The organism is Actinospica robiniae DSM 44927, assembly GCF_000504285.1.
Classification (GTDB): Bacteria; Actinomycetota; Actinomycetes; order Streptomycetales; family Catenulisporaceae; genus Actinospica; species Actinospica robiniae.
The window spans coordinates 3,676,012-3,731,189 of the sequence record NZ_KI632511.1 but is presented as its reverse complement, the minus strand read 5'-3'; the positions used below and the strand labels follow the sequence as shown (position 1 = coordinate 3,731,189).

The 55,178-nt window shown below is 69.3% G+C and carries 58 protein-coding genes and 1 riboswitch (1 of these 59 running past the window's edge); of the genes, 39 read left to right on the top strand and 19 right to left on the bottom strand.

Annotation, left to right across the window (positions count from 1 at the left end):
* Positions 1–66: 66 nt before the first annotated feature.
* Positions 67–666: an HAD family hydrolase gene (locus ACTRO_RS15830; protein WP_034263854.1), complete on the bottom strand. Its 600-nt coding sequence runs from the start codon at positions 664–666 to the stop codon at positions 67–69.
* Positions 667–796: 130 nt separating this feature from the next.
* Here ACTRO_RS15830 and ACTRO_RS15825 point away from each other — a divergent pair, with 130 nt between their 5' ends.
* The 4 genes from ACTRO_RS15825 (at position 797) to ACTRO_RS15810 (ending at position 4,004) form a co-directional block, all read left to right on the top strand.
* The gene (locus ACTRO_RS15825; protein WP_034263853.1) at positions 797–1,081 is read left to right on the top strand and encodes a hypothetical protein; all 285 of its coding nucleotides are present in this window, start codon (positions 797–799) and stop codon (positions 1,079–1,081) included.
* 74 nt (positions 1,082–1,155) lie between these two features.
* Positions 1,156–2,340: a hypothetical protein gene (locus ACTRO_RS15820; protein ID WP_034263851.1), complete on the top strand. Its 1,185-nt coding sequence runs from the start codon at positions 1,156–1,158 to the stop codon at positions 2,338–2,340.
* Between the two features lie 310 nt (positions 2,341–2,650).
* Positions 2,651–3,652, top strand: a complete 1,002-nt coding sequence (locus ACTRO_RS15815; protein ID WP_034263849.1) for a hypothetical protein — start codon at positions 2,651–2,653, stop codon at positions 3,650–3,652.
* Positions 3,653–3,716: 64 nt separating this feature from the next.
* Positions 3,717–4,004: a hypothetical protein gene (locus tag ACTRO_RS15810; protein WP_034263847.1), complete on the top strand. Its 288-nt coding sequence runs from the start codon at positions 3,717–3,719 to the stop codon at positions 4,002–4,004.
* A 41-nt stretch (positions 4,005–4,045) separates the two neighbouring features.
* Here the strand turns inward: ACTRO_RS15810 and ACTRO_RS15805 are convergent, their stop codons facing one another.
* Positions 4,046–4,408: a GatB/YqeY domain-containing protein gene (locus ACTRO_RS15805; protein WP_034263845.1), complete on the bottom strand. Its 363-nt coding sequence runs from the start codon at positions 4,406–4,408 to the stop codon at positions 4,046–4,048.
* Between the two features lie 97 nt (positions 4,409–4,505).
* Positions 4,506–5,396, bottom strand: coding sequence for a hypothetical protein (locus ACTRO_RS15800; RefSeq protein ID WP_034263843.1), 891 nt, complete (start codon positions 5,394–5,396; stop codon positions 4,506–4,508).
* A 153-nt stretch (positions 5,397–5,549) separates the two neighbouring features.
* On the opposite strand from ACTRO_RS15800, the gene ACTRO_RS43385 reads away from it, so the two are divergent.
* The 5 genes from ACTRO_RS43385 (at position 5,550) to ACTRO_RS15780 (ending at position 9,478) form a co-directional block, all read left to right on the top strand.
* Complete coding sequence (locus ACTRO_RS43385; protein ID WP_157436258.1) at positions 5,550–6,122, top strand: hypothetical protein; 573 nt, start codon at positions 5,550–5,552, stop codon at positions 6,120–6,122.
* Positions 6,123–6,171: 49 nt separating this feature from the next.
* Entirely contained in the window at positions 6,172–6,768 is a 597-nt protein-coding gene (locus ACTRO_RS48910; RefSeq protein ID WP_211244273.1) for a hypothetical protein, read from the top strand.
* Positions 6,711–7,442: a MerR family transcriptional regulator gene (locus tag ACTRO_RS43380; protein WP_051450901.1), complete on the top strand. Its 732-nt coding sequence runs from the start codon at positions 6,711–6,713 to the stop codon at positions 7,440–7,442. Before ACTRO_RS48910 ends, ACTRO_RS43380 begins: the two co-directional genes overlap by 58 nt.
* Before the next feature lie 78 nt (positions 7,443–7,520).
* Positions 7,521–8,300 carry a VC0807 family protein gene (locus ACTRO_RS48105; protein ID WP_034263842.1) on the top strand — a complete coding sequence of 260 codons (780 nt, stop codon included), beginning with the start codon at positions 7,521–7,523 and terminating at the stop codon, positions 8,298–8,300.
* A complete protein-coding gene (locus ACTRO_RS15780) occupies positions 8,297–9,478 on the top strand; it encodes an FAD-dependent oxidoreductase (RefSeq protein WP_034263840.1) in 1,182 nt (393 codons plus the stop codon). Before ACTRO_RS48105 ends, ACTRO_RS15780 begins: the two co-directional genes overlap by 4 nt.
* 42 nt (positions 9,479–9,520) lie before the next feature.
* Here the strand turns inward: ACTRO_RS15780 and ACTRO_RS43375 are convergent, their stop codons facing one another.
* Positions 9,521–12,325 (bottom strand): serine/threonine-protein kinase, encoded by a 2,805-nt coding sequence (locus tag ACTRO_RS43375; RefSeq protein ID WP_051450900.1) that lies wholly within the window; start codon positions 12,323–12,325, stop codon positions 9,521–9,523.
* Positions 12,309–12,665, bottom strand: a complete 357-nt coding sequence (locus tag ACTRO_RS15770) for an effector-associated constant component EACC1 (protein WP_051450899.1) — start codon at positions 12,663–12,665, stop codon at positions 12,309–12,311. Before ACTRO_RS15770 ends, ACTRO_RS43375 begins: the two co-directional genes overlap by 17 nt.
* Before the next feature lie 409 nt (positions 12,666–13,074).
* Here ACTRO_RS15770 and ACTRO_RS15765 point away from each other — a divergent pair, with 409 nt between their 5' ends.
* Positions 13,075–14,001 (top strand): hypothetical protein, encoded by a 927-nt coding sequence (locus ACTRO_RS15765; RefSeq protein WP_157436256.1) that lies wholly within the window; start codon positions 13,075–13,077, stop codon positions 13,999–14,001.
* A 121-nt stretch (positions 14,002–14,122) separates the two neighbouring features.
* Positions 14,123–15,214 (top strand): HBL/NHE enterotoxin family protein, encoded by a 1,092-nt coding sequence (locus tag ACTRO_RS15760; RefSeq protein WP_034263838.1) that lies wholly within the window; start codon positions 14,123–14,125, stop codon positions 15,212–15,214.
* A 44-nt stretch (positions 15,215–15,258) separates the two neighbouring features.
* Here the strand turns inward: ACTRO_RS15760 and ACTRO_RS15755 are convergent, their stop codons facing one another.
* Entirely contained in the window at positions 15,259–16,674 is a 1,416-nt protein-coding gene (locus ACTRO_RS15755) for a GH1 family beta-glucosidase (protein ID WP_034263837.1), read from the bottom strand.
* Between the two features lie 423 nt (positions 16,675–17,097).
* Between ACTRO_RS15755 and ACTRO_RS47230 the strand changes: the two genes are divergently transcribed.
* The 4 genes from ACTRO_RS47230 (at position 17,098) to ACTRO_RS15740 (ending at position 19,486) form a co-directional block, all read left to right on the top strand.
* Positions 17,098–17,307 carry a hypothetical protein gene (locus ACTRO_RS47230; protein WP_157436254.1) on the top strand — a complete coding sequence of 70 codons (210 nt, stop codon included), beginning with the start codon at positions 17,098–17,100 and terminating at the stop codon, positions 17,305–17,307.
* Between the two features lie 58 nt (positions 17,308–17,365).
* A riboswitch (cyclic di-AMP (ydaO/yuaA leader) is annotated at positions 17,366–17,586 on the top strand.
* A 9-nt stretch (positions 17,587–17,595) separates the two neighbouring features.
* Positions 17,596–18,327, top strand: coding sequence for a hypothetical protein (locus ACTRO_RS48905; RefSeq protein ID WP_051450898.1), 732 nt, complete (start codon positions 17,596–17,598; stop codon positions 18,325–18,327).
* A gap of 163 nt (positions 18,328–18,490) precedes the next feature.
* Complete coding sequence (locus tag ACTRO_RS15745) at positions 18,491–18,886, top strand: hypothetical protein (RefSeq protein WP_157436252.1); 396 nt, start codon at positions 18,491–18,493, stop codon at positions 18,884–18,886.
* Positions 18,887–19,015: 129 nt separating this feature from the next.
* Positions 19,016–19,486 (top strand): hypothetical protein, encoded by a 471-nt coding sequence (locus ACTRO_RS15740; protein ID WP_157436250.1) that lies wholly within the window; start codon positions 19,016–19,018, stop codon positions 19,484–19,486.
* A 27-nt stretch (positions 19,487–19,513) separates the two neighbouring features.
* Here ACTRO_RS15740 and ACTRO_RS15735 read toward each other — a convergent pair whose 3' ends face one another.
* A complete protein-coding gene (locus ACTRO_RS15735) occupies positions 19,514–20,530 on the bottom strand; it encodes a hypothetical protein (protein ID WP_157436248.1) in 1,017 nt (338 codons plus the stop codon).
* Positions 20,531–20,764: 234 nt separating this feature from the next.
* Here ACTRO_RS15735 and ACTRO_RS15730 point away from each other — a divergent pair, with 234 nt between their 5' ends.
* A complete protein-coding gene (locus tag ACTRO_RS15730; RefSeq protein ID WP_034263830.1) occupies positions 20,765–21,304 on the top strand; it encodes a hypothetical protein in 540 nt (179 codons plus the stop codon).
* 86 nt (positions 21,305–21,390) lie between these two features.
* On the opposite strand, the gene ACTRO_RS45700 is transcribed toward ACTRO_RS15730, so the two are convergent.
* A complete protein-coding gene (locus tag ACTRO_RS45700; protein ID WP_211244272.1) occupies positions 21,391–21,726 on the bottom strand; it encodes an ankyrin repeat domain-containing protein in 336 nt (111 codons plus the stop codon).
* 255 nt (positions 21,727–21,981) lie between these two features.
* Here ACTRO_RS45700 and ACTRO_RS43370 point away from each other — a divergent pair, with 255 nt between their 5' ends.
* Positions 21,982–23,076, top strand: a complete 1,095-nt coding sequence (locus ACTRO_RS43370; protein ID WP_051450897.1) for a C40 family peptidase — start codon at positions 21,982–21,984, stop codon at positions 23,074–23,076.
* Between the two features lie 51 nt (positions 23,077–23,127).
* A complete protein-coding gene (locus tag ACTRO_RS15715; protein WP_051450896.1) occupies positions 23,128–23,634 on the top strand; it encodes a helix-turn-helix domain-containing protein in 507 nt (168 codons plus the stop codon).
* A gap of 32 nt (positions 23,635–23,666) precedes the next feature.
* Here ACTRO_RS15715 and ACTRO_RS15710 read toward each other — a convergent pair whose 3' ends face one another.
* A complete protein-coding gene (locus ACTRO_RS15710) occupies positions 23,667–24,212 on the bottom strand; it encodes a helix-turn-helix domain-containing protein (protein ID WP_211244271.1) in 546 nt (181 codons plus the stop codon).
* 191 nt (positions 24,213–24,403) lie between these two features.
* On the opposite strand from ACTRO_RS15710, the gene ACTRO_RS15705 reads away from it, so the two are divergent.
* The 7 genes from ACTRO_RS15705 to ACTRO_RS15675 all read left to right on the top strand — a co-directional run bounded on the left by ACTRO_RS15705 (position 24,404) and on the right by ACTRO_RS15675 (position 30,622).
* Positions 24,404–24,628 carry a hypothetical protein gene (locus ACTRO_RS15705; protein ID WP_034263826.1) on the top strand — a complete coding sequence of 75 codons (225 nt, stop codon included), beginning with the start codon at positions 24,404–24,406 and terminating at the stop codon, positions 24,626–24,628.
* Between the two features lie 178 nt (positions 24,629–24,806).
* Entirely contained in the window at positions 24,807–25,025 is a 219-nt protein-coding gene (locus tag ACTRO_RS15700) for a hypothetical protein (protein ID WP_034263825.1), read from the top strand.
* Between the two features lie 319 nt (positions 25,026–25,344).
* A complete protein-coding gene (locus ACTRO_RS15695) occupies positions 25,345–27,186 on the top strand; it encodes a hypothetical protein (RefSeq protein WP_211244270.1) in 1,842 nt (613 codons plus the stop codon).
* A gap of 57 nt (positions 27,187–27,243) precedes the next feature.
* A complete protein-coding gene (locus ACTRO_RS15690) occupies positions 27,244–27,927 on the top strand; it encodes a hypothetical protein (protein WP_034263821.1) in 684 nt (227 codons plus the stop codon).
* 671 nt (positions 27,928–28,598) lie between these two features.
* Positions 28,599–28,970 carry a hypothetical protein gene (locus ACTRO_RS15685; RefSeq protein WP_157436246.1) on the top strand — a complete coding sequence of 124 codons (372 nt, stop codon included), beginning with the start codon at positions 28,599–28,601 and terminating at the stop codon, positions 28,968–28,970.
* Between the two features lie 319 nt (positions 28,971–29,289).
* The gene (locus ACTRO_RS15680) at positions 29,290–29,682 is read left to right on the top strand and encodes a hypothetical protein (protein ID WP_157436244.1); all 393 of its coding nucleotides are present in this window, start codon (positions 29,290–29,292) and stop codon (positions 29,680–29,682) included.
* Positions 29,683–29,953: 271 nt separating this feature from the next.
* On the top strand, positions 29,954–30,622 hold the full coding sequence (locus tag ACTRO_RS15675; protein ID WP_034263818.1) for a hypothetical protein: 669 nt from the start codon (positions 29,954–29,956) through the stop codon (positions 30,620–30,622).
* 262 nt (positions 30,623–30,884) lie between these two features.
* Here the strand turns inward: ACTRO_RS15675 and ACTRO_RS15670 are convergent, their stop codons facing one another.
* Positions 30,885–31,247, bottom strand: coding sequence for a helix-turn-helix domain-containing protein (locus ACTRO_RS15670; RefSeq protein ID WP_034263817.1), 363 nt, complete (start codon positions 31,245–31,247; stop codon positions 30,885–30,887).
* A 175-nt stretch (positions 31,248–31,422) separates the two neighbouring features.
* Between ACTRO_RS15670 and ACTRO_RS15665 the strand changes: the two genes are divergently transcribed.
* From ACTRO_RS15665 to ACTRO_RS45695, 3 genes are all read left to right on the top strand, one after another.
* The gene (locus tag ACTRO_RS15665) at positions 31,423–31,641 is read left to right on the top strand and encodes a hypothetical protein (RefSeq protein ID WP_034263816.1); all 219 of its coding nucleotides are present in this window, start codon (positions 31,423–31,425) and stop codon (positions 31,639–31,641) included.
* A 364-nt stretch (positions 31,642–32,005) separates the two neighbouring features.
* Positions 32,006–32,266 carry a hypothetical protein gene (locus tag ACTRO_RS15660; RefSeq protein WP_211244269.1) on the top strand — a complete coding sequence of 87 codons (261 nt, stop codon included), beginning with the start codon at positions 32,006–32,008 and terminating at the stop codon, positions 32,264–32,266.
* 226 nt (positions 32,267–32,492) lie between these two features.
* Positions 32,493–33,251, top strand: a complete 759-nt coding sequence (locus tag ACTRO_RS45695; RefSeq protein WP_157436242.1) for a VOC family protein — start codon at positions 32,493–32,495, stop codon at positions 33,249–33,251.
* A 79-nt stretch (positions 33,252–33,330) separates the two neighbouring features.
* Here ACTRO_RS45695 and ACTRO_RS15650 read toward each other — a convergent pair whose 3' ends face one another.
* The 3 genes from ACTRO_RS15650 to ACTRO_RS15640 all read right to left on the bottom strand — a co-directional run bounded on the left by ACTRO_RS15650 (position 33,331) and on the right by ACTRO_RS15640 (position 35,544).
* Positions 33,331–33,849 (bottom strand): hypothetical protein, encoded by a 519-nt coding sequence (locus tag ACTRO_RS15650; protein ID WP_034263815.1) that lies wholly within the window; start codon positions 33,847–33,849, stop codon positions 33,331–33,333.
* 401 nt (positions 33,850–34,250) lie between these two features.
* Positions 34,251–34,916 (bottom strand): alpha/beta hydrolase, encoded by a 666-nt coding sequence (locus ACTRO_RS15645; protein ID WP_034275037.1) that lies wholly within the window; start codon positions 34,914–34,916, stop codon positions 34,251–34,253.
* Between the two features lie 43 nt (positions 34,917–34,959).
* Complete coding sequence (locus tag ACTRO_RS15640; RefSeq protein ID WP_034263813.1) at positions 34,960–35,544, bottom strand: DinB family protein; 585 nt, start codon at positions 35,542–35,544, stop codon at positions 34,960–34,962.
* Between the two features lie 166 nt (positions 35,545–35,710).
* Between ACTRO_RS15640 and ACTRO_RS15635 the strand changes: the two genes are divergently transcribed.
* Positions 35,711–36,727 carry a hypothetical protein gene (locus ACTRO_RS15635; RefSeq protein ID WP_157436240.1) on the top strand — a complete coding sequence of 339 codons (1,017 nt, stop codon included), beginning with the start codon at positions 35,711–35,713 and terminating at the stop codon, positions 36,725–36,727.
* On the opposite strand, the gene ACTRO_RS15630 is transcribed toward ACTRO_RS15635, so the two are convergent.
* Complete coding sequence (locus ACTRO_RS15630) at positions 36,714–38,174, bottom strand: MFS transporter (protein WP_034263809.1); 1,461 nt, start codon at positions 38,172–38,174, stop codon at positions 36,714–36,716. The genes ACTRO_RS15635 and ACTRO_RS15630 overlap by 14 nt on opposite strands.
* A gap of 148 nt (positions 38,175–38,322) precedes the next feature.
* Between ACTRO_RS15630 and ACTRO_RS15625 the strand changes: the two genes are divergently transcribed.
* On the top strand, positions 38,323–38,928 hold the full coding sequence (locus ACTRO_RS15625; RefSeq protein ID WP_034263807.1) for a TetR/AcrR family transcriptional regulator: 606 nt from the start codon (positions 38,323–38,325) through the stop codon (positions 38,926–38,928).
* Between the two features lie 243 nt (positions 38,929–39,171).
* Positions 39,172–39,375: a cold-shock protein gene (locus tag ACTRO_RS15620; RefSeq protein ID WP_034263805.1), complete on the top strand. Its 204-nt coding sequence runs from the start codon at positions 39,172–39,174 to the stop codon at positions 39,373–39,375.
* A gap of 113 nt (positions 39,376–39,488) precedes the next feature.
* On the opposite strand, the gene ACTRO_RS15615 is transcribed toward ACTRO_RS15620, so the two are convergent.
* Positions 39,489–40,952: a hypothetical protein gene (locus ACTRO_RS15615; protein ID WP_034263804.1), complete on the bottom strand. Its 1,464-nt coding sequence runs from the start codon at positions 40,950–40,952 to the stop codon at positions 39,489–39,491.
* Between the two features lie 261 nt (positions 40,953–41,213).
* Between ACTRO_RS15615 and ACTRO_RS15610 the strand changes: the two genes are divergently transcribed.
* From ACTRO_RS15610 to ACTRO_RS15595, 4 genes are all read left to right on the top strand, one after another.
* Positions 41,214–41,747 carry a PadR family transcriptional regulator gene (locus tag ACTRO_RS15610; protein ID WP_063628007.1) on the top strand — a complete coding sequence of 178 codons (534 nt, stop codon included), beginning with the start codon at positions 41,214–41,216 and terminating at the stop codon, positions 41,745–41,747.
* Positions 41,729–42,478, top strand: a complete 750-nt coding sequence (locus ACTRO_RS15605; protein ID WP_034263803.1) for an ATP-binding cassette domain-containing protein — start codon at positions 41,729–41,731, stop codon at positions 42,476–42,478. The genes ACTRO_RS15610 and ACTRO_RS15605 overlap by 19 nt, the downstream gene beginning before the upstream one ends.
* The gene (locus tag ACTRO_RS15600) at positions 42,475–45,246 is read left to right on the top strand and encodes an ABC transporter permease (RefSeq protein WP_034263801.1); all 2,772 of its coding nucleotides are present in this window, start codon (positions 42,475–42,477) and stop codon (positions 45,244–45,246) included. The genes ACTRO_RS15605 and ACTRO_RS15600 overlap by 4 nt, the downstream gene beginning before the upstream one ends.
* Positions 45,247–45,463: 217 nt before the next feature.
* Positions 45,464–46,876: a DUF2079 domain-containing protein gene (locus ACTRO_RS15595; RefSeq protein ID WP_034263799.1), complete on the top strand. Its 1,413-nt coding sequence runs from the start codon at positions 45,464–45,466 to the stop codon at positions 46,874–46,876.
* Between the two features lie 136 nt (positions 46,877–47,012).
* On the opposite strand, the gene ACTRO_RS15590 is transcribed toward ACTRO_RS15595, so the two are convergent.
* Positions 47,013–48,071: a hypothetical protein gene (locus ACTRO_RS15590; RefSeq protein ID WP_051450893.1), complete on the bottom strand. Its 1,059-nt coding sequence runs from the start codon at positions 48,069–48,071 to the stop codon at positions 47,013–47,015.
* 51 nt (positions 48,072–48,122) lie between these two features.
* Positions 48,123–49,643, bottom strand: coding sequence for an MFS transporter (locus tag ACTRO_RS15585; RefSeq protein ID WP_211244268.1), 1,521 nt, complete (start codon positions 49,641–49,643; stop codon positions 48,123–48,125).
* A 135-nt stretch (positions 49,644–49,778) separates the two neighbouring features.
* Here ACTRO_RS15585 and ACTRO_RS15580 point away from each other — a divergent pair, with 135 nt between their 5' ends.
* Positions 49,779–50,663 (top strand): helix-turn-helix transcriptional regulator, encoded by an 885-nt coding sequence (locus tag ACTRO_RS15580; protein ID WP_051450892.1) that lies wholly within the window; start codon positions 49,779–49,781, stop codon positions 50,661–50,663.
* A gap of 142 nt (positions 50,664–50,805) precedes the next feature.
* On the opposite strand, the gene ACTRO_RS15575 is transcribed toward ACTRO_RS15580, so the two are convergent.
* Together ACTRO_RS15575 and ACTRO_RS15570 are read right to left on the bottom strand one after the other, a co-directional pair.
* On the bottom strand, positions 50,806–51,243 hold the full coding sequence (locus ACTRO_RS15575) for a DUF6299 family protein (protein ID WP_034263795.1): 438 nt from the start codon (positions 51,241–51,243) through the stop codon (positions 50,806–50,808).
* Between the two features lie 282 nt (positions 51,244–51,525).
* The gene (locus ACTRO_RS15570; RefSeq protein ID WP_211244267.1) at positions 51,526–52,503 is read right to left on the bottom strand and encodes a CPBP family intramembrane glutamic endopeptidase; all 978 of its coding nucleotides are present in this window, start codon (positions 52,501–52,503) and stop codon (positions 51,526–51,528) included.
* 296 nt (positions 52,504–52,799) lie between these two features.
* Here ACTRO_RS15570 and ACTRO_RS15565 point away from each other — a divergent pair, with 296 nt between their 5' ends.
* The 3 genes from ACTRO_RS15565 to ACTRO_RS15555 form a co-directional block, all read left to right on the top strand.
* Positions 52,800–54,035, top strand: a complete 1,236-nt coding sequence (locus ACTRO_RS15565) for a sensor histidine kinase (protein WP_084316286.1) — start codon at positions 52,800–52,802, stop codon at positions 54,033–54,035.
* Entirely contained in the window at positions 54,032–54,724 is a 693-nt protein-coding gene (locus tag ACTRO_RS15560; RefSeq protein WP_034263793.1) for a response regulator, read from the top strand. The genes ACTRO_RS15565 and ACTRO_RS15560 overlap by 4 nt, the downstream gene beginning before the upstream one ends.
* A 103-nt stretch (positions 54,725–54,827) precedes the next feature.
* Positions 54,828–55,178, top strand: partial view of a phosphotransferase family protein gene (locus tag ACTRO_RS15555; RefSeq protein WP_034263791.1) — the 5' end (the start) only. It continues 501 nt past the right edge of the window; only the first 351 of its 852 coding nucleotides appear in the window; it begins with the start codon at positions 54,828–54,830; its stop codon lies off the right edge, out of view.

Genomic DNA, 55,178 nt, shown 5'->3' with positions numbered 1-55,178 from the left:
CCGCGATCCCAGGGGCGCGGCGCGGATGCTGCTGCTGTGTGCGGACGCCGAGCGCGTCCGGCGGGATCAGCGGTCCAGGAGCTTGTCCAGGTCCTTCATCGCCCGCCGATTGTGCTCGTACACGACGCCGCGCATGCCCATCGCCCGGGCGCCGGCGACGGTGATCTCGGAGTCGTCCAGGAACACGACTTCGTCCGGCTCGACGCCGAGCTGCTCCAGACACAGGGTGTAGATACGCGGGTCGGGCTTGGAGAACCCGACTTCGTGTGAGTAGATCATGAAGTCCGTCAGCTTGCTGAACCCGTAGCGCTCCTCCTCCCGCTCCCGGGCCCCGACGAAGCTGTTGCTGATGACGGCCAACTTGTAGCCCTCGCCCCGCACCTCGTCGAGGTAGTCCCACATGTCGGTGTTGAGCTCGCCGAGGTACTCGGCCCAGATGTCCTCCATGAACGCCGCTATGCGGTCCGGCTCGGCGCCGATGATCCGGCCGAGCTGCTCGTGGACCTGCTCCAACGTGATCGCGCCCACCGAGCCGGCCGACCAGACTTCGGACAGTCCGACGTGGAACTCCGCCCCGAACTCCGGTTCCCACTTCTCCTCGACGCTCAGGCGCGGCGCGATCTCCAGGATCCCGCCCACGTCGAAGACCACCGCGCGGATGGCCACCGGTTCTCCTTCTCCCTCAAGATTATCGTTGGCAGGAGACGATATCGGGTTCTGACGATGTTGGTCTTCACCCGGGGCGGGCAGGCCGGGCACGGCAGGGCGGGCTGCCGGTCGGCTAGGATCCCGGACGATGACTCCGGACTTCGGGCTTGCCCACAGCGATCTGCGCTTGATCCTGAACGAGTGGGATCCCATCGGCGTTGCCGAGTTCGCGCCGGACGACGAGTACGACTGCTTGATCGATCCGCTGCTGTCCCGGTTGCGGGACGGGGCGGGGAAGGCAGCCATCAGCACGTTTCTGTGGAATGAGGTCGAGGAGCATTTCGGCCTGGACCCGCGCTCTGCCGACACCGACACCATGGCGGACCGGCTTGTCGCGTGGTGGGCTGCCCGCGCCGGCGCGCCCGAGCTGTGAGGTGCCGGCTGTACCTCAGTGCAGCAACTGAATGAGCGCGACAACCTTTCCGGAGCGCACCGCGTGTAGGATGCATGACCGACAACATGATCACAAACCGCCGAGGCCGCTTCGCCCTCGTGGCAGCCGTCGCCGTGCCGCTGGCGGCCGGGATGTGCACGACGGCGCGCGCTGATTCCGGCAGTTGGACGCAGCAGAGCGTGCCGGGCAGCGACACGAACATCCTCGCCGTCACCTCCGTGAGCCCGAGCACCCAGTGGGCCGTTGGATTCGACGTCAGCGACGCGGGCGAGGGCGTCTCCTTCTCGCCGTTGGTGCTCTCCCACAGCGCGGGCAGCGGCACCTGGAACGCCGTTGCGACCCCGGCCCTCGGCGGGTCCAGTCGAGCCAACGCGATCTCCGCCGCCGGTCCCGACGACGTGTGGGTGACCGGCGACAGTGTCGGAGCCTCGGACGCCAAGGCGGTCGTCACCGAGCACTGGAACGGCTCGGCGTGGACCGTGATCGACGTGCCGCTCCCGAGCGGGGAGGCCGACTACGGCGAACTCCTGGGGGTGGCGACGCTCGGTCCGGCCGACGCGTGGGCCGTGGGCAACGACCAGAGCGACGACCAGAATATCAATGCTCTGATCGAGCACTGGAACGGAGTCTCCTGGCAGGCCGCGGCGCTCCCCGCGAGCATTGCGGACGGAGTCGCCCTCAGCGCCGTCACGGCCGTCGGCCCGCACGATCTCTACGCCGCCGGTGTGGACTACGCCACCAATGCGCCGGTCCTGCTGCACGGCGACGGCAGGACCTGGCGGCAGGTCGCGCTGCCCGGTGCCGGCATCAGCGGCGCGTACGGCGAATACGGTGAAGCCAATGCTCTGGTGCCCGACGGTACCGGCGGCGTGTACGTGGTCGGCACGGCCTATCTCACGAACACCGATCCCGGCCACGCGCTCATCGAGCACTGGGACGGTCGGAAGTGGCAGACGAACCTGCCGGAACCGTCCGGCTACGCGACGCTGCTCGGCGCGACGCTCACTCCGCAGGGCCTCGCCGTCGTCGGCTACGACCCGTCCGTCACGGTGTTCGTCCAGTACGGCGAGGTCCTCGAGGACGGCGCCTGGCACTCGCTGAACCTGCCGAACGTCGATGGCGGCGCCATGTACACCGCCGCTCTCTCCACCCGAGACGGGCTCTTCGCAGTCGGCGCCTACATGGCGCAGGGCGACCGGTCGGACAGCTTCCCGCTGGTGGAACAGAATCAGCGATGACCGAGCTGAATCAGGCTTCGAGTATCGACAGCTGAGCCTGTGTCAGCGCAGCCCTGAGCTGTTCGGGGCCCGCGTCGGAGTCACCCGGGTCATCGTCCCGGCGGTGTAGATCCGCCGGGCGAGCCTGGCCGACGTGGGCCCTTTCGGCGGCTCGGGGGCTGGAACGGCGCGCATTTCGGGGAGCGGAGCGCGTGCGGCGCCGACGCCGATTCGTTGCGCATCAGGCCCCTGTGCCGCGATGGCCCGGTGCTACGCTCTGCACGCACAGCTATTCGGGTCCTGAATCAGTCGTCCGGTGGGGGAAACCGTCATGCGTTCCGCCCTTATCCGCGCCCCGCGCGCCGCTCTCCTCGCCCCCGTCGCCGCCGCCGCGGGGCTGCTCGTGGTCAGCCTGCCGGGGACGGCACTGGCCGGCAGCGTCGCGCCGGCCGCGTCGGCGAGTTCGCCCGGCCAGGGGATCGGGCCGAGCCCGGCGAACGGCCAGCTCTCCGACCACTGCTCCGTGGAGCAGAGCGCGGTACAGCCCGGTGGTGAACTCGACTTCAGCCTCACGGTCTCGCAGAACACTGCGGACCCGTACCAGCTGGTCATGGGCGCGATCGTGACCATCTACAAGACGGACGACGCCGCTCCGTCGGCGTTCCCCGGAAAGGCCAACACCCTGCGGATGCGCAACCCGGCCAACGGAAGCTGGCTCAGCGCCGAGGAGATCAACGGCAACGTCTACGTATTCGACGCCTCGGGCTCCTCGCCGTGGCCGACTCTGCCGCCGCACGGCTCGGTGACCTTCGAGTTCCGGCTCACCGTCGCCGCGGGCCAATCAGCGGGTGGATACACCATCGTGCCGAATAGCGGCGGCCTGTACACCAACTACTTCATCTGGGCGAAGCCGGACTACTCCCCGCAGCAGTGCGGATTCCGCATCGGCTCGAGCAGCGGGCACAGCGGTGGCAGTGGCAGTGGCGGCAGCAGCGGCGGCGGCAGCGGCTCCGCGAACGGCACGGTCACCCACACCGCCAAAGCTCACACCGCGGCATCGACCGCACCGTCCCGCACGCCGTCTCCGACGCCGTCCCCCAGCGCCGCCGCCTCGTCCCCAGCCGGCCCGAGCAGCCCGCCGTCCGCCGCCGCCGTCCCCACCCACACGTATCAGCACCCGCAACTCGCCTCCGTCGCCGACGTCCATACGGCCGGCGCCGGAACGGGCGCGACCTCCGGCGCCCTGGCCGCGAGCGCCGCGGCGACGCTCGCCTGCATCGCCCTGGCCGGCGCCCGGCTCGCGGGCCGCCGCCGTCCGCGCGGGAAGCGGTGACCTCAGGCCCGCGCTTGGTATTTCACACGACTCGGTGGCCCGGCGATCTGGCAGACTCGTCGCCATGACCATCCGTCTCTGTGTCCTGCTTTGGCCCGCCCAAGGTGCAGAGGAAGATCTTCGAGGCTATGAGGACGCCGTGCTGCCCCTGCTCGACGAGCATGGCGGTCGGCTGGTCGCCCGCGAGACCGTTGTTCGCGCGAGCGAGGACGACCCGCTCGAGGTCCAGCTGATCGAGTTGCGGGACCAGGCGGGACTGGACGGCTACCTGTCGGATCCTCGGCGTCTGGCGCTTGAAGGCGAGCGTGCCCGGGTGATCGCGCGCACCCGGATTCTGCGGCTCGAGGCGTGACGCAACAGCCGCGCGGCGCGGGCCATACGCGTGCACAGAAATCAGCTCAGGTGGGCCTCGAGCGCGTCGGCTTGCGCCGCTAAGTCGATCGCGCGGTCGTGGTGGCCGGTGGCTTCGTAGGCAGCGGCCGCTGCTCTGCGGTCGGCCGCCTCGGCTTGCACGAGTGCGACGATGTCCGCTTCGGTCAGCACGCGCCGCGCCACCTCCGCCGAGCCGGCGCCGACCGGGCTCGCCTCGATCGCTCCCGCCCGCACGTCGATCGCGACCTCAACCGCCTCGGCGTTGTCGATCGCGGCCAGGGCGGAGCGCAGCGCGGCGACCGTGCGACGGTCGCGAGCCTTCATGGCGGCGGGCACGGCTGCGCGAAGGCGCTCGCGCAGGGGCTCGGTGTGCGGGGGAAGCATGCGTCGACTCAATCACGCCTCCGCGGCCCTGCCAACGGATTTGAAAGCCCGCGGCAGGACACATACGGAATGCGCGAAGCAGCTGTCCAGCCCTGGATCAGACTCCGCGTCGGCGAAGCCTGCGCCACAACCCCAAACCGAGCAGTGCCACGACGACTGCCCCTGCGGCGCCGGCTGCGAGCCCCGGCGAGGCGGTGCTCGGCGGCTCATCGTCCGCGGCGAGGGTAGTGTCGATCCGCGTGGCCGATGCGACCGCCACGCTCGGGCTCGGCGCGGGCGCGATCGCGCTTCGGCTCGACGGCGCAGGAGTCGGTGTGGCCGGCGTGGCCGGTGCGGCCGACGTCGCGATGTGGCGCGGAGACGGGCTGGGCTTCGCAGCCGCGTGCGTCGGGTGGACTGACGACGGCGCCGTCGAGTGCGTGGTCGTGGGCGGGCGGGACGTCGAGCTCTTGAAGGTGAACGTGCGGGTGGGCCCGTACGGGAACGAGATCGCGCCGTAGGGGAGTTCATCCTGCGTTGTCACGCCCCCCACGGTCGGAAGCATCAGGCTCCACGTGCCGGCGGGAGCCGAGTCCGCGATCGTGAAACGGACACCGGAGGAATAGGTCTTGCCCGGTTCCTCGGTCAGGAACGTGTCGAACTCGTAGGTCCAGTTCTGGGAGCCGTCCGGGCCCATCGTGACCCACGCGTGCGTGACCGGGTTCATGAACTGCACCTGGACCTCGTGGTCCACCACGGTGCCCTTGGTCCAGAGCTCGAAGCTCAGCCCGCTGATCTGAACCGGCTTGTTGTATGTGCTCTGGCCGAACGAGGTGAGCAGCGTCACCGTCTGGCCCGGCTCGACGCGCTGGGGCAGCGTGCCGCTCCAGCTCTCGGTGATCTTCAGTTCGACGCTCGAAGCCGACGCCGCAGGCGCGGCGAACGACAGTGCGCAGCCGGCCAGCACGGCGGCGCACACGCTGGTGACCAGCGTCCGTCTGGTTGCCATTTCCCCCTCCAAGGTCAAGCAATCAGCCGAACAGTAGCCTGTCGCAGCCGTGGGAATCAATGTCAAAGTGCAGATGACAAAACGGCTCTCGCGCATGACGCGTTAGCATCTGCCCGTGATCCGTCATGCTGTTGAGTCACCTGGAGTTCGCCCGTGGCCCTTACCACGCCCCCGCGTCCGGTCGATGTCGAAGCCAAGTTCCCCGAGCTGCGGCCGTTGGCGCGCATCGCTACCCGGCTGCACCCGCGGCGCGGCAATCCAACCACTCGCCAGAGTTCGATCGGTGGCCCGCTCTTGTGGCCCGCGGCAGAACCGTGGCCGGTATGTCCCCACGCGGATCATCAGGGCTTGCGCGGCGAGACGATTGCGGGGGTGTCGCCGCTGACTCCGGCGCTTCAGCTCTATGTGCGCGATGTGCCGGAGCTGCCGCACCCCGAGGGAGTTGACCTGCTCCAGATCCTGTGGTGCCCGGTGCAGGAGGACCATGCGTTCATGGAGCAGCCCGTGATGCGGTGGCGCGACTCGACGTCCGTGACGGATTGTCTGGACGTCATGCCGGCGGCCCACCCGCAAGCGTGGGCGGATCTCATCCCGCGACCGTGCACGATCGATCCCGAGATCGTTGCCGACTACCCGTATGAGGACGCACCCGAAGAGCTGTACGAGAGCTTCGTCGAACACGACGAGCCGTTCATCGAAGAGGTCGAGGACGGCTGGAGCATGTGATCGCCGTCGCCGCCTGGCGCCCAGCCGTTGGTGTGCGGACAATCAAGGGGTGAGCGACGGCTCGACGAACGGGCTGGCTGATGTCGCCTACTGGGGTCGGCATGCGGAGGCGGTTTATGCGGAGTTCGGCGGCGACCGGCTCGGTAGCCCCGAAAGGCCACGGGGCTGGTTGGACTTGCCGCTGGATGAGGCCGAAGCCAAAGCGGAGGCGTTGCGGACTTGGGCGAAGAGCAGGACAGGGAAGATCGGCCTGATGGTCGCGTGTGATGAGCACATCGACTTCTACCGGCTTCAGCGAGCGGGGTGGTCGCATCCGCTGCACGTCGGCGCGATGGACGTCGCCGGGTGCGGCATTCTGGGCATCGAGTGGGACCAGGGCGACCATTCCATGCGGCATCGTGGCGAGCGCCGCTTCGGCCAGGCCTACCCGGTCACTCTGGAACGAACGGAGTGGCGGAAAAACGGCCTTGCGATGGACGATCCCGCCGTACGCCGCCGAGCGCGGATAACGACTGTTCCCGCCGAACGTGAACGTACTCGGATTCGGGGCTTGCACCTGACGTTACGTAAGGTGTCATGCTTCGGAGCATGGGGACTGAGGAGCGCATCTGGCGGATCGGCGACGTCGCGACCGCGACGGGGCTGACCGTCCGGGCGCTGCACCACTACGACCGGATCGGGCTGGTGGTGGCGTCCGGGCGGACCGTCAGTGGGCACCGGCTCTACACGAACGCGGATCTCAAGGTGCTCTACCAGGTCACGGCGATGCGTCAGCTGGGCTTGTCGCTGGAGCAGATCGGGAAGCTGCTGGCCCAGGACCTCCAGGTGCGCGGCGTGATCGACGAGCAGCTGGCCCAGGTGGACCGGCAGATCCGGGCCGCGAAGCGGTTGCGGGAGCAGCTGCTGGCGGCCAGGGAGGCCGAGGGCGGCGAGCAGGACGACGGCACCGGCCTGCTGGAGATCATCAAGCTGACGCATGACCTGGCCGGATACCTCAGCCAGGAGCAGATCGAGGCGATGCAGCGGCGGATGACGGATCTCGGGATCGTCGCCGAACACGCTGTCGGGGTGGAGATGCCGCGGCTCTACGCGGACGCGTTGGAGGAGCTGCGGGCCGGGACCCCGTCGTCCGATCCGGTCGTCCGCAGGATCGTGGACCGCCTGGACGAACTTTCCTCGATGATCCGCGGGGCCGACGCCTCGATCGGGGCGGCCGTACGGCAGATGTGGCTCGACCGGGGAGAGCGCAGCCCCGAGCAGAGCGGCGGGGAGTGGGGCGCGTTGGTCGCCTACCTCGACGAGGCTCGCGCCGGCCGTTAGCGATAGTCGAAGCCTCTACGAAATCCCGGCAGCGCCACGAGTGCCTTCGGGCTGCCCGAAAACGCGGAAGGAAGCACGATGACCATGACCACCGAACCCCCGGCCGCCACGGACCCGGCGATGCCGCAGGGTTCTCCCGATCCGGCGGCACCACCGGCGCGCGGGCGGTCCGGCGCGCTGCTCAAGCCGTTGCTCGGCGACCTGATCGCGCCGATCGTCGTCTACTACAGTGCCCGGTCGCTGGGCGCGACGGCAGGGCTCGCCCTCGTGTCGGGCGGCCTCACCTGCGTGCCGAGGCAGGTGTGGGAAGTGGTGCGGCGGCGTCATCTCGACGGCTTGGGCATCGCGGTGCTCGTGTCGTTCGCGCTCGGTGCACTGCTCTCGCTCTCCTCGGGCGACGTCCGTCTTCTCGTTGTCAAGGACGCGCTCTGGCCCCTGGCCGCGGGCATCGTGACGCTCGGCTCCTGCCTGCGCGGCAAGCCCGTCACGTTCTTCGTGTTCCGGCCGGTTCTGACGCAGGGCATCGCCGAGAACCGTCCGCTGTGGGACGAGGTGTGGGCCGCCGGAGGCGCGTTCCGGCGCTGCCTGCGCGTCCTGGCACTCGGCTGGTCGGCGATTCTGCTCGCCACGGCGGCGACGGAAGTGGTCCTTGCCTTCTCGCTGCCGCTCGGCGCAGCAGCCGCGGTGCCCGGGCTCGTGCCGGTGATCGCGGTGCCGGTGCTGCTGGGATGCACCGCGCTGTATGCCGGGCGGACCGGAATGGGTGTGCGGCGCACGCTCGATGCGATCGAATCCGGGCCGTCGGCGGGCACTGCGTCGGCCGACGGGTCGACCACCTCCCCGGACGCCGCCCGATGAAGGTCGCCGTGGTCGGTGCGGGGATCGGCGGGCTCTGTCTTGCCCAGGGATTGGCGCGCGCGGGTCTCGACGTCACGGTCTACGAGCGGGACAGCGCCCTGGACTCGCGGGCGCAGGGATATCGGCTGCACCTGCATGCCGGCAGCGCGCTGCACGCCTGTCTGCCCGCTGACCTCTACGAGCTCTGCATCGCCACCGCCGGCCGGCCGAGCACGGTGATGACCGTGGTGACCAAACGGCTGCGACTGCTGCGCCGCATCCCGCTCGGGCTGCCGACCGATCCGTCGAGCCCGTCGAGCCCGTCGAATCCGGCAGATCCGCTCGATCCGAAGACGCTCTCGACGTCGGTGAACCGGCAGACCTTCCGCGAGGTGCTCGCCGCCCGGTTGGACGATGTGATCGAGTTCGGGCGCGTGTGCACCGGCTTCTCGCAGTCCGCTGACGGGGTGCGCGTGCGATTCGCCGACGGGACGGAGGCGTTCGCGGACGTCTTGGTGGCGGCGGACGGCGTCGGGTCCGCGATCCGGCAGCAGTATCTTCCGCAACTTCGGGTGCAGGAGACCGGGTCCATCTGCGTCTACGGCCGAACACCGCTCACCGACCGGACCCGGCCCCTGGTGCCGGCTGCGACGTGGGACGGGTTCACCGCCGTGGTCGGCAGGGGCGTGGGCATGGCGACCGGGGTGCTCGAGTTCCGGCAGGCGCCACCGGCAGCCGCCAGCCGTCTGGCGCCAGACGTACGCCTCAGCCCAGTGCAGCCCTACCTCATGTGGGCGTTGACCGGCACCGCCGAACGGTTCGCGGGACCACTCGACGGCCTCGGCCCGATACAGCTGCACGCGGCGGCCCTGGCGACGATGCGACGGTGGCATCCCGACCTGCGCCGACTGGTGGAGTACGCCATCGCCGAAGAAACAGCGCTGGTTCCGATCCGCAGCGCGGTACCGATCGAACGGTGGCAGCCGAGCCGGGTGACACTGCTCGGCGACGCCGTACACGCGATGAGTCCCGCTCGCGGTTCCGGCGCGAACACGGCGTTGCGCGATGCCGCGTTACTCGCATCCGAGCTCGCCGCTGCCGAGCGGGGTGAGAAGGAGCTGGTCCAGGCGATCGGCGACTACGAGCGGGAGATGACCGACTACGGATTCGAAGCGGTACGCGCCTCGCTGAGAAGCTGATCCAGTTCAGGACCTTGTTCAGGGCCTTGTTCAGGACATTCTTCAGAGCCTGCGGAAGCACACCGTGTACGTGATCGACGCGTCGAGGCCCGAATGCCACGATGTCCATCCGTACGACCCGCAGTACGCGCCGTCGCTGTACTTGTTGATGCGCCCGGTCACGACGACGTTCGCCTCGCTGCACGGCACGTTCTCGAACGAGCCGACTTTGAAGTCGCTCGTGGCGAGACACGTGTTGACCGTCGCGTGGCCGGCGGCGTCGGGGTAGTTGACCGAAAGGCAGAGCACGACGTCGAGCTGGCTGTAGCCGGCGGTGTAGGTCTCCGTCAGATCCATGTTCGAGTACGAATGGCACTGCGAGTTGTCGGTCGTGCCGGTCAGCCGGGCTACCACTACGTAGTCGCCGATGACGCAGTTGTTCTCGAACCAGGTCTTGTCGGTACCGAGTTGGCCGATGACGCACGTGCCCTGGGTCGCGTGGTACGCGCTCACCGTGTCGCCGCTGTCACCGCCGTCGAGGTACGTCAGACACAGCACTACTTCGTCGCTGAAGGACGTCGCCCGGTAGTCGACGTTCCGCGCGTTCGAGCATCCCGAGTTGTCCGTGGTACCCGTGAGCACCGAGACGGCCCGGAAGTTCCCCGACGTGCAGGAGGCCTGCTGGAGAATCGGCTTGGCGAAGGACCCGCTGTTCGCGAAGCACTCGCCGGCCTGCGCGGACTGCCACAGGTCCGGCGCGCTCGAGGTGGCTGGCGTGGGGCTGGGCTCATCCGAGGACGCCGCAGCGGATGGTGAATCCGGCGGAGCAGGCTGGGTAGTGGTCTGCCCGTCGTCCGGCGGGCCGTTCTGAGAGACGTCCTGGGAGTAGAGGGCCTGCGCGGCCGGCGACGAAGAGGGGTTTCCCGGCCCGTTGGCGGAGGTCTCGACGAGGCTGTGCCAGTGCGACGGCAGCCAGGCCACCGCGACGATCAGGAGCAGTGTGGCGGCTGCCGTGAGCAGCGCCCGCACCCCGGCACCGCCTGGCGGCTTCGGGTTCCCGCCCTTGCCGCCGTTCCCGCCGTTCCCGCCCCTGACCTCTTCCGTGGTCCCCCCGCCGCCGCCCACCACGATGGTCGGCTTCTCCGGCGCGGTCAGCAGCGCCCGCAGAGCCTGCGCCCTTGCCCGGACCGGTCCGCCGGCCGCGTCGATCGGCAACGGGGCGTCCGTGGTCAGCTCGCCCAGCGCGGTGCGGCACATCGCGATCAGCTTGGCCGGGTCGGGTCGCCGGCCGGGATCCTTGGCCAGGCAGGCCTCGATCAGCCGGCGCACGTCCCCGTCGATGCCGCTCGAGTCGGGCTCGGTGAAGCAGATCAGATGGGTGTAGGCGACCAGTTCTCCCTCCTCCTCCGGCTGAAAGGCGTTGCGCCCGGTGGCGAGGAAGTAGAGCGTGGATCCGAGGCTGAAGACGTCCGACTTGCCGGTCACCTTCTTGCCCATGATCTGCTCGGGCGACTTGTAGGCGGGCGTGCCGAGGTTGCGGTGCGTGGTAGCGGCTTTGGTGGCGGCGACCGACTTGGCGATCCCGAAGTCGATGATCTTGGGGCCGGTCTCATCGACCATGATGTTGGCGGGCTTGAGATCCCGGTGGACCGTGTCGGTCGCGTGGACGGCCTCGAGTGCCTGGGCGACGCCCGCCGCGATCTTCAGGATGTCGCGCGGCGGCAGGGGACCGACCTGCGCCACGAGCTCCTGCAGCGACGGCCCGCACACATACGCCATGGCGAGCCAGGGCCTGGCGCCGGTGGGTTCCGCCTCGAGCATCCGCGCGACGAACCTGCTGCGGATCCTGCGGGCGAGGAGTGATTCCGCCGCGAAGAGCGAGGCGAATGCGGGATCGCGGCCGTACTCCGGATGCAGCACCTTGACCGCGACCGGCTCGCCCTGCTTGCCGGTGGCGAGATAGACCCGTCCGACCCCACCCGAACCCAGACGCGCTCTGAGCGTGTAAGGACCGACCTTCTTCGGGTCCTCGGCTTCGAGCTTCTCGAACCGGTGCGGGGGCACGAAATACGCAGCACCCCGGCTGCGCACGAAACGGAACCCGTCCGGGCGCCCGCTGTGGTGAACCTCGGGACCCGGGACGTCGAAGAACTCCGCGCTCTCGGCGGCCTGCTCGAACCGGCGGGCGACCTCGTCATTGAGGTCTGCGATGTCGGCGCCGGGCGGTGGTAGCTCGCGCGCGTCCCGGACGGCCTCGGCGAGGAACTTCGTGAAGTACGTCAGGCCCCCGTCCTGCTTCTCGAAGTAGGTCTCCTGCGCATGGCCGCACGCCGCCCAGATATACGTCCCGCCGCTGCGCTTCACTCCCGCGGCCGGCGAGGGCGCGCCGCGCGAGGAGATCTGGTCTGCGTAGTGCGTGGCGATGCCCGCGTTGCAGCAGTCCAGGATCAGGATTTTGACGCGAGCCCGGGAGGCCTCCATCTGCTCGCGCAGATCGCGCACCCGCAACGACGTCGAGCTGCGCAGCGACGCGGCCTCGTCGGTGTCGGCGAGCCCCAGCCCGAGGTCGTACCGGCCGTCCTGGGGGATGGGCAGGCCGTGGCCGGCGTAGTAGAACAGCAGGACGTCGTCGACGTTCTCGATCAGCTTGGTGATCTTGGGCAGCAGGCCGCCGTGACGCCGCTCCGGAAGCGACGTGATGCGGTTGGACGGCCATTCGCAGGTGTCGATCAACAGCTCGCGCATCTCGGCCAGACTGCGCGCCGCCGCCGGCAAGGGCGTCAGGATCTTGCTCGTCGGCTTGTAGGTCGAGGTTGCCAGCAGGATGGCGCGCGACGCATCGAAGTCGATGTCATTGCGGCGGTTCACTGTCGGCCCCCGCTGCTCCGAGCGCCCGGGCGGCCTGCTCGATCTTCGGCAGTAAGTCCGCCGCGTCGGCGCTGTGCACCTTGAAGACCGATGAGCCGACGCGCACCTCGATCGTGGTCACCCGTGCTTCGAGCCACTTCTGCAGCGCACGCAGCGCCACGACCACCGGCCCGCTGGTCTCGCAGGCCACGGACAGGAAATCCCACGCCGTACCCTGGCTGTTGCCCTCCGCGGGACGTGCCACAGGCGTCGCATGAACACCCTTGATCTTGCTGAGCCACTCCTGGAGATCGCTCATCTGACCCGCGTCATTGAACGACACGCGCAGTTCGGTGGTCATGTGTCCCGTCGCGCCTTCCCGCTCGCCTGCTTGTGTTTCCGTCCGGCGCGCCCGCAGATCCGCACTGCCGCGCCGAGCCGAGGCCTTACGAGCTGACAGTGTGTCAGACCACAGATGGTTCGACGGCTGAGCACGCGCAACCTCACGTTACGGTCCGATACCGCTCGCTGTCCCTCCGATGCCGAAGTTACCGGGAATCACGCCGTCACGTCGGGGACCGGTCCCCAAGTCGATCGGCACAGCAGCCGGAACCGCAGCCGGAGCCGGAACCGGCGAACGGCTCCCGCTAGCCGTTGTGGATCAATGGGAACCCGCGGGTTACCGGGCCCTTGCCCGCGTTCGAGCGGAGTGGGATATTGATCAACGGCCTAATACGGGCAGGGGTCGTTGGGGCGTGGAGGGGATAACTATGAGGTGGTTGGCAGGGCATGCCGTGACCTTGGCCGTGGCCACGACCGCGGTGGTGTTCACGGGAAGCCAGGGGGCTCAGGCCTCGACGGCGACCCCGCCGCCCGCCGGTGCCGCTACGGCGAGTTTCAGCGGCATTCCGTCGCACCTTGCCGTCGGCGGGAGCTTCACGGTCACGGTGACGGTCAAGTCGAGCTCGCCGGACCGGATCGTCGCCGAGGACGCATTCATCGGCATGTGGAACAAGGCGCAGGGCGGGTTCGAACAGACGAAGGGGATCACCGTCACGTTCAAGAACCCGACCACCGGGGCCTGGGAACCGCCGAGCAGCATCGATTCGAACGGGTCGTGGAACTACGACTACGCGAACCCGCCCACCATCGCGCCACACGGCACCTTCACCTGGGAGGCGCACGTGACCATCGGCGCCCCCGCGAAGCAGGGCACTGAACACGTCATCACCAACGGAATCGGCAGTTGGACTCTCGAGACCGCGACGGGGGAGCCGACGCCCGGGCTGCTCGACTACAACATGCCACAGACCACCTTCGGCTACGGGTCCGGGACCGGGTCGAGCGGCGGCGGGTCCGGGTCGAGCGCTGGCGGATCCGGCTCGAGCGGCACCGGCAACAGCAAACAACACACCGTCACACACACCGCCAAGCCGACCCACTCGGCTGCCCGTCCCACGCACTCCGCCCCGCCGAGCCACAGCCCGTCAGCCTTGCCGAGTCCGCCCGCCTCATCCGCAGCGGCGATCCCGTCTCTCGCCCCGAGCCCCATGCCGTCCTCCTCCTCACCGGCCGAGCGCCTCGACGCCGCGTACACGTCCAGCAGCACGCCGCTCGCGTTATGGGCGGCGGGGATCGTGGTGGCGATCGGATTGGCAGGGGGCTTGCTCGCCCGGAGGCGAGTGCGCAGGCAGTAGCCGCAGCGATCGTCGAAGCCGATCTCCAGCAGTTTGCTGATTCCCACCCGCGGGCAGGCGTCGGGCGTGTACGGTTCTGGCCGTTCCGCCTCCAGCCGCCGCTGAATCGAGGGAGCCAACCATGCCTGGCACTGACCTGGACGCCACCGCGCGGATCGCGGGTTCGGCGGTTGCCCGTGTGGCCGCCCACACGTTGATTCTTCAGGGTTTCGCTCTCAGCATGCAGGAGCAGCGGGGCGTCGGGTTCAGCTCGGGCCAATTGGCGCCGTACGCGGCCGCGATCAACGACGCCGTTCGCGCTGCCGGGGAGGTCTCGTTCGCGTGCCTCAACACGGCGGTGCCGACGGCAGCTCGAACGATCACGGGTTTCACCGAGTACTTCCAGACTCAGAGCTATCTCGCCGGCGCGCTGCAACAAGACTCGGACGTGGCGGCCGCGATCGCGTTGTTGACCGCCGTGCAGGAGCAGGTTGCCTCATTCAACGAGCAGGCGGTGGGTCTGGCCGATGGCCTGCGGAATCTGCGAGCCAGGTTCGTCCAGAGTCTTGCGGACATGGACAAGGCCGCCGCCGGCCTGGCGGTCGCGGCCGATGGCAACGACGGCGCGTTGAGGTCGATCGGCGCCGAGCTGCGTGACATCGACGACAGAATTCACAGGGCGCTCACCGAAGTCGTGGAGTCGGGCCTCGCCGATCCCGAAGGCGGCATCCGGATCGGCGTCGGAGCGCTTGCCGAGCCGGCTGTCGCCGGCGCATCCATGGCGGTGGTCGTCGGGGGCGTCGCCATCGCCGCGATCGGCGGAAGCGGAGACGACGTATCGCGACCTCTGGCCGAGGCGATGGACGCCAAGTCCGACCTGATAGCCGAGCGGGCCCGGTCGAATGCGGAGACCGCCCTCGCGGGTGGACTCGTCAGTGGTCTCAAGGGCCTGGACTGGGCGGCCAGTGTGGCGGCGGCCATCGCCCAGACCCCGGTCAACGCCTGGACCCGGATCCGCGACGACCTCGGCGCCCTGACGGCCGAGCTGAAGCAGGGAAGCACCACGCCGCAGAAGGTCGGCAACGCGTTGGCCCTCGCCGCGCCGGGTGGAGCCGGGGCCGTTCCGTCCGAGATCCATCGTGTTCTCGATCAAGTGATCACGGTGGACCCCGTCATGGACCTCCGGACGACTCCCGGCGCGCTGGTGCGCAAGTTGGCCGCGGCGAGAGGCTGAGGCGCCACGCGGGCGGCGCCGGGACGACGGCACCGCCTCCACGGCTACGCTTCGGGGATCACGCCCGTTTCGGCGAGCTTCTCGTACCAGAGTGCGCTGTCCTTCTTGGTGCGCTCCTGGGTCGCGTAGTCGACGTACACGATGCCGAACCGCTTCGAGTATCCGAAAGCCCACTCGAAGTTGTCCATCAGCGACCACGCGAAGTAGCCGGTCAGCGGCACGCCTGCTTCGATCGCGCGATGGGCGGACACGAGGTGGCGCTGCAGGTAGTCGACGCGCTCGGGGTCGTGCACGCGCTTGACGCCGTCTTCCTCGACGAGCTCGTCGCGGTAGGCCGCACCGTTCTCGGTGACCATGATCTCGAACTCGGGATAAGCCTCGTGCGTCGCCACGAGCAGGTCGTACAGGCCCTGCGGCGCGACGTTCCAGCCCATTTCCGTGTACGGCCCGGGCTGCTCGACGGATTCGACGCACGCGGCGCCCGGGTGCACGGTGCCCTCGGTCGGGTGCTCGGGACCGCGGCGCACCGTGCCGGTGCAGTAGTAGTTGATGCCCACGATGTCGATCGGCTGGTTGATCAACTCGAGGTCGCCGTCCTGCACGAACGACCAGTCGGTGATGTGCTTGGTGTCCATCAGCAGGTCGTGCGGGTAGAAGCCGCGCAGCTGCGGGTCCGTGAACGCGCGGTTCTGGAGGGCGTCGAGCTGGCGCTTCGCGTCGACGTCCTCGGGATTGGCCGGGTCCGCGGCGTACGTCATCGCCAAGTTGTTGGTCACGGAGAACTTGGCGTCCGGCCGCTTGACGACCTTGCGCAGCTCGATGAGCGCGAGGCCGTGGGCGAGGTTCAGGTGGTGCACGGCCTGCAGCGCCCCGATCTCGCTGCGGCGCCCGGGAGCATGGTTGCCGCTCGCATAGCCGAGGTAGGCCGAGCACCACGGTTCGTTGAGCGTGGTCCACACGGCGACGCGGTCGCCGAGGCGCCGGCCGACGACGCGCGCGTACTCGGCGAAGGCGTAGCTGGTCTCGCGGGTGGTCCAGCCGCCGCGGTCCTCGAGCGGCTGGGGCAGGTCCCAGTGGTAGAGCGTCACGATGGGCTCGATGCCGCGTGCGATCAGGCCGTCGACGACCTTCTCGTAGAAGGCGAGGCCGGCCTCGTTGATCTCGCCGGTGCCGGCCGGCAGGATGCGCGGCCAAGCGATCGAGAGGCGGTAGGCGGACAGGCCCAGGCTCTTGACGAGGTCGAGGTCCTCGTCGACGCGGTGGTAGAAGTCGATCGCGACGTCACCGGTGTCACCGTTCTCGACATTGCCGGGGACATGGCTGAAGGTGTCCCAGATGCTCGGTCCGCGCCCGTCCTCGGTGGCCGCGCCTTCGATCTGATACGCCGCTGTCGCGGCGCCGAAGACGAACCCGTCGGGGAACTTCAGACCGCTCACGCGGAAGTCGTCGGTGATGCCCATGACGTCGTGTCCCTCGTCCTTCGATGACAGGCGCGGCGATACCCGTAAGACAGCTGATCCGCCCCACGTGGCCCGGTACTCCGGCCGCAAGTCGTGATCATGCCACACCATTCGCGTGGAGTCATGTGGGGAAGGGCCGTGGGCGGCCGAGGCAAGGCCCGTCAATGTTCGTACTTGCGGCGTAGCGGCGCCGAAGGCCGCCTGGTCCTGCGGAAGTAGTCCTCTGCGAAAGAGGGAACGCACCCTTCGCGCTCCGTACGGAAGTCAGCCGGGTCCGTGCCGCGGTGAATTACGCAGAGTAATCACGAAGACCTGCGCGGCGACGGCAATAGAGGAGTCGTCGCTCAACGTGTCGCGGGAGATGCGGAGAATAGCGCTCGAGAATTCCTTTTACGCTCGGTAATCGGTTCCGCACTTATTGCGATGAATGCGGTCGAAATGACCATCCGTGCCGCGAACATGCTGGTCAGGCTCGCTTCAGGTCGACTTCTGGGGCGTTTTCGACAGGGCGCCGGGTGGGTTTTCCTCGACGCTTGGCGACTGTCCGATTACTCGGTGTGGGTAATTTCGGAGGATTTGGACAATCCGGTCAAAGTGGGTATTGTTTTCGTTGTGCACCGGCCCACGCCGTGAAAGTAGATTCCGGCACCGGTCGCACCCGCCGAGTCCGACAGGACGGCGCAGCGGTTCGACGAAGCTCCCGCAGCGACCATCCTCGGAGCCGGGGACCCAATGAGTACCAGGCACTCAACCGTGCCGGTCCCCCGGGGTGAATCGGCCCCCTCTTCACCAACGACGCCCACGACGTGCTTATGCGTCCGTGTCTTCGTCGCCCGGTGTGGGGGCTGTAGGGCGAACTCCCCTTCCGCCCGAACCCGTCAGCTAACCCGGTAGGCGGCCGAAGGAGAGGCTCTAGAACTCGTGCTGAAGAACCGCATGTCCACCTCCGCGTTCCGCACCTTCATCTCCAGCCCGCGCCGCTACCCCGCCGCCGCGCTCGCCCTGGCCGCCGTCGGCGTCGGCGTCGCCCCGCTGACCGCCTCCGCCGCCACCGCCCCGGCCAAGCCCGCCACCGCCCACGTCGCCCCCGCGAGCGTGAAGGCCACCGCGAGCACCGCCAAGGCCACCGCCGCCAGCACCACCAAGACCACCACCAAGACCACCACCACCCCGGCGAAGACCACCGCCAAGGCCGCGACCCCGACCAGCCTGTTCGCCGGCTCCACCACCGCGACCCTCGAGCCCACCGGCACCGTCGGAAGCCAGTCGCACATCACCCTGGACTCCGACCAGTGGTCCAACGCCACCTCGATCGTCAAGGCCGCTGAGGACATGCACCTGTCCCCGTACGCCGCGACCATCGCGGTTGCCACCTCGATGCAGGAGTCCAAGCTCCAGAACCTCAACGTCGCGGTCGACCACGACTCCCTCGGCCTGTTCCAGCAGCGTCCGTCCTGCGGCTGGGGCACCCCGAGCCAGCTCAACGACCCGACCTACGCGGCCAAGGCGTTCCTGAAGAACCTCCCCTCCGGCTACCAGTCGATGTCCCTGCACCGCGCCGCCCAGGACGTCCAGGCCTCCTTCAACGGCTCCCTGTACTCGCAGTGGGAAGACCAGGCCGCCCACATCGTCTCCACCATCGTCAACCACTGATAAAACCCAGCACCACACACAGCACACGACGAACCCCTCCCGGACACACCGGGAGGGGTTCGTCGTTATTTTGGTAGCTCATCCAGAGATGAGGGGGCGATAGTTGAGCGAGCCGGAACAGAGGCTGGCGAGGGCGATCGGCTCGAGGCTTGAGATCGCCCGGGTGGCCGCGCTCGACTGGGTGGACGGACCGACGCTCGGTTTCCTCGAGATCGAAGGGATTCACGGCGCCTGGTACTTCCGTCTGCTCGCGGAACATCAGCAGACGCAGGACGGCAGCGACTCGCGGCTCTTCGAGCTGTCCGCGGCTGCTCCGGGGGTCGTCGATGAGCTCGTGGTCAAGTCCGGTGAAGCGAGGAATCCAGACTGGACGGGGGTGTGGGTCCCGCGGTGGCAGTTCTCCGATGCGGCTGCGAAGGCAGCGGCGGATGCGTTCGTCGAGCAGGCCGTCTCGTCGGCTGGAGCGGTCGCGTTCATCATGCGAACGGGCGACCTCCACCGAATCGCCGAGGTCTGGCGAGTCGCCCGGCCGAGTTCGGCGGAGTGGGCCGCCAAGTGAGCGCGAGCCCGCCCATGTGCCGCGCGCGAGCAAAAGGTTGCGGGCCGCTCAACCTTCCCAAGGTGACGGAATGCTGACACGTTGATACGGGGACTAATGAGACGGGGACTCATGGGACGGGGGGAGAAGATGATCATCACGCCGACGTGGTGGCAACCCAGCATCGTGATCTCATGGGGGGTCCTTGCCGGGGGGTGCGTTGAAGCCGCCGTGAGCGAGCCGCATGGCGTTTACTCGTTCGGCGCGCTGCTGCTGCTCTGGCTGCTCGCCTGGGCCGCAGGGCGCTCGATACGGCTGGAGGTCACCGAGGCCGAGGTGATCGTCACCCGGGGCTACGTGCGCATGCAGTCGAACGTGCCCCGGCGGGTGGCGCGCAGTCGGCTCGGTGCGATCCACTACTACCCGAAGGTGATCACCTTCTGCGGACCGGACGGCACCCTGCTCATGCGGACCAAGGCCGAGTGGAGCCTGAAGCAGATGATCACGGTCGCGGCCGAGCTACAGGTTCCCATCTATGACAACAGGCGCTTCCTCCACCTGGTGCCGAGGAGAACGGGACGCCTGGCATACGACCCCGTCTACGGCCGGCGGCCCCGCTGACGGGGACGGGCACTGGTTCCCTGCCGGTCAGCCTTCCTCGCCGCGCCGCCTCTTGCGGCGGAAGTACACGCCGGTCCCTCCCAGCGCCACGAGTGCAAGCGCTCCGACGCCCGTCGCGAGCAAGGTGCCGCCGTGTTGCTTGCCTGCCGAGTCAGAGGTGGCGAGGGCGACGGGGTCTACGGCGGGCGCGGCGGTTGACTGGCCCGATTGAGGCACGGCACTGGTCGTTTGCGTGAGCGCGGCAGATGGCTGCGGGCTCGCCGAGGGCGGAGCGTCGATGGTCGCCGAGGCAGCGACGCGAGACGCGGCCGTGTTCACGCCCGTGGAAGATTTGCTGCTGGCGGCTGGGGCGCCGCTCTTGCCGTGGGCTGACGCCGGAGGCGAATAGGGCGGCGAGTTCCCATCGGTGACGCCCGGAGGAAGGACGCTGGTGCCCGTGTTGAAGCACGTCGCGCAGTCCAGCGCCCACGAGGTCTGAAATCCCGGCGCCTCGACGCCTTCGCGGTAGAGCGCTGCCACGCTGGCGAAGCCGTAGTTCGAGTCGTTCCACGAGGTGAACTCCAGGCCGAGTTCCATCGTCGTCGAGCCCGCCTTGACCGGCAGGTAATCCGGCAGGGTGGCAGTGGCGCACACGTCCCTGGCGTCGCCCCCGAGCGTCGGGCAGGAGCCGGGGACGGCAGTGGCGCTCGTCCAGGAGCCGTCGATCTTCCAGAAGACCTTGGGCCAGACCAGTTTGACGGAGTTCGGGATCGTGCTCAGGGTGACCTGCGGCTCGACCAGGCAGTCGGGACCGTCGTTCTGCACGGTCGCGGTGATGGCGATCATCTGGTTGATCGCCGACGTCGACGCGAAGTACTGGTCTACTGAGGCCAGGAGGGAGTCGCAGCCGCCCAGCGAAGCGGCGGGGGCAGAGGTCGAGGCCGCCGTGCCCGCGGCTTCGGCCGTCGACGCGGCGGCCACGATGGTCACGCCGAGCAAGGCGGCCACGGTTGCCGCGCCTGCGAGGGAAAATATGGAGTGGCGCGCGGGGCGTGAGGCGGACATGGCGTTCCCGTCGCATTGAAACGGAGGACGAAGGCGGGCGAGGTTAGCAAGGGCTCGGCCAACGGTGCAACCGCCCTTGTAAAGCACGTGGGAACATGGCTGGGGCGTCATGCATGCGATCCTCGATTTCCTTCAGCCGGGCTGGGAAGATCGCGACTTCTTCATCGCGTATGGACGCGTCTAGGCGGCCGCGGCTGGGCGCCATCTGTCGGCAGAGCCTGGGAAGCTCTCGCCATGGGCGTGATGTACGACTATTTCGCGGCGCCTTCGGACGCCGCCGCCGCTGCGACTATCGACCTGGCTGGCGGTCCAGGCGGCCCACTGTCCCAGTTGCCGATGCCGTTTCGCGACCTGGTGGCGAAGTACGGGTTTGAGGGCGCGCGCCGATTCCTGAAGTCGACGGTCCGCGTATCCGACGCAGGCATTCCTGCACTGTTCACGAAGGGGTTCGACCCGGTAGCGGATCTTGGTGCCGTGTATGCGCTGCTGACCGGCGCAGGTCCCGAAGTTCTCGACAAGCTGGGCGATGTTGTGGTCGCCGAGAGGGATGGTGGCGAGCGGCTGGTCCTCTCAATAAGTGCCGAGGTGAGCGACAGCCTCGCCTGTTCGACCCCGGGCGATCTTCAGAGCGCTGCGGCTGAGTGGGTCGAGGCCGAATCGCCATATCGTCAGGTTGACGTGGAAGGCATCTCGGGTCTTCTTGAGCAGCTTGCCGAACTGGCTCGCATGGCTCGTGCCCGTGGCGATGGGCTGTACTGCTGGGTGTGCTTGTGACAGCCACCTGCGTTGTTGCCGCCAGGATGCCTGACCAAGCGGGCAGGTCAGAGAGGCCGCACGTTTCTTCCTCACAAGTCGGCAGCTCAGCGTGACCGGCCGATCCAGGCGTTCATGAGCTCCGCCGCCAACCAATGTCCGCGCCGTTCCGCTTCGGCGACGACTGTGACGCCATCGGCGCTACGCAACGGGTCCGCCCCACGGGCAAGGAGCAGCGCGGTGACATCGACATGCAGCGGCTTACCCGTCTGGTCGTGGCCGTCGATCTCGGTGTCTACCGCGTGACGGAGCAGGGTCCAGCCGTCACCGTTATCGTCTTCGACGTCATGACCGGCATCGTGAGGTTCGGATCTTCGCTCCGGCGCCCCGGGAAACGCGGAAGAACTGCGCTTATCGCGAAGAACTTGAACGGGTCCGGGCATATGGCTAGAGTCCGGTCCAGATGTCCGCGCTGGCGGGGCTCGGGGCCTCGGGGCGGAGATCTGCGCCGCGCGTCGACGACGCGGGCGTTCACAGCGTGACCGCGGCTCGTGCACCGCGGACCTCCATCCCCTTTTGGGGCCCATTCGCCTGGCAGGACCGGGATTCTCACTCTCACCCGTGGGTGACTCCTGCGCGACTTCCCGCCGCAGGACCGTGAGCTGTGTTCCGGCTAGGCGTCATCGGAAGAGGACCGCATGTCAGCTCACCGTCCCCCCACGCACCCGACCCGTCCGCCCACGTACCCGACTCCCGTCCCGCACCCGGCCCGTCCGCATCCGTATCCGTACCCGACCCGCAGGACGCTCACGGCGCTCGCGGTCGGGGCGAGCGCGCTGATCTCCCCGCTGCTGGGGCAGATCGACGCGCACGCCGACGCGGAGGAGCCGATCTCGCCCGCCGCGTACGAGCAGGAGCTGAACGCCGCGGCGACCGCGGACGAGGCCTACGACGCGGCTCTTGCGCAGGCCGCGCAGCTTCAGCAGAGGATCGACGCGCTTCAGGCGCGGATCTCGTCCGACATCGGCGCGCGCGACGCTCTCCAACGGACGCTCGGTTTTCAAGCCGCGCTGCAGTACCGGGGCGGTGCGATGCCCGGCCTCGAGCTCGTCCTGGACGACGACCCCGCCGCATACCTGAACGCGGCCCTGGTCCGCGAGGAGATCGCCGGCGAGGATACCAGGGCCTTGCGATCACTGGCCGAGGACGAGGCGCGGCTCGCCGCGGACCAGTCGCTCGTGCGGGCCGACCTCGCCCGACAGCAGGCGGCCGTCGACGCCGCGCAGGGCCGCAAGGATGCGGCACTGGCCGCGGCGAAGGGGGCGGAGGCGATTTTCGACGCCCTCGGCAGCGCCGGGCAGCGGGCCGTCTCCGCGGCCGGGCAGGGGGTGGATCCGGGACGGGTGCATCTGACCGCGACGGCTCCGAACGCGCGCGCCGCCGCCGCGGTGGCGTATGCGGAGTCGAAGGTCGGCGATCCGTACTCCTACGGTGCCGCCGGACCGAACGCGTTCGACTGCTCGGGCCTGACGATGGCGGCCTGGGCGCGGGCCGGGGTCGCGCTGCCGCACAACGCCGCCGCTCAGGCCGCGATGCTGGCCGCGGTCAGCGTCTCCCAGCTCGAGCCCGGCGATCTCGTCTTCTACAGCTACGACGGCGGTGCGATCGCGCATGTGGCCGTCTACGTGGGCAACGGACTGGTCGTCCACGCTCCACGGCCCGGTGAGGACGTGCAGTACGGCAACGTCTTCACCGTCGGCCCGATCGTGCGCGTGGGCCGGGTCACCGCCTAGCCGGCACGTGCGCAGTCGCGAGAGCACGGATACCTGGACGGGGTGGATCGTATGGCGGGCAGAGGGCGCCCGAAGGCCGAGTTGACGCTGACGGCGACGGAGCGGGCGGAGCTGCTCCGAGCGGTCCGAGTGGCGCAGGCTTGGCAGAGCTATGTGCTGCGTTGTCAGATCGTGCTGGCGAGTGCGGACGGCGCAACCGACATGCGGATCGCCCAGGAGCTGGGCGTCTCGATACCGACGGTGGGCAAGTGGCGCGCCCGTTTCCGGGCCGCGGGCATCGACGGGCTCGTGGACGTCCCCAGGCCTGGGCGCGGACCCGCCGTCAGCCGGGAGGAGCGTGCCTGGATCGCGGCCCTCGCCGCCGGCGGTCCGGGCGTGTCGGCGGCCGTGGGGGAGGCAGCGGAGGCGGCGTCCGCGGACCACTGGACCCTGGACGCGTTGGCCGAGGCGGTGCGCGGTGAGGGCATCGGCGTGGGCCGCGCGCAGCTGCTGCGGATCCTCGAGGACGAGGGCGTCCGGTGGCGTCGAACGACGTCGGACGGCGCGCAGACACCGTGACGCCGCGTAGCCGCGCCCGCGTGCGGCTGCGGCTACGCCTGCGGGCCCTCGTCCTCGTCGCCGTCTCCGGGCTCGGACTCGGTTTCGTACCCGCCTTCATCCTCGTCCCCCTCGGCCTCCCGGCTGTGCCGCAGCAACGACTCGACGAGGGCGGCGACGTGCTGGCGGTCCCGCGCCGAGAGCTGCTGGAGGCTCGCGATCAGCAGGTCCACCTCGGGCGCGGGCGCGGGCTCGTACATGTAGATCCCGACCGACTGCGCGGCCGCGCGCCGGACCACGTCCAACGGCAGCTCGAGGCCTTGGGCGAGGCCGCGCAGCGTCGCGGACTGCAGCATGCGCACCGGCCGTTCCCCGGAGACGAGATGATGCACGGTCGACTTGGAGATGCCCCCGCGCCGCGCCACCTCCCCGTAGGACAGGCGCTTCTCCTCCATCCGCTGGCGCATCAGCGTCCGCAGCGGGTTGGGCGTCTCAGCGTCCTCGGTCGTCGGAGCGGTCGCCGGGACGGCCGAGGCGGCGCCTTCGCTATGAGAGCTCGATCGAGGACGTCCACGGCCGTTCGCAGGGCTCGACTCCACACTCATTCTGTTTCGACCCGCGCGCGCTGCTGGCACGTATCCATCCCCTTCCGCTCATGGCGATTGTACCGGGGTGATGGGCGTGTCGTTTGCATGTGCCGGGTTTAGGGGATAGCGTTCGTTCGTCCAAACCGAACGATTCGTTCGGCAAGATTAGACGCTTAGCGCCGCATGCGCGGCAAGGAGAAACCATGAGCATCAAGATCGACGAGCTCGAGGCCGAGTCGGCCGAGCTGCTGCCCGGCCGTGAGGCGCTGGGCCGCCTGCGGTTCAGCTTCACCAAGACGGTCAACGTCACCAAGCACGTCAACGTCGCACATGTGGACGCCACCAACCTGTCCGAGGCCGTGAACTACCAGTCCGCCGGCGCCACCGCGGCCAGCGAGGCCGTCCAGACCATCAGCATCACGCAGTAGTCGGGGCGGGGCCGCGCGGCGGCTCCAGGGTCGCAGGGCGCGACGCAACGCGGCCTGCGGCAGACGCGCCATTCTTCGATGCCGCGCGTTCTCGAAAGTACTTCATTTCCGGGTTCCCCGAAACCCCTTCGTCTTATTCCACTTCCCTGACTTCCCCGACTGAAAAAAGGAAATTCGCATGAGCATGAACATCGACGAGCTGAACGCCGAGTCGGCCGAGCTGCTGCCGGGCCGTGAGGCGCTGAGCACGCTGAAGTTCAACTTCACCAAGAACGTCGTCGTCACCAAGCACGTCGCCAACGTGGGCGCCACCAACCTGTCCGCGGCGGTGAACTTCCAGTCGTGCGGCGCGGACGCCGAGTCGGCGGCGGGCCAGACGATCAGCATCCACCAGTAACGGCGGCGTGGGCCCGCCGAGTCGGCCCGGCGGCAGGCACGACTGCCGCCGGCCGCCTCGGCGGGCAAGCATCGCAGCCGGCTGTCGAACTCGCTCGCCGCGTCCGTTGAGACCGCACGGACCCGGCATCGGCAACCGCATCCGAGACACCATCCGACACCGCGCGCCCACCCCCGGCGCCGCGGCGTCCAGGGGCACCCACAGCCGTCCAGTGAGGCCGCGGCACCGGCCCCGGCACCGGCGGACACCACCAATCCGCAGCCGTCCGGGCCGGTCGTGACGCGCGCCGTCGAACGAGTTTGTGGAGGATCGAGCCAGAATGACTGCCACGGGGACGACACCCCAGGCGTCCATTCCGGGACCAGGCGGCTTCGCCACGACCCCGTGGCTGCCCCAGTCCCGGATCCCGCAGTCCCGGATCCCGCAGGAACCGGTGCCGGACCCGGTATTCCCCACGCCCAGGCGGAGCCAGGGGTTGCGCCTGCACGGCGAGTACCAGGGGTCCGGGCTCACGGAGCCGCGCTACATCGCCCGCCGGGGCGACGGGCAGGTCGTCCAGCTCTCCCGGCTGCTCTACCTGGTCGCCGGCGCCGCGGACGGTGTGCGCGACACCGAGGCGATCTCACACCGCGTCAGCGGCGAGTACGGCCGGGAGGTGAGCGAGGGCAACGTCTTCTTCCTCATCGACGAGAAGCTCATCCCGCTCGGGATCATCGTGCCCTGGGGCCAGGAGGACGACGAGGTCGTGGCTCCGCGCAGCGATCTCCTGCTCGCGCTCAAGGGTCACAAGGTCCTGTTCGACGAGCCGCGGGTCGGCGTGATCGCGCGCCTCCTCGCCTGGCTGCACCACCCGCTCGTCGTGGCCGTGGTCCTGCTCGCGGCCGTCGCCATGGACGTGTGGCTCTTCGGCTTCCACGGCGCGATCACCCCGGTGCTCGCCGTGCTCGACCAGCCGGTGCTCATGCTCGCGGTCTTCGCGCTGACGGTCGCCTCGCTCTTCTTCCACGAGTTCGGACACGCCTCGGCCTGCCGGTACAGCGGGGCTTGCCCGGGCTGCATCGGCTGCGGGTTGTTCCTGATCTGGCCGTCGATGTACACCGACGTCACCGACGTCTACCGGATCGGGCGCGGCGGACGGATCCGCACGGACCTCGGCGGGATCTACTTCAACGTCGTGTTCATGCTGTTCCTCTACGGCTGCTACGGGCTGAGCGGGCAGACGTTCCTGCTCAGCGCGATCTACGTGGGCCACTTCGAGGTGCTCGAGCAGCTGATGCCCGCGGTGCGGCTGGACGGGTACTACATCCTGGGCGACCTCGCCGGGGTGCCGGACCTGTACGGCAAGATCGGCCCGATCCTGCGCAGCGCGATCCCGGGCCGTCCGGTGGCGCCCGAGGTCGCCGGGCTGCGGCGCTCGGCCCGGATCACCGTCACCGTCTGGGTCGCCACGATGGTTCCGCTGCTGGCCGCGGATCTCGGCTATGCGCTCTGGAATCTTCCGCGAATCCTGTCGACGGGGGCGAAGTCCCTCGCCCAGCAGGTGGAGGGAACGGGTGAGGCGCTGGGGCACGGGCAGATCGCGGCGGGGCTGGCCGGCGTCGTCGGCTCCCTGATGCTCATCTTCCCGCTGGCCGGCACCGTCTACCTGTCCGTGCGCATGACTGGCCGGCTCATCCGCGCCGCGCGCCGCTCCACCGCGCAGCGTCCGCGGCTGCGGATCGCGATGTCGGTCTCGGCGCTGGTTCTGGTCGGCGCGCTGGGCACGGCTTGGGTGGCCGGCCTGACGCCGAAGCCCATCCCGGCCCAGCCCCCGCTGGTACCCGTCCTGCAGCCGGGTGTGCCCACACTCGTCCCCGCCTCCGGTGTCTCTCCGGCTTCGAGGCCCGGGGCCACGCCCTCCGCCACCGTGCACTTCCCCGGCATCGTGGCGTCGGGCACGCACAGCCCGTCCGCCGCCGCCACCGCGACGGCGTCCGGGGCCCACCCCTCCATGACCGCGAGCCCGGACCCCGTCCCCTCTACCTCGGGGTCCGGGCTCGCTTCCTCGAGCGCGCCGAGCACCTCGGCGACGCCCTCGGCGAGCTCGCCGCCGCCCACCTCGGCGACGCCGAGCCCGCCGCCCACGGCGTCTTCGGCCAGCCCGATCGCCAGCGGCACCTGAATCCAAGACCACGCCGACCGAACCGAATCCGACCGACAAGGAACAAGGAGCATCCTGATGAAGACCGAGAAGATCACACGACACCGTGCCGCGACCGCCCGCGGCGGCATGTTGCGTTACGGGGTACTGGCCTCCGCGTGCCTCGGCACGCTCGTCCTGGCCACCGGTGCCGCCCAGGCGTTCGCCGGCGTCGGCGTCGCGGCGGACGGCGCGCACGCCCTGGCGAACCCCGGACACCGGGACGTGTTCAGCGCCTCGTTCGACGTGCACCAGTACGGCGAGGTCCTCGCCGGCAGCGTCCGCAACCAGGCCGAGGCTGAGTCCATCGGGTGCTCGGACCGCTCTCCGTGCCGCTCGATCGCGCTGTCCTTCCAGATCGTGACCATGGCGGGCGAGCAGGTGCACCTCAATGCCCTGAACCTCAGCAGCGCTGAGAACGTGCACTGCGACGGCTGCGAGACCCTCGCCGGCGCCTACCAGTTCGTCGTCTCCACGCCCGTCGCGTTCACGCTCAGCCCGCAGGCCCAGGCGCAGCTTCAGCACATCCACGCCGAGCTCAATGCTTTGAGCACGTCGCATGCGTCCATCGCGCAGATCAAGGCCGACGCCGACGCTCTCGCCGCCCAGGTGACCGCGCTGCTGCGGACCGCGTCCGCCGCGGCCGCGGCCGGTCACGCCCAGCCCGCGGCGAAGTCCGACGATCCCCTGGTGACCATGCACCGCGTCTTCCACCAGGGCTGAGCCCGCACCCTCCACGCTCGCCCGACTCGACGCCCGAGCCGCCGCCGCGGCGGAACCCTCCGCCGCGGCCGGGCTCGCGCTCCGCTCTACGAAGTAAGGCTCCTCACTCCTCACCCCACGGAAGCGACTGTGATCGCAGACGACGGCGCGACCCCGGCCGGAGGCCAGGGCATGAAAGCGTGCAGGCGCCCCTCGAGCGCGCGCCCTTCGAGCGTGTTGTCCATTCCGGTGGTCTTGACCTCGGATCCCGGGCCGAGGGCGGACGCGGGCTCGGAGGCCGGGGTCCGCCCTCCGGCCGCCGTTCCGCCCCGGCCGGCGGCCCCGGCTCAGACCCCGGCCGCGGCCGCGACCCGGCCGCCCGCGCCATCGGCCGCCCGGCCGTCCCCGCCATCGTCCCCGCCATCGCCCGCGCGCCACCGAGCCCGGCACAGCGCGCCGAAGAGCGGTGCGACACATCGCATCGCCGCGCTGTGGACCCGTGCCCGAGACGCGATCTCAGCCCCACGACCAGAGGTGTAGAAGTGCTGTCCGAGGGAACGAACGGCCGTGTTCCGCGGTCATGGAGGCCACGCCCGAACGCCGTGGCGACGAGTGCGCTTGCCGAACCACCGCGTACCGCGCGTAGGAGGCGGAACGCGCCTGGGGAGATCACCGCGGTCCTGGAGCAGGTGGTGCGCGACTGGCCTCGCCAGCCGGCCCATTCCGACTGTTTCCATGCCCGGCTGCTGCAGTACGCGCCCTATCCCGTCCCCAAGTCCCGCAGCCTGACGCCGCGTCAGCTGGCCGGGCAGTTGATCGCCTCGGACCGCTTCCGCGCCCTGAGGCTGGGCCGGTGGCTCCGGCGGCCGGACAGGCCGGCCATGAGGGCGGCCGTCGAAGCCATCTCGCCGCTGCCGTTGCGCGAGGACATCGAACTGCTCGTCACGGCGCTCTCGCTGGCGGCCGAGAACCAGTGGGAGCGGCGGCGTGCGACCGCGGTCCTGATCTTCGTGGTGCTCAGCACCGTGGTCTGCTTCGCCGTCCTCGCCGCGAACCAGGGGTGACCACGATGCCGAGAACGATCCAGCGCGCACGAGAAGTCCCGGGCGCGCGAGAACTTCTTCCCGACACAAGCAGGATCGGAGGGGGCAATGATGCCGAAGCGCATCCGCCCGTCGCTCAGGAACACCGAACCGGGCACAAGGTGATGCCCGGAGAGAGCGGGGGCGACGACGATGTATCGAATAATCCCGGACCAGAGCTGGGTATGGAGATGCGCCTGCGGGGACGTGCGGCGTACCGGATGCCGGTGGGCGGTGCGGTGGTACCGGACCGACTGCCGGCAGCACGCGCTCTCCAGATGCGCCGGAAGGTAGGAGAGCGTTGGAATCCAATCCCCTCCGCGTTCGCTCGCAGCTACCCCGGCAGGTCTGCCGCATGAGCGAAGGATCCCAGGCACCTCGGCGCGGCGGCCCCGCCGAGGGAACCACGGGGCCGGACTACGGCCCCGTCGAATTCGCAGCCGCGCTGCGCGACGCGATGGCGCGGATCGGCGCGGCAGGCCCGCAAGCCGCCGGCCTGATCCGGATCCGCCGCCTCGCGCGGATCCGCCGGCGCGTGCGCCTCTTCACGGCCGGCGGCCTCGGCGTGCTGCTCGCGGCCGCGACGTTGAGCGCCGCGGCCGGCGGAGTCGGGAGTTCACCCGCGCCGCATCGCGGTGGCGCGGGCGGATTTGATAAACGCGAGACGGTTCGCCACGCCACGCCGGGGAAATGAGGTGGCACGGAAAAGGTCTGCCCGTCGGCGGATGAGGGCTGATCGCGGGCCTTGGCCGACATTTTGATTTCATCAATGCAAAGCCGTGAAATGTGGAAACCAGGGCGGAATCAATGCTTGACGAGCACTGATGCAGACAGGTGAAAATCCTCGACAGGGCGGCGGTTGTAGCTGAGATCGTGAGAGTCACGGGTATATTCCGTACTGACATAGTCCAAAGCGGACATGCTTCGTTTAATGGACATCAGTGAACGAAGAGAACGGAACACCTGTGAAAGAATCCACGCCTCGGCGTATCGCGGCCGGCGCGCTGTTCACGGCCGCAGTCGGCTTCTCGGTGGGTGCGATCGCCGCTCCCGCCCAGGCGGACGCCTTCACCCCGCAGCACACCGCGCGCATCGCGGCCTACGTCCCGGATGTGGCCGGCCACAACGGCATGCGACGCTCCTTCGACGCCCGCCTCGCGCCGAACGCCGAGTTCGCCACCCGTTTCCTGGACGGCGACCCGTGCGGCTGCTCGCCCGATCGCACGCGCGGCCACGACGAGAACTACGGTGTGTTGCCCCTTGTCAGTGCCATCCGACAACCTCGTATCGACGAAGGACACACCCGTCCCGCCGTTGTCCTGCGGGACGACCGGCGCGACTGCCCGCCGAACCGCGGCGTCGGCATTCGCCCCGAGCAGGACGTGTTCTCCACGATCAGCTACACCGTGCACCAGGCCGGCGACGACCGGCGCGACTGCCCGCCCGACCGCGGGCACGTGCGCACCTCCGACTACGGCATCGACCACGTCGGCCGCGTCGTCGACCAGCACGGGCACGGCAACCGGCACGGGGATGAGCACGGCCGAAGCGGCCGCGGCCACGGGCAGAGCGGCCACGGGCACGGCCAGGACGGGCACGGCCACGGCGGACACGGCTCCCGGGGCCGCCGCTAGGAGAACGACCGCAGCGAGGCTGAACCGCGAGCCGAACCCGGTTCGTCCGGCCGGGAGAAAGGCTCCCGTCGCCATCAGGCCGCTGCGGAAGACCGCCGCCCTCCCGCCGGGCGCGGCGCACGTCGCCCGGCGGGAGCGGCAGCGTTCCCGATCACAACCGATATCGAACTCATGGGGCCTGGGCCCGGCGCATGCGCCGGGCCCAGGCCCCATGCCGACGCCCAGGCCAGGGCGCCGAAACACTCTGACTCTCCCCGAGTGCTCACTCCCCGCCCTCCAACAGGGACGCCACGAGGGCGACGACGTGCCGGCGGTCCTTCGCCGAGAGTTGCTGGAGACTCGCGATCAGCATGTCCACCTCGGGCTCCGGCGCCGGGTCGTACACGTAGATCCCGCACGACTGCGCGGCCGCGCGCCGCACGATCTCCAACGGCAGGTCCAGCCCCCGCGCCAGTCCCTGCAGCGTCGCCGGCTGCGGCATCTGAGCCGGGCGTTCGGCCGTCGCCAGATGATGCACCGTCGACTTCGAAATCCCTCCGCGCCGCGCCACGTCCCCGTAGGACCAGCGCTTCTCCGCCAACCGCTCACGCAGCAGGGCTTGGAGTGGATGGGATACCTCGGCCATGGCGATACCTCGAGCCTTGAGTCGTGCGTATCCGGCGTGGGGGGCCGGATCGGGTTCTCGGCGTGTCGTTTTGCACGTGCCGCTGCTACGCCGCTAGTGTTTCGTTCGTCCAGACCGGACGATTCGTTCTGTAAGAATAGACGCCTCGCGCCCCCGGCGCGGCAAGGAGGATCCCATGAGCATCACCATCGACGAACTCGCGACCGAGTCGGCCGAACTGCTCCCCGGCCGTGAGGCCCTCGGCACGCTGAAGTTCAGCTTCACCCGGAACGTCAACGTCACCAAGCACATCGCGAACGTGGACGCGACGAACCTGTCCGTGGCGGCGAACTACCAGTCCCTCGGCGCCACCGCCGCCGGCGAGGCCGCCCAGTCCATCAGCATCACCCAGTAAGCCCGGCGCGCCCCGCTGTGCGGGCCCATCGCGGCTTCCTTCTTCACCGCGGTGGGCCCGTGCAGCGGGGCGTATGCCGTCCGCCGTCCGATGGCGGCGGACGCCCGTCGCGGCGGACGAGGGGAGCAAGTCGGCGGGCAAACCGAACAAGGTGAACGAGGCAGGCAAAGAGACGATGGCTCACCCGGTGGCATCAGAAGATTCATCGGCAGACCCGTGTAGCACTACACCAGGCGGAACGTCGTCGGGCAATACGCCACGAGATGACGTGAGAGCCGCTAAAGTAAAAGTTTGCCGCGGCGGTGGGACGCTTAGCGCGCCATCGGAAACACCTCGCCGCCCGAACGAGTCAAGGGGGTCGCAGGTGCTGGTCGTCCGAGGTGGCTCCACCACCGCTGTCGTGCGCAACCATTCCGGAGAATCCGTCGTGCTCCTTTCGGGCGAACTGCCCGCCGAGTTGACCGACGAGAACGTCAAACAGGTCCTCGACCTCGCCACAGCCGTGCTGGATCAGACGGAACTGCAACTGTTCGAGCGCTGCCTGGAAGCGTTGCGAAGGGGCGATACCCGGCGCATCAGGCGTATCGAGATCGACGGCGCGGTACTCTCCATCTTCTCGAGCTGAGCCTGTCGGGCTGATCTCCATCCGCTGGAGGGGTCAGCCTGCTGCGCGCCTGGCAGCGAGCGACGCTACCAGCCGCTTGAGTCATCCAACTCCATGTTCACCTGGCCGTGGACGATCCCGACGGTCACGCACTCCTGATTCCGATCCAGCGGAACGCCCTCGGATCGGCAGCTTTCGCCGCCCTCCCAGCCCGTGGATCGCGCCACAGTACGCCCAGGACAGAGCCGTGCCGACGACGTTCCATGCCCGACGAGGTGCCGCCGATCGACGCTCCAGCACCCAGTTCGTCACCACTGTGGCTGCCGTCGCCAAGGTCAAGACCACGAGCGTGGTGACCCGCGCCGCGGAAAGGATCACCCGGAAATCGACCAGTGCCGCAGCGACGAGCAGAGCAGCCACGATGCCACCGAGCTTCCAGCCGCGCGTCCAGCTGCGCATCGAGAGCGCGCAGCAGGGCAATGCCGAGGCGAGGATCAGTAAGACCACGCCGCTACAGTGCCGCAAAGTACCCTGGCGTGGCGTGGCGTGGCGTGGCGTGGCGTGGCGTGGAGCCGACGGGCGGATGAGAGGCAAGGGTCGAATGTCTGACGATCGCGGGGAAATGGACGCGCGGCAGGGGATGACGTTGCGTGTGGAGGTCTTCCCGGATGATCTCGATGCCTTCGTGCACTTCTATACCGCTGTCCTGGGCTTCGTGCTGACGGCCGATCAGCGCGGCTCGGATTCTCCTTACGCAGCCGTCGAGCACGGAAGTGTGCGCATCGGCGCTGCCCTCGCCGGGCATCCGGTCGAGCGCGCTGCGCGTGCGGTGCCGACGGGTGTCGAGATCGTGCTCGAAGTCGATGACGTGGCCGAGGTGCACAGCCAGGTGCGGGCGGCGGGCTATCCGCTCGAGCAGGACTTGACCCGGCGCCCGTGGGGGCTGACCGACTTCCGCGTCCACGACCCGGCCGGCTACTACCTGCGCATCACGGAACGGGGCTGACAGCGCTGCACGACCCGGCCCTCGCCGCATGGCAAGGGCTGGTCGAGCACTGACCCGATCCGTCCGCAGCTACCCGGAGTTACGGGACGTGGTACGGGTCGGCGATGGCCTCGCTGTCGGTGACGTTGGAGAACCTGTAAGTCGAGCTGTCGAAGTACCCGCCCACCAACGTGAAGTTGAAGTTCCACGGGTTCGTGGCCGTCGCGGTGCCCGTAATCGTGTCCCCGCCGCCGCAGCACGTCGAGACGGGCGTGCCCTGCGGCATGTCGATGGTGGTCAGAGGGGTGTCGGTCCACTGGCCCTGCGGCGATTCGATCGCGTCCGCGCCGATGTTCAGGTACGGCCAGACGTAGCCGGACTGCCGGCAGATGGTCAGCGAGTACTGGATGGTGTTCCCGCCGTCGTCGAACTGCACCCACCCGCTGACGCTGCCGACGTCGGTGACGACGCCGTATCCGCTGGTGCCGTACGCCTGGAGCGAGATGGTGTCGGTGACGCCCCAGGCGGCGTACGCCGGCGCCGGGAGCGCCAGCACGGTGCCCGACACGGCGACCGCCGTGGCCAGGGCACCTGCGAATCGCCGCCTGACTGCTCGCATCGACGAACCTCCAAAGAGTGTGGCCTGATGTCGAATCGGGAGCCTAAGCAGCGCAAAAAGGTGCGTCCAGTAAGAATCACATATCAATACACTGTAGAGGAAGATCTTGTCCCGCGGAGATATGGCCCGCAGGCGGTGCAGTGGCCGGAATCCGCACTGCGTGAGAGCTCCGCGAAAGATCCGCTGATGGGCCTGGCCACCACTTATAGGGCGCGACACCACGCCGCCGGCGGAAGCGGAGGACTTCCCGAGTCATATCCGCCCATGGAGGAAACCCGGCTTTGCAGCGCACTGCGGCCGTTCTGTCCGTATTCTCTTCAGCCTCTGGTGGGATTGTGCTTTTTGGTGGCGTAGTACCCGGTGATGACCACGGGGTTCTCCGGGACGCCGCCGAGCTCGGCTCAATGCCCGAACGTATGCCCGAACGCCCAGGCCACCATCAGCGGAATCTCTTCTTGCCAGAAGAGCCCGCCGTGCGATTCGTTTCGCTCGGTCTCCACGACGTCCGCACCTGCATCGCGCAGCGCGAGGGCCCACCGTGTCGCGTTCTCGTGGAAGAACGGCTCTAAGGTGCCGGAAACGAAGTATGCGCGCGGAAGCGAGCTCGGCAGCGCGCCGGAGGGACGGTAGCCGGCACCCGGCGAGGCGCAGAAGATCGCACCGTAGACATTCGGGTGCCGAAGCCCGAGAGCGAGCGCCAACTCCGCGCCGGCCGAGACTCCGAGCACCGCGGTGCGCTCGGCGGGCAGCGTGAGTGCGAAGTGCGAGGACACCCATCGGCGAACGTCCTCGACGAAGAACTTCTCGTGTGCCGCGAACCGTTCCGGATCAAAGCCCGGCGAGTATTCATGCAGCCGCAGCGTCTCGTCGGACGACCGGTGCACACCGACGATCATCGTGGGCGGCAAGTCCGCCGCTGCCTCGAGAACTGCACCCCACTGTCCGATCAACTGACCGTCACCGGCGAAAACGACTGCCTCGGGCGTACTCGGCGGGACGTACACGGTGACCTGCCGACCGCCGTCGTATGCGAATGTCTCGATGACGAGCTCTCCGGCGATGGACATGGTCACCGTCTCCCTCACTGGCGAACGGGCCACGCGACTGTGGTCAAGCCTTGTTCAGTGTGGCCATCCTGGCGGCCTGCTCGATCTTCGCGTAGTAGGCCGCGCGGGCTTCCTCGTCGATCCGTTCCTCGTGCTCGGCGCGCACCCCGGTCCGGCCGTCGAGGCCTTCACGCAGGATATCGGCGTGCCCGGCATGTCGGAGGGACTCGCCGATGACATGGATCATGATGGCGAACAGGTTCGTGTTGGGATGAGGCTCCGGCCACCACGGCACGTGGCCGGGGGCGTCGAGGGGAAGCTCGTCGATCGTCGCATCCGAGTGTTCCCAGGTGCGCCGGTAGAAGTCGATGATCTGTTCGCGGGTCTCGTCCCCGGTCGCCCACAGGTCGCTGCCGTCGTGGTCCTGCCACCGGAGCAGCGGCTCCGGGGAAGGGCGGTCGAAGACCTCGCCGAAGTACCGGGCCTCGATGGTGGCGACGTGTTTCACCAGGCCGAGGAGGCTGGTCCCGGTCGCTGTCAGAGGTCTGCGGGCGTCGTACTCGGACAGGCCGTCGAGTTTCCAGAGCAGCGCCTCGCGGTGCCGGCGCAGTCCTTTGTGCAGGTACGGTTTCGCGAATTCGTCGATCATGGGTCATGAGCCTGTCAGGGTGCGTCGGTGGGTTCAACCGGAGCTGATTGCCGGGTCGGGGGTCGTCCGCATCCACACAAGGTTGCGGTTTTTCGGCCTTGCGGAGGGGATCGTGAATCCGCGATGATCGCGCCATGAATGAAGGAACGGACATTCGTCCCGCCCGGTGAACGGGCACACGGCAGGACTACGGGTCTGGGGTGCGCTGCCTGAGTGTTATTCCGGTCGGCAAGTCGCGTCTTCCACCATTGATGCGCGAGGGCGGATCGTCGCTCTGCTTGTCGATCCCGATGTGACGTGCGCACAGCGAGTCCCACTGACAGCGCCTTACGACGCGACTGCCGTCGTGATCGATGGCAATGACCGGTACGAGGTCGAGATCCACGGGCTCGACCTGCGCTTCCCGAAAATCGACACTCTCGGGGACGGTTTCGTCCTGGCCGGCGCACGCTGCCAGATGCCTTCCGGACCCGTGGCGAGAACGCTCGAGGAGCTGGAGGCCGAGATCCCGCACAACGCGCGGGTGATCGGTCCCGACGGTGGCACCACGAGCACCTTCCACGCCGGCGACGGCATCGAACACCTGATGACCGACGCTTCGGGCGAGATCTGGATCGGGTACTTCGACGAGGCCTCGATCTGTGCACTCCTGCCTCCCAGCGGGCACCCCCGACGAGCAGGTGATCCGAGGCACCGGCCAAAGCCACACCGGGCAACGATGTCGACGCCCGGCCTCATCCGCTGGACTTCCCACGGGGAGCCGGCCTGGTATGCAACGCTCGACGGGTCGGGTCCGGGCAGTTGGGTGGACTGCTATGCGCTGAACGTCGGACTCAAGTACACGTGGGCCTACCCCTACACCGCGTTCCCTCTGGTAGAGATCGACAAGATCGGTGTGCGGTGCGTGCGCCGCACACCTGTCCGCTACGCCCACGGCGTCATGGTCGCCGGCGGCACTCTCGCCTTCGTCGCCAGCGCGGGCGGCCCCGCCAAGACGGGCGGCCACTACACGATCACGCTGGCGCACACTGACGGCGGTCCCATCGAGGTGTCCGGGGACTCGCCCCTGCTCCTGCCAGACGGAAGCCGCCCTCGGGCTTGGGCGCAGCGAAAGGTCTGCCGCGACGGTCGCATGTGGATGCAGTTCGACGACCCGAGCGTCTGGTACGTCATCGAGATCTGACCTTGTCCGAGGTGGTGGTCGCACCCGGAGCGGGGGAGCGGTGCGGCGCAGCCGAGGGTTCGACGAGCTTGGACCTCGCCAGCCACAGGCCGGTGAGCACGGCGGTGGCCAAGGTGATGGCGCCGGCGGCGACGAAGGCGCTGTCGAGGCCGGCCTCGAAGGAGGCGCCGCCGGATTGGCGGGTACGGACGATGGCTCCGAGTACCGCCACGCCGAGCACCGCGCCGATCTGCCGGGTGGTGCTGCTGATCCCTGATGCGAGGCCGCTTTCCTGCGGATTGACGGCCTGGATGGCGGCTCCCGTCAGCGGGGACATGGTCAGGGCGAAGCCGACGCCGACCACTGCCAGCCGCCACCACACGTTCCCGTAGCCGGTGTCGGCGTGCACCATGCCGAGCGCCGGCAGTCCCACGCCGGCCAGGGCCAGGCCGATGGTGACCACGATGCGGAAGCCGTACCGGATGGCGAGCCGAGCCGCGTACGGGCTGACGATCACCATCGCGGCGGACAACGGCAGGGTCTCCAGGCCGGCACGCAGGATCGAGCTGCCCTGGACGTCCACGAAGAACTGGGAGAAGAAGAACGACGAACCCATGAGCGCGAACCCCACGATGACCATGGCCGTGTTGGACACGGTGAACAGCCGCTGCCGGAACAGCCGTAGCGGCAGCATCGGTGCGCAACGACGCGCTTCGACGGCGAGGAAGGCGGCGAGGAGGATCACGGCGGCTGCGAAGCTGGCCAGGATCATCGGCGACGTCCAGCCGCGGGCACCGCCCTCGATCAGCCCGTAGGTCATCGTCCCCATCCCCAGGACGGACAGCACCGTCCCCGGAACGTCGATCGCGGGGGCGCTCGGGTTGCGGGACTCCTCAAGGCTGCGCAGGCCGGCCAGCAGAAGAACCACGCCGATCGGCAGGTTGACCAGGAAGATGGCGGGCCAGCCGAAGGCGCTTATCAGCAGGCCCCCGGCCACGGGGCCCGCGGCCAGCCCGATCCCGCTCAGCCCGGCCCAGAGCCCGATCGCCTTGATCCGTTCTTGCGCCACGGGATAGGCGGCGGCGAGCAGGGCCAGCGAAGCGGGGCTCAGCGCCGCGGCTCCGACGCCCTGCAGCACCCGGGCGGCGATCAACCAGCCGACGGTGGGCGCGAGGCTGCACCCCGCCGAGGCGGCGGTGAACACCGCCACGCCGGCCAGGTACACCTGCTTGCGGCCGAACCGGTCGGCGAAGACACCGCCGGACAGCAGCAGCATGGCGACCAGGAGCACGTACGCGTCGACGATCCACTGCAGACCCGTCAGCTGGGTGTGCAGCCGGCGCTGCATGTCGGGCAGGGCCGCCCCGACGATCGTGTTGTCGAGTAGCACCATGAACTGGCCTAGGCAGGTCACCGTGAGCAGCACGGCCCGGTTCGGGCTGCCGGCGGACGCGGGCGATGCAGCCATGCAGGGTTCCTCTCGATAGCCGGCGCCGCTTCACGACCGATGTGGTCGACCTCCCCGCGACGCCCTAACGCAGTCAATGACTGCGTTAGTGGACTATACGGTGGCGCGCCTCGCAAACGCAAGAAGTAACTGCGTTAAGGTGGGCGGCATGGAAGGCAAGGACGAGCGGGAGCGGGTCCGGCGACCCGGCGGGCGCGGCGCCCGCGTCGGCGCGGCGGTGCATCAAGCCGTCACCGACTTGATCAGCGAGCGAGGCTACGGCAAGTTCTCCGTCGGCGACGTCGCGGAGCGCGCGGGCGTGGCCGACAGCAGCATCTACCGCCGCTGGGGCAGCATGGAAGCCCTGCTCGCCGACGTGGCGCTGACCTATCTCAATGAGCGCTCGCCGATGCCCGACACCGGCAGCCTGGCCGGTGACCTGCGCACATACGCGGCCGCCGTGGCCCGCGAGATCACCGGGCCCGACGGCCTGGCGTTGCTGCGCCTCGCCGTCGCCCTGTCGAACTCCGGTCCGCAGGGTGTCCAGGCAGGCGACGAACTGCTCGCCGAGCGCAGCCGGCAGCTGCAGTCCATGCTCGATCGCGCCCGCGAGCGCGGCGAGCCCGCTCCCGACGCGTTCGGCGTGCTGGACCACGTGCTGGCTCCGATGTACGTCCGCGTCCTGTTCGGCATGGGCCCGCTCACGCCGGAGTACGTCGACGGGCTCGTCGACCGCCTGCTGCGGCTGCGGCTCGCCGGACCAGACGCGGTTTGAGACATCGGTCAGCTCAATTAGAGGTCTACTTTCTCAACAGCGACGCGTCCGCCGCGACCAGCTCCACGGCGCGCTGAGCTGGGAGTTTGCGGCGAGGACCGCCACGAGCGCGGGGTTCGGGGCGTCGCGGTCGGCTCCATGCGGGGCGGTTTGGTTTCGCGAGCCCCGGGTATTTGCCGCCGACCGCGGCGTTCCGTGGCACACTTGTCTGGAAGATTCTCGTATGACGAAGGGCAACACCCCGTGGCATCAGGCACCGTTAAGTGGTTCAACTCCGAAAAGGGCTTCGGCTTCATCGAGCAGGACGGGGGCGGCCCGGACGTGTTCGCCCACTACTCGAACATCGCCGCCCAGGGCTTTCGTGAGCTGACCGAGGGCCAGAAGGTCCAGTTCGACGTCACCCAGGGCCAGAAGGGCCCGCAGGCGGAGAACATCCGTCCGGCCTAATAGCCGACGGCGATGCCCCGGACGACACACGTCGTCCGGGGCATCGTGCTGCCCTCGCGCGGCTGTGACGGCGCTTCCACTGAGACGCGACGTGACGGCACGCGGACGCGGCATCACTGGTATTCGCGCAGCCGTACGTGGGCGGACCGGGCGATGGCCATCAGCAGCAAGGCCTCGCCGACGAGCATGGTGGTCCAGCTGGCGGCGTCGGTCTCGCTCTCGCCGGCTGAGACTCCGGAGGAGAAGCCGGTGTCGTTGATCTGGATCACTTCGGCCAGCTTGGCCATGTACTGGCCGAAGGTGTAGTTCGACTGACCGGGCCGGGTGCCGATGTCGAGCGCCACGGCTGCGGCAAGGTCGCCGTGCCCGGCGTCGGCGCGGATCGCGGCGTCGTCTTGGAGATAGGCGTTGAAGGCCTGGGCGGCGTCGTACGCGGCCTGTCCCTCGCCGGGGAAGGTGATGTTGCCCGACTCCGCGCCTAGGTATCCGCCGAACTGGACGCCCGAGATCGAGTTGGCCGCCGCGTCGAGGTGTACGGCGCTGACGGCCGAAGACAGACCCGAGTAGTAGGCCTGCGGGTCGCTGCTTGCCGCGTCGCTCGAGACGTCCGGGAGCGCGGCGACGCTGGAGACGTTCTGGAAGAAAGAGGCCTGCAGCGCCGGGGTACGGCCCTCGAGCAGCCAGCGGCTCTCGTCCCCGTTGGCGTCGTCGGAGACGGCTTTCGCGCGGGTGAGGGCGTTGATGGAGTCGTAGGCGTTCTTCTTCGCGTCCTCCAGATCCTCCGCCGCGTGCGATTGCGTGGCCAGGCCGAGGAATCCGAGCACGAGGCAGACGACGGCTCCGCCGGCCAACCAGCTCAGCCGCCGCCGGAACCTGCGCGCGTGGTAGCGGTTGCCCAGCATCATCGCCGAGGCGGTGGCCAGCGCGAGGCCGAGGACGGCGTACCCGTACCCGGTAGCGTCCGCGCGGTCGCCGGAGTACGAGGCGTCCACGGCCGCGCTATCCGCATCGGCGATCTTCAGCGAGGCGGGCAGAAGCTTCGCGTGCAGGAGCGAGGACGCTTGCGTGTAGGAACCCAGCGACGCCGCCGGCGGGGCGGCCGGCTTCTCGTTCTGCGTGCCCTGATCCACATACAGGGCCTGCGCGATCAGGGCCTCATAGTCGCCGAGGCCGTCCATCAGCTTCTCGGCCTGCACCGTCAGCTGCGGGTTGCGTGCGATCAGGGCCAGATCCGCGTCCGCCGCGGAGCGGTCGTGCTGGTAGGCCGCTGCCGATGCGGCGGCGTCGACCGCCACGGGCACCATCGAAGGGTCGGTCGGATGGAAGCCGACCAGCAGTGCGTCGGCAGCTTGCGCGTCCATGTCGTCGAGCTCGTAGTACAGGTCGCCGGTCGCGGAGACCTCGGTCGTGCGTGCTTGGAGACGGGCGAAGCTCGTCGCGTCGCCGCTCAGTGCCAGGACGTAGAGCGTCCCGATCAGCACGCTAAGAGCGGTCAGCTCGGCGGCGAGCAGCTTCAGCCGCCGTGGCGTCTCGCCGAGAACCCGGTCGGCCGGGCGCGCGTCGTAAAGATGCTTCACGGCCGTACGGTCCTCGCACCGCAGCCTGCCGGTAAAGGCTTCAGAGTGAATCTATGCACGAATTCAACGGCCTGACCGGCACGGTGTTCCGGCCGCGCCCAGCCCCGAGTCACGGGCGCGTTCCGGGTACGAAGCCGCGCTGAGGCGGCTGCGCTCCACCTCGTCATACCCCTTCCGTAGAGCCTGCAGAGCCCCGGTCGCTTGTGCCGGGCGTTGCATACCCGGTATACATACTGCGTATGCACGAGAGGGGGAGAGGGCGTGTCGATCAAGCACGGCATTCTCGCGCTGCTGCGTGACCAGCCGGGATACGGCTATCAGCTGCGCGCGGAGCTGGCGGAGGCCACCGGCCCGACCTGGCCGGTCAACATCGGCCAGATCTACTCGACCCTCGCCCGGCTCGAACGCGACGGCCTGGTGGCCAGGACCGCCGAGCACGCGCAGACCGCCGAGGACGCCGACGGCCACGTCGTCTACGAGATCACGCAGGAGGGGACGGGCGAGCTCGAAGGCTGGCTCGCCCGACCGATCACCCGGGACGACCGGCCCCGCAACGAACCCGCGATCAAGCTCGCGCTCGCGGTGACCGTACCCGGCGTCGACGTCGCGGCGGTGGTGCAGGGCCAGAGGGCGCACGTCCAGGCCGAGCTGCGGGAGCTGACCCGGCGCAAACTGCGCGCCGGGGTCCCGCAGCCGGCCTGGTCGCTGGTGCTCGAGGTGCAGATCTTTCAAGCCGAGGCGGAGATCCGCTGGCTGGACCATGTGGAAGGACAGGTATGCCGGAAAAATGGATAGGCCCGGTGGTCTCACTCAGGGACCTGACCCGCGCCTACGGCTCGGGCGAGGCGGAAGTGCGGGCGCTGATCGGGGTCAGTCTCGATGTCGCGGCCGGCGAACTCGTCGCGGTGATGGGCCCCTCCGGCTCCGGTAAGAGCACGCTGCTCGCACTCTCCGGCGGGCTCGACAAGCCGACCTCGGGCAACGTCGTCATCGAGGGCGTTCACCTCTCCGAGCTCTCGCGCCGCGCGCTCGCCCGGCTGCGGCGCACCAGCCTCGGCTACGTCTTTCAGGACTACAACCTGATCCCCGCGCTCACCGCGGCCGAGAACGTCGCACTCCCGCTCGAGCTCGACGGCATGCGCACGGGCAGAGCACGCAGGCTGGCCGAGGCCTCGCTCGCCGAGGTCGGCCTCGACGGACTCGGCAGCCGCTTCCCGGAGGAGATGTCCGGCGGCCAGCGCCAGCGCACCGCGATAGCCAGGGCACTGATCGGCGAGCGGCGGCTCGTGCTCGCCGACGAGCCGACCGGCGCCCTCGACTCGCAGACCTCGGAAGCCGTGCTCAGCGTCCTGAGGGCGAGGTGCGACGCCGGGGCGGCGGGGATCCTGGTGACGCACGAGCCGCGTTACGCCGCGTACGCCGACCGCACGATTTATCTGCGCGACGGGAGGATCGTGGACAGCGTCGGCGAATCCGCGGGCGCCGGGGTGGCCGGCAGCGCTCTCGGGGAGCAGGTCGCTTCGTGAACGGCTCCTGGTTCTCCTCCTGGCGCGCCGCGCTGCGCATCTCGCGCCGCGAGATAACGCGGCACCGGGCCCGCAACACACTGATCGTGGTGATGCTCGGGCTTCCCGTCTTCGCCGCCGTAGCCGTCGACACGCTGCTGACCACCGGCATGAAGCTCACGAGCGCGGAGGTGCTCGACCGGACCGTCGGGGGGACCGATGCGTACATCGAGATGCCGCAGAGCAATCCGATCTACCAGTCGCTGGATGCGAAACCGCACATCGTGCCCGCTCCGCCGACCGGTGCGGCTGCGCCGGTTCAGCCCGGCGTGACCCCGTACGCCACGCAGATCCAGAACGCGCTGCCGCAGGCGAGCGTGCTGCCGGTAACGGAGTCCTTCGGCGCGTTCTTCCACGGGCCCGACGGCTATGCGAACGCGCAGTACTGGCGCACCGACGTCGGCGACCCGAGGTTGAGCGGCGCGTACGACCTGCTCTCCGGTCGCCGGCCGGCATCGGCCGACGAGGTGGACGTCAGCCCCGCCGCTGCCAAGGCCCTCGGCGCCTCGGCGGGATCGACCGTCACGCTCGCGATCCAGTCCGCGGCGAACGGCAAAAGTTCATCGTTCACGGTCGTCGGCATCATGCAGCAGCCCGACGACACGAATGCGGCGGCGATCTTCGGCCTCACCGGCGCTCCCGCGGCGAACGGAGACTTCCCGGAGGGCTGGTACATCGAGAACCCGGGCGGAGTGAGCTGGAGCCAGGTCGAGGCGCTTGACGGCCGCGGGTTCCCGGTCGTCTCGCGCGAGGTCCTCGCAGATCCGCCCGCGCAGTCGCAGGATCCGTACTACGCGGCCGCACAGCTGGAGCCGCCGGGCCCTGTTTCGAGCTCGGCCGCGGCCGCGGCAGCCGTCTCCGCGATCGTGATCGGTATCGCGCTGCTCGAGGTCGTGCTGCTGGCCGGCCCGGCGTTCGCGGTCTCGGCGCGGCGCCGCGAGCGGGAGTACGCGATCATCGGCGCGGCCGGCGCGGACGACAAGCAGGTGCGGCGGATCGTGCTGGCCGACGGCGTCATGCTCGGCTTGGTCGCCGGAGTGCTCGGCACCGCGGTCGGCCTGGGCACCGCGTGCGCCGTCCTGCCCTTCTTCGCCCGGCTGACCGGCAAGCTCCCCGGTGCGGTGCACGTGAGCATCCTGCAAGTGCTCGGTGTGGCGCTGCTCGCCGTGCTGCTCGGCCTGTGCTCGGCGCTACAGCCGGCCCGTTCGGTCTCCCGCCGGGAGATCATGGCGACGCTCAGCGGACGGCGGGCCGCCCTCGCGCACAAGCGACGGGTCGGGGCCGTGGTGCGCGGGGTGCTGATGATCGTGGTCGGCGCCTTCGTGGAGTTCTCCGCATCGCACGGCACGGGAGCGCTCACGCAGCTCGGCATCGTCGGCGGCACCGCGCTGATCGAGGTCGGCGGCATCCTGTGCACGCCCGCCATCGTCAGCCTGGTCGCGAAACTCGGCGGCGTCCTCCCGCTCGGCCCGCGCCTCGCGCTGCGCGACTGCGCCCGAAACCTCGGGCGCACCACGCCCGCGGTGGCGGCCATCTTCGCCGCCGTGGCCGGAGCCGTGGCCGCCGGCGGGTATCTGCAGAGCTCGATCACCCAGCAGCGCCAGGCCTATCAGCCGTTCCTGCTCACGAATCAGATCGCGATGCAGGTCACCGGCTCGGCGCAGGCAACCCAGGTCGAGCAGGCCCTGCGCTCGATCATGCCGGTCACCGGCAGCTTCGTCACCGAATCGATCTCCGGATACCAGCAGAGCATCAATGCGCCGGACCAGTGGGTCCTGTCGGTGCTCACGCCCGGCACGTCTGCCTCGTGCGCCAAGGATTCCGTCAGCACGGTCCCGAAGTCGTCGGTCGAAGACTTCGAGTGCGGTCAGTACATCGAGCCGTTCGCGGCGAACGGCGAGTTGGTCGGCGGCGCGCAGGTGCTCACCGACGTCACCGGCGTCAAGAACGACGCGGCGGACGCGATGCTCGACCAGGGCGGCATCGTCCTGTTCGACTCCGCGTCAGACTTCGCCGGCGCCGTGCGCGACGGGCACGTCTCGCTCGTCACGGTGACCGACGTGCCCGGCAAAGCCGGCACCGATATCCAGACGGTGCATCAGTACTCCCTGCCCGCGCTCGTGGTCAGCGCGCGGGGCATCCCCAGCCCGGGGGCCGTGATCTCCCCGGCGGCGGCGGAGCAACTCGGACTGGTCGGCCGGGCCCAGCGGACGGTGCTCAACGTGGATATGCCCGGGCCGGTCACCGCCGACCAGCAGATCGCGGCATCGCAGGTGGCCGCCCGGTTCGGGATCTCGACCGGCGCGGACGTGGACCAGGGGTTGCCGGACACGTCGAACGTGATCAACCTGGTGGTCCTCGCCGTCGCGCTGCTGCTCGCCCTGGCCGCGGCCGGGATCGCCACCGGCCTCGCGCTCGCCGACGGGCGGGCGGACCACGAGACCCTCAGTTCCGTCGGCAGCTCGCCCTGGACGCGCCGCTGGCTGGCCGGGTCGACCGCGCTCGTGATCACCGGCCTGGGCGTCTTGATCGGCGTGCCGATCGGGTTCCTGATCGCGAAGGGCCTGCTGAACGTCGACACCATCGGCGTCTCCGCCGCCAACCCCGTCCGCTTCATCGTCCCCTGGCTCAACCTCGGCGCGATGGCCGTGGCCACACCGCTGCTGACCGCCCTCGGCGCGATGCTGCTGAGCCGGTCCACAGGCGCAGCGAGCGGCCGAACGAGCTGAGGGCCACGAGCCGGTCGAAAAACTCCGAAGGGACGAGCCGATGAGGGCACCGATGAGTGACTCACTACCGACGACGACATCGACGACCGGACCGACGACAGTATCGACGACAGCACCGAGGACCTCATCGACGACCGCGGAATCGGTCGTGCCCGCCGTGGTGCGCCCGGCTGTGCGATCTCCTAAGTGGGATTTCATACGCCGTGCCGGGCGCTCGGTGAATCGGCCTGCCGTGCTGCCCTGGCTGCTCGCAGCCATCTGCTTCGCGGACTACGCGGCATTGGGGCTGAGGGACCAGGCCCGCATGCTGACCTCCGGCTTCGACCTCGGGATATTCGACCAGGCCGTGCGCGCCTATGCGCACGGCCAGGCACCGGTCACACCGTTGAAGGGCTTCGGCGTCAACCTGCTCGGAGACCATTTCTCACCGATCACCGCGTTGCTCGCGCCCTTCTACCGAATCTGGCCGAGCGCCGACATGCTCCTGGTCGCGCAGGCCGCACTCTTCGCGCTCGCGGTGGTGCCGCTGACCCGATGGGCCATGAGAGCGCTCGGAACCTGGCCCGCGGTCATCATCGGGGCCTGCTACGGCGCTTCCTGGGGCATCGCCTCGGCGGCCGGTTTCGACTTCCACGAAGTGGCCTTCGGCGTGCTGTTCCTAGCGTTCAGCGCGACGGCGCTCGGCGAACGTCGCCTGACGGCCGCGGCGGTCTGGGCGCTGCCGCTGCTTCTGGTGAAGGAGGACATGGGCTTGACCACGGCCGTGGTCGGCATCCTGATCGCGACGCGCGGCCGTCGCGTGCTCGGGCTCGCCACTGCGGTCGCCGGGCTGGCCGGCAGTCTGCTGGAGATAACGGTGCTCATTCCGATGGTGAATCACCACGGATACACCTATATGAACAACGTGATACCCGGTGCGTCGTCCGCGTCTTCCGCCTGGGGCGTCGGCGGCCTGCACGCCGACGTCCACGCGCTGGTCCATGCCGTGGCCGGCCTGCCGAACCCGGTCAAGATCGACACTCTGGTCATGCTGCTGGCGCCGACCGCGTTCGTCGCTCTGCGCTCGCCCCTGATCTGGCTCGTCGTTCCGACGCTGGCCTGGCGCTTCGCCACCGACAACCCGTCCTACTGGGGCACCGGTTACCAGTACAGCGCGGTCCTGATGCCGATCGCCGCGGCGGCCTTCATCGACGGTCTGATCCGGTGGCGCCGATCCGGCGGACGAAAGAGCCTGATACGCAGCCGGATCGCGCTCGCCGTCGCGCTTGCGGTGACGGCGTTTCTCCTGCCGTCGCGGCCGACCTTCGGCGTGCTGTGCCCGAGCAACTGGTCCAACTCGTCCCACGTCGCCGCTGCCCATCAACTACTGGACATGATCCCCGATGGCGCCACCGTGGCGACCACCAACCGCCTCGCGCCCCAGCTGACCGACCGCGACACGGTCACCCTGCTCGGCACACAGCTGAATCTCCTCCGCCGGAACTCCTGGATCATCGCGGACACGCAGGGCCCTCCTTTCCCGGGCACTGCCGCGCAGCTCAATCAGTGGCTTGTGATGGCTCAACAGCAGGACGGCTTCCGTGTGGTCGCTGAAGACGACGGCATCCTGCTGCTCGAGCGCACGGCGTAGCAGCGTTCGATGTCGGCGAACCGGCCGATCAAAATGACACTCGCCTCGTAGGGGCAGGATCGGCAAGGGCGAACAAACGGCGGCCGGTGGCGTGGATCACGCCACCGGCCGTCGCGGTCCGGAAGCCGAGCGGGCGTCAGTTCACCGTGATGTAGTAGTCGTACGCGGTGAGGTTCGTCCCGTCCTTGGTGGTGGCGTAGACGTTCAGGTCGTAGAACGCGCCGTCACCGTCGGTCGGGGTCCAGGTGATCTGGGCGTCCCCGTTCGCGTCCGCGGGCACCGTGGTCTCGGTGTTGCCCCAGTCGAAGGAGTAGGTGTAGCTCACGACGCCGGGCACCTTGGGTGCGAAGGTGAACGTGCCGGTCACGCCCGCGCCGCCGCCGAAGTCGTTCTCGGGGTACACGTCCGAGGTGATCGTCGGAGTGGTGTCGAAGTAGTAGCTCTGGAACGCGCCGTCGCTCACCCAGCCGTTGGCGCTGGTGCTCGAGACGGTCACGTCGTCGTTGGCGGGCTGGTCGAGCTTGAGCGCGACCGTGGCCGAGCCGTCGGCGTCCGCCGTATACGTGTGCGCGGCTTCGCCGCCGATGGTCACCGTGTAGCTGACGATCGGGCTGACCGCCTCGGCGATGGCGTTCGGCGTGAAGGTGAACGAGGCCTTCTTGCCGAACACCGGCGCGGTGGCGGGCGGGGTGATCGTGGGCGCGGTCGAGGAGATGAGGACCTGGTAAGAGGTCTCGCTCGAGACGTTGAGCGAGCGGTCGAGGCTCTGCACCCACAGCGTCACCGGACCGTAGGAGCCGGCCGGTGGGAGCAGATCGAGGGTGGCGGTGCCGCCGATGGTGGAGGCCTGCACCATGTGTGCGGTGTCGGCCCACGGATTGCGCGGAGTGAAGATGCCGTAGCCGGCGGTGCCGCCGAGATCGGGCACCGGGATGATCTGCTGCCAGGAGAAGGCGTAGCCTGCCACGTCGTCGACGCCGTCGGCGCCGAGCGTGAACTGGATGGGCGCGCCGCCCTGGTCCCATCCGCCGGTCGGGTAGTTGGCCGAGGTGATGGTCGGCGCCGCCGACGGCGCGGTGGTGTCGAGCACGAAGTAGCAGGGCTGCGTCCACGCCGAGGTGTCGCTGCCGGCGACGGTGCGTGCTTGCCAAGCGTAGGTCTGGCCCTCGACGAGCGAGGACGTCAGGACGCCCACCGGTGACTGCGGCCCCGTCCGGTAATCCGAACGGGGCCGCAGTCGTGTGCTCTATCGCGCCCGCCGCAGCAGCCCCGCGGCCAGCAGCGCCACACCGGCCACCACGAGCGCCGCGTCCACCGCCAGCGCCAGGTGGAACCCGCCGACCAGCGCGTCGACCCGTCCGTACCCTGTGTGCAGCAGCGCGTTGGTACGACTGGAAGCGAGCGCGCTCATGATCGGAATCCCGACCGTCAGCGCCACCTGCTGGGTGGTCGTGGCCAGCCCGGTGGCCAGACCCTGCTCTTCGTCCGCGAGCCCGGAAGTGGCCGTCACGCTGTAGCCCACCACCGCCTGCAGGTGCCCGTAGACCCACACGGTGCCGGCCGCCAGCAGTACCAGGACGCTGCCACCGTGCGTCATCGTCGCGATCACGGCCGTGCCGACTCCCTGCGCCAGCAGCCCGGCCACGAGCACGGTCCGGGAGCCGACCCGGCCGATCGCCCGCGGCGCCAGGTTCCCGGACACCGCCGCCACCACGCCGAGCCAGCCGAACACCAGCCCGGTCTGGATCGGGCTCAGCCCGTTGACCTGCTGCAGGAACAGCTCCCCGATGAACACCAGGGCGCTGGCCGCGCTGAAGGTGAGCAGGCCGCCGAGATTGCCCAGTGCCACCGTGCGCCGACGCAGAACCCTGAGCGAGACCAGCGGATGGGTGGACCGGGCCTCCACGAACAGGAACGCGCCGAGCAGCACCACGCCGGTCACCAGCGTCCCGAGCACACTCGCCTTCGACCAGCCGACCTGCGCGGCCGTGCTCAGCGCGTAGATCAGGGCGAGCAGGCCGCCGGTGACCGTCACCGCGCCCGGCAGGTCCAGCCGCTCGGCTCGGTGGTTGCGGCTCTCGGTGATCAGGAACGGCGTGCCGGCCAGGACCAGGGCGCCGAGGACGATCGGCAGCACCATCGTGTACCGCCACCCGGCCAAGTCGGTGACCACGCCGCCGATCAGCGTCCCCACCGTGAACCCCGTCGCCATGAGCGCGCCGGCGATCCCCAGTGCCTTGTCCCGCGCCCGCCCCTCCGAGAAGGAGGTGGTCAGCAACGCCATGCCGGTCGGCACGACGCCCGCCGCACCGAGCCCCTGCAAGGCTCGGGCCGTCAGCAGCGCCGCCGGGTTCCAGGCGAAAGCCGCGAGCAGCGAGGCCGCCGTGAACAGCGCGATGCCCGCGAGAAACACCCGGCGCCGCCCGATCAGATCCCCGATGCGCCCGAACAGGAGCAGGAGTCCGCCCGAAGGCAGGGCGAACGCGGTGGCCACCCACTGCAGGTTCGACTCGCCGAGGTGCAGGTCCTGCCCGATCGCCGGCAGCGCGATGTTGAGGATGGAGAAGTCGATGCCGACCAGGAAGTTCGCCGCGCACAGCACGAGCAGCACCAGCTTTGCCCGCCGGTCCATCCCGGAGGCTCGGGCCGGAGCCGTGGACGTGCGTCTCGCCGCGGCTGCGGCCGACGCCGTAGCAGTCGCTCTCGCCGCCGCGGGGATCAAATCGTCAGTGTCGTCAGGGGTCTGGGCCGTCAGGATCTCCGTCATGGGTTCAGCATGCGGCTGCGGAACAATCCGTCCCGAGAGTGTGGTTATCGTGGTGTCGGCACCACCAGGCACACCGCGCGTGGGCGCAACGGTCGCCGAGCACGACAGCCATCGTCCACGGGGAGGGACCGAGCCATGGTGACCGCAGCCGGCACCGACACCGCCACCCGCCGCCGCGCCGATCTGCGCGACTTCCTGATCAGCCGTCGCGCCCAGATCTCGCCCGAGCAGGCCGGCATGCCCGCCGGCGGCGGCCGCCGCCGCACGCCCGGGCTGCGCCGCGAAGAGGTGGCCGTCCTGGCCGGGGTCGGCGCCTCCTGGTATCAGTGGCTTGAGCAGGGCCGCGACATCACCGTCTCCGGCCAGGTGCTCGACTCCGTCGGCCGGGTGCTCCAACTCTCCGAGCCCGAGCGCCAGCACCTCTACGCCCTGGCCGGCCTCACCCCGCCGCCCCTGCGCAGCGAAGCGATGGAGAACACCCGCGGCTGCGACCTGGCGCTCAGGCGCATGATCGACGCCTGGCAGCCCAACCCCGGCCACATCGTCGACCGCTACTGGAACATCACCGCCATGAATACCGCCGCCCAGCTGGTATTCGGCTTCGACAAGGTCGGCACGAACTGCCTGATCGACTTCTTCGAGAACGAGCAGTACAGCCGCGGCTACCCCGACGCGCAGGAGATCGCGCGCCGCGTGGTCGCCCAGTACCGCGCCGAGATGACCAACCACCCCGGGGACCCCGGCTACGACGAGGTGGTCCAGCGCCTGCTGGCCGGCAATCCGTACTTCGCCCAGCTGTGGGAGCTGCACGAGGTGCAGGCCGCAGGCGTGAACTACAAGGTCTACCTGCACCCGCAGGCGGGCGAGCTGCACTTCGAATCCATGCAGCTGCGCGTGCCGGAGTGGCCCGACCTGACCATCGTCATGCACACGCCGCACGCTGAGACCGACACCCGCAGGCGCCTCGAAGCCCTCCTGGGCGAACACGAGCGCCGCCACGGCCTGCGCGTCGTCGCCTGAGTATCGATCTGCTCGCCGGGATGCCGCCGGGACGGGTCGCGAAAGGCCGAGCCGGCCGGGACTCGTGCGGTCCCGGCCGGCTCGGCCTTCTGATCTGGATCTGGCAGGACTGGATTTCGTGAGGTGCGTGCGGCCGTCAGTCTCAGCGGGCGAAGAGCGTGCGCGAGGTGCTGGCGTGGTCGTTGCGGTTGCGCGGGTTCACCAGCGTCGCCTGGACGCGGACCTGACCGGCGGTGAACTGCTCGTTGCGGCGGTCGGAGTTGAGCGTCAGGCGCCAGGTGTGCGTCCACGCGGCGCACGAGACGTTCACCGTGCGACTGGCCTCCACCTGGTTGCGACGGTTTTCGCCGACCACGGTGACGCGCAGCTGGTCGCTGCCGCGCCCGGCGCACTGGTACGTGCCGCCGACGGTCACCTGACCGTGCGAGACGCTGGCGGTGTTGGCCGAGACGCGGGCTGACGAGGCGTTGGCCAGGGCCGGCGAGGCGGCCAGCGCGATCGTCGCCGCGGCGAGGGCGGGCACGGCCGACCAGCGGGCGGTCCGGACGGCGACGGCCTTGGTGGCGAAAGAAAAGCTCATGGTAGTCCCTTTCAGCGGTTTTTCCGTGCCCATAGGCTCGAGAACGCCCCTATGGCGGTGTTCGTGTTGAGTCATTTATTCCATGGCTCTCGCCGCAACACTCGCCCATCGCGCAGGTCAGCGCGTCGCCGGACGGCAGCGGATGGTAAAGTTCCGAAGAAAGCTGAGAGACGGTCACCTCGGGCGTCCCCGTGCGGGAGGCTTCCGCGCAGGCTCAAAGTGAATCAGCTCTCGAACTACCACTTCGGCGGGGTTCTCAGGTTTCTATCACGTTCCTTTGGCTTAGTTCTTACCCGCAGGGTTCTCGAACGGGTGAAGACGCGCGCCACGGGCGTGGATCCGATTGCGGCGCTTGGCCAGCAGGAGGAACAGCACCGTCGGCACGGCGCACACGGCGATGGCGAAGATGCTGGCTTCCGGGCCGAAGCTGCCGCCGCTCAGCATCTGCGAGCCGCTGACGGAGGCGTGCAGCAGACCGCCGGTGTGGCTGTCCGAACCGGAGACGGCGGTATCGAAGATGGCTTCCTCGGCCACGTTCCAGCCCAGGTGCACGCCGATGGCCAGCCACAGCGAGCGGGTCGCGGCGTAGAGCGCGCCGAACATCAGCCCGGACTCCATGGCGATGGCCAGCCCGCCCCAGACCGTCGCATCCGGGTTGATCAGGTGCAAGCCGCCGAAGACGAGCCCGGAGACCACCAGGGCGCCCCACGTTCCGGCCTTCTCCTCCAGGATCCGGAACAGCGCGCCGCGGAACGCCAGTTCCTCGGTGATCGACGGGCAGATCATCACCCCGAGCGTGGTCAGCGCGGCGCCGAACGAGCCCCACCCCTGCACGTGGTAGCAGCCGCTCATCGCGACCAGCGCGATCGTGACGGCGAACAGACCCACGCCGAGCCCGGTACCCAGACCCAGTTCCCGCCGGGCCCGCGCCGGAGCCAACTCCGCCGTCCTGCGCCCCTCCAGATATCGCACGAGTCTGACGTAGGCGGCCAGCGCCAGTCCGCCGGTGACCACTCCGGCGACGAGGGCGGTCAGCGGGGTCGCGTCGGCGGCACTGTCGATCCCGCTGGTGATCGCGTCCACCGCCAGCATCGCGACGAACAGCACGAGCAGGCGTATCCACGTCGATCGCGCCCACCGTGGGGTGCGTGTGGCGTTCTGCCCGCTCGATCGGGTCCCGTCCGTCGTTCCGTCTGTCGTTTCGTCCGCATCGTGCGCGCTGCGCTGGGTCGTGGCCTGCTGGGGCTGGGTGAACGACATGGCTTGCTCCTCAAAGTCCCGCTCACGCTGAGCGATGCTCGGCTTCCGTCGACTCAAAGCTAGAAGTCGAGACCACCGTCAGTAGTCACCTACCGGTGGACACCTGTCGCCGCCGCGGGTCCCCCGAGAGAGCTACCCGGCTGCTCTCCCGCGGGGGATGCCGACGCCCTCCGGCGGGCGCTACGGTCGCATGCGACCTCGTGGAATCGTGTGGGGACGCCGCACCGACCGGAACGTGGATGAGGATGCAACAGGAGACAGCCGATGGGGCATCACGCCCCGCCTCCCGAATATCGATGGAGCTCGCCGGTGACCGGCAGACGCACCCTTGGCCCGCCGCGGTCGATCGACTACGGCTGCTGACTCAATGGTGGGGATCACGACCCGCGGCGGTCAGAGACTGCGAGATCGCGCTCGTGCTCACGCTGCTCTCCTTCGCCCAGCCGCTGTCCCGCATCGGGGCGCAGATCGGCGACCTGCCTGTCCGCACTGCGTGCGCTGCGAGCGTGCTGCTGGCGATGGGCCAGGCGCTGCCGCTCGTCCTGCGCACTCGCTGGCCGGCGTGGTGCCTCGCGGTGGTGGGAATCTCGTTCGCGGCCTACGAATCCCTCGGCTATCCGTCGACTTTCGCCAGTCTGGGGCTCTACATCGCGCTGTACTCCGCCGGCGCCCACCAGCACCGGCACCGGCGCGTGGCGGCCTTGGCGGCTGTGGGCGGATACGTGGCCCTGTGCGTCACCGTGCACGCGATCGGCTCGCCGGACGCCTGGAGCGACTTCGTGGTCTTCGGTATCGCTCTGGCCGCGATGTGGGGAGTCGGCGTCGTGGTTCGCGGGCGCCGGGCTCAGGAGGCCGAGCGCCGACGGCTGTCCGCACAGGCGGCCATCGCCGCGGAACGCAGTCGTATGGCACGCGAGCTGCACGACGTGGTGACCCACCATGTCACCGCGATGGTGGTGCAGGCCGGCGCGGCACAGTACCTCACGGCGTCGCCCGGCCAGGTCGGTGAGGCCCTTGACGGCATCGGAGCCGCTGGCCGGCGCGCCCTGTCCGAGCTCCGTTTCCTGCTCAGCGTGCTCGAGGCGAGCGGAGAATCGGCCTCCCGGGAACCGATGCCGGGCCGGGTTGCGACTCTGGTGGAGCAGGGTCGGGCAGCCGGCCAGCCGATCGAGCTGGTCGAGGAGGGAGAACCGTCGCCCACGGACACGAGCCTCCAGCTGACCACCTACCGCGTCGTGCAGGAGTCCCTGACGAACGCCTTGAAGTACGCCGCGGGTCAACGCACGTTCGTACGGCTCTCGCACACCCCCGCCCACACGGACGTCGAGGTCACCACCGCCGCGGCGACCGAGCACGGGGTCGGCGTCGGCTCGCCGGCCCGCCTGCACGGTGGCGCGCACGTCTCCGGCGGCCGCGGCCTGACCGGTCTGCGCGAACGGGTGGAGATGCTCGGCGGGGAGTTCACGGCCGGGGCCGTTGAGGACGGCGGGTTCCGCGTGCACGCGCACATACCGGCAGGAGATACCGTATGAACATGCAGCCCCCGCCCATCAGGGTTCTGGTGTGCGAGGACCAGGCCCTCGTGCGCGCAGGATTCGTCACGATCTTCTCGGCCCAACCCGACATGGACGTCGTCGGCCAGGCCGCGGACGGCCGAGCCGGCGTCCGCGCCGCGGAGGAGCTGAAGCCGGACGTCGTCGTCATGGACATCCGGATGCCGCTGCTCGACGGCATCGAGGCCACCCGCCACCTCGCCGGCCCCGATTCCCCCAGCCCCGCGAAGATCCTCATCGTCACGACCTTCAACGTCGACGAGTACGTCTACGACGCCCTGCGCGCCGGCGCCAGCGGCTTCATCCTCAAAGACGCCCCGCCCCCCGAACTGATCAACGCCGTCCGCACGGTCGCGCGCGGCGAGTCCCTGCTCGCCCCCGCCGTCACCCGCACGCTGATCGGCCGCTTCGCCGAACGCATACGCCCCACCGCCGCGACGCGCTCGCCCGAGCACGAGAAGCTCCAGCTCCTCACCCCGCGCGAGCACGAAGTGCTCCTGCTCATCAGCAGGGGACTGACAAACGCCGAGATCGCCACGGAACTGGTGCTCAGCCCCGAAACCGTGAAGACCTACGTCTCCCGCATTCTGACCAAACTCGACCTGCGTGACCGCGTCCAAGCCGTGGTCCTGGCGTATCAGGCAGGGCTCGCCGGCGGCGGCTCCTGAGCCCGGCCCTGTAACTAATGAGCCGCGTCGGGAGGCCGCGTCGATCTAGGATCCAGCTGTGGACTTCAGACGGAGGCGTCCCTCAGCAGCTGCGATTGCGTGGGTGGAGAAGGAAATCGGCGCGCGAGTGCTGAGCTCGCGGCGGATGCCCGGCGGCATCGTCGCTGCCGTGCACCGACTGATCGTCGAGCGAGAGGCATCCGGGCAGCGGGAATCCGTGGTGCTGCGTCAATACGAGCAACGTGCTCTCGGCGACGTCGAGCGTGAGGCTCACGTCCTGCGTAAGGTGGCCGAGGCCGGCCTGCCGGCGCCGCGGCTGCTGGCCGCGTCCGCCACGGGTGCCGAGACCGACGGCTATCCGTCGATCCTGATGTCGCGGCTGCAGGGACGGCCGGAACTGACTCCTGCCGAACCTCAAAGCTGGTTGGTGCAAATGGCGGATGTGGCCGTGCGC

Excerpts from the sequence above, each read along its gene's own strand:
- ACTRO_RS15825 (WP_034263853.1), top strand. The coding sequence starts at position 797 with ATGACTCCGGACTTCGGGCTTGCCCACAGCGATCTGCGCTTGATCCTG.
- ACTRO_RS15820 (WP_034263851.1), top strand. The coding sequence starts at position 1,156 with ATGACCGACAACATGATCACAAACCGCCGAGGCCGCTTCGCCCTCGTG.
- ACTRO_RS15815 (WP_034263849.1), top strand. The coding sequence starts at position 2,651 with ATGCGTTCCGCCCTTATCCGCGCCCCGCGCGCCGCTCTCCTCGCCCCC.
- ACTRO_RS15810 (WP_034263847.1), top strand. The coding sequence starts at position 3,717 with ATGACCATCCGTCTCTGTGTCCTGCTTTGGCCCGCCCAAGGTGCAGAG.
- ACTRO_RS15805 (WP_034263845.1), bottom strand. The coding sequence starts at position 4,408 with ATGCTTCCCCCGCACACCGAGCCCCTGCGCGAGCGCCTTCGCGCAGCC.
- ACTRO_RS15800 (WP_034263843.1), bottom strand. The coding sequence starts at position 5,396 with ATGGCAACCAGACGGACGCTGGTCACCAGCGTGTGCGCCGCCGTGCTG.
- ACTRO_RS43380 (WP_051450901.1), top strand. The coding sequence starts at position 6,711 with ATGGGGACTGAGGAGCGCATCTGGCGGATCGGCGACGTCGCGACCGCG.
- ACTRO_RS48105 (WP_034263842.1), top strand. The coding sequence starts at position 7,521 with ATGACCATGACCACCGAACCCCCGGCCGCCACGGACCCGGCGATGCCG.
- ACTRO_RS15780 (WP_034263840.1), top strand. The coding sequence starts at position 8,297 with ATGAAGGTCGCCGTGGTCGGTGCGGGGATCGGCGGGCTCTGTCTTGCC.
- ACTRO_RS15770 (WP_051450899.1), bottom strand. The coding sequence starts at position 12,665 with ATGACCACCGAACTGCGCGTGTCGTTCAATGACGCGGGTCAGATGAGC.
- ACTRO_RS15765 (WP_157436256.1), top strand. The coding sequence starts at position 13,075 with ATGAGGTGGTTGGCAGGGCATGCCGTGACCTTGGCCGTGGCCACGACC.
- ACTRO_RS15760 (WP_034263838.1), top strand. The coding sequence starts at position 14,123 with ATGCCTGGCACTGACCTGGACGCCACCGCGCGGATCGCGGGTTCGGCG.
- ACTRO_RS15755 (WP_034263837.1), bottom strand. The coding sequence starts at position 16,674 with ATGGGCATCACCGACGACTTCCGCGTGAGCGGTCTGAAGTTCCCCGAC.
- ACTRO_RS47230 (WP_157436254.1), top strand. The coding sequence starts at position 17,098 with ATGAATGCGGTCGAAATGACCATCCGTGCCGCGAACATGCTGGTCAGG.
- ACTRO_RS15740 (WP_157436250.1), top strand. The coding sequence starts at position 19,016 with ATGATCATCACGCCGACGTGGTGGCAACCCAGCATCGTGATCTCATGG.
- ACTRO_RS15735 (WP_157436248.1), bottom strand. The coding sequence starts at position 20,530 with ATGTCCGCCTCACGCCCCGCGCGCCACTCCATATTTTCCCTCGCAGGC.
- ACTRO_RS15730 (WP_034263830.1), top strand. The coding sequence starts at position 20,765 with ATGGGCGTGATGTACGACTATTTCGCGGCGCCTTCGGACGCCGCCGCC.
- ACTRO_RS45700 (WP_211244272.1), bottom strand. The coding sequence starts at position 21,726 with ATGCCCGGACCCGTTCAAGTTCTTCGCGATAAGCGCAGTTCTTCCGCG.
- ACTRO_RS43370 (WP_051450897.1), top strand. The coding sequence starts at position 21,982 with ATGTCAGCTCACCGTCCCCCCACGCACCCGACCCGTCCGCCCACGTAC.
- ACTRO_RS15715 (WP_051450896.1), top strand. The coding sequence starts at position 23,128 with ATGGCGGGCAGAGGGCGCCCGAAGGCCGAGTTGACGCTGACGGCGACG.
- ACTRO_RS15705 (WP_034263826.1), top strand. The coding sequence starts at position 24,404 with ATGAGCATCAAGATCGACGAGCTCGAGGCCGAGTCGGCCGAGCTGCTG.
- ACTRO_RS15700 (WP_034263825.1), top strand. The coding sequence starts at position 24,807 with ATGAGCATGAACATCGACGAGCTGAACGCCGAGTCGGCCGAGCTGCTG.
- ACTRO_RS15695 (WP_211244270.1), top strand. The coding sequence starts at position 25,345 with ATGACTGCCACGGGGACGACACCCCAGGCGTCCATTCCGGGACCAGGC.
- ACTRO_RS15690 (WP_034263821.1), top strand. The coding sequence starts at position 27,244 with ATGAAGACCGAGAAGATCACACGACACCGTGCCGCGACCGCCCGCGGC.
- ACTRO_RS15670 (WP_034263817.1), bottom strand. The coding sequence starts at position 31,247 with ATGGCCGAGGTATCCCATCCACTCCAAGCCCTGCTGCGTGAGCGGTTG.
- ACTRO_RS15665 (WP_034263816.1), top strand. The coding sequence starts at position 31,423 with ATGAGCATCACCATCGACGAACTCGCGACCGAGTCGGCCGAACTGCTC.
- ACTRO_RS15650 (WP_034263815.1), bottom strand. The coding sequence starts at position 33,849 with ATGCGAGCAGTCAGGCGGCGATTCGCAGGTGCCCTGGCCACGGCGGTC.
- ACTRO_RS15645 (WP_034275037.1), bottom strand. The coding sequence starts at position 34,916 with ATGTCCATCGCCGGAGAGCTCGTCATCGAGACATTCGCATACGACGGC.
- ACTRO_RS15640 (WP_034263813.1), bottom strand. The coding sequence starts at position 35,544 with ATGATCGACGAATTCGCGAAACCGTACCTGCACAAAGGACTGCGCCGG.
- ACTRO_RS15630 (WP_034263809.1), bottom strand. The coding sequence starts at position 38,174 with ATGGCTGCATCGCCCGCGTCCGCCGGCAGCCCGAACCGGGCCGTGCTG.
- ACTRO_RS15625 (WP_034263807.1), top strand. The coding sequence starts at position 38,323 with ATGGAAGGCAAGGACGAGCGGGAGCGGGTCCGGCGACCCGGCGGGCGC.
- ACTRO_RS15605 (WP_034263803.1), top strand. The coding sequence starts at position 41,729 with ATGCCGGAAAAATGGATAGGCCCGGTGGTCTCACTCAGGGACCTGACC.
- ACTRO_RS15585 (WP_211244268.1), bottom strand. The coding sequence starts at position 49,643 with ATGACGGAGATCCTGACGGCCCAGACCCCTGACGACACTGACGATTTG.
- ACTRO_RS15580 (WP_051450892.1), top strand. The coding sequence starts at position 49,779 with ATGGTGACCGCAGCCGGCACCGACACCGCCACCCGCCGCCGCGCCGAT.
- ACTRO_RS15575 (WP_034263795.1), bottom strand. The coding sequence starts at position 51,243 with ATGAGCTTTTCTTTCGCCACCAAGGCCGTCGCCGTCCGGACCGCCCGC.
- ACTRO_RS15570 (WP_211244267.1), bottom strand. The coding sequence starts at position 52,503 with ATGTCGTTCACCCAGCCCCAGCAGGCCACGACCCAGCGCAGCGCGCAC.
- ACTRO_RS15565 (WP_084316286.1), top strand. The coding sequence starts at position 52,800 with ATGGAGCTCGCCGGTGACCGGCAGACGCACCCTTGGCCCGCCGCGGTC.
- ACTRO_RS15560 (WP_034263793.1), top strand. The coding sequence starts at position 54,032 with ATGAACATGCAGCCCCCGCCCATCAGGGTTCTGGTGTGCGAGGACCAG.